This is a genomic window from Pseudonocardia sp. CA-107938 (genome assembly GCF_050936315.1).
Taxonomy (GTDB): Bacteria; Actinomycetota; Actinomycetes; order Mycobacteriales; family Pseudonocardiaceae; genus Pseudonocardia.
Window position 1 is genome coordinate 2,553,421 of the sequence record NZ_JBNJNA010000001.1, and the last position, 56,008, is coordinate 2,609,428.

A 56,008-nucleotide genomic window follows, 5' to 3' on the forward strand; every position below is an offset into this window, starting at 1 on the left:
CCGGTTCGCCGACGAGGAACTGCACCTCTGGACGTTCGACGACACGGGCAAGGTCACCCGCTTGCGGCACTACGTCGACACGGCCAAGCACATCCGCGCGGCCCGCGGCGAGGACACGGTCACGGGTTCCTGACCAGTGCTCGCACCACCGTCGCTGCGGCGCCCCGCAGCGCACCCCCGGCCGCCGGATCGCCCAGCGCGACCGCGACCGGGGGGTCCAGGCGGGCCAGCTCGGCGGCGACGGCGGCCCGCAGCGGCTCAGCGACGGCTGGGTCCAGCCCGCCGAGCACGATCGTCCGCACGTCCATCAGCGCGACCGCGCCGACCAGCGCCACCCCGAACGCGCGGGCGGTCCGGTGCGGCTCGGCCAGCCGCACCACCTCTTCGAGGCAGCCACGGCCACCGCAGCGGCACGCCGGCCCGTCCGGTTCGACGACGACGTGCCCGAGCTCGCCGGCCCGGCCCCCGGCCCCGCGGAACAGCTCGCCGCCGAGCACGATGCCGGCGCCGATGCCGATCCCGGCCGAGACGTGCAGGAAGTCGGCCGGGGCCTGGCCGAACCACAGCTCGGCGAGCGCGGCGAGGTCGGCCTCGTTCGCGACACCGGCCGGGACGCCGAGCCGTTCGGCGATCCCGCCGGCCGCGTCGACGCCGGTCCAGCGGGGCAGGTTCGGCAGCCGCACGACCGCCCGATCCCCGACGATGCCGGGCACGGCCAGATGGGTTCCCGCGAGCGGCAGCCCCGCCGCGGTACGCACCTGCTCGCCGAGCGCGGCGAGCGCGTCCAGCACCGCAGCCGGGTCGGTGTCGCGGTGCTCCGACGGCACGACCACCTGCGCGCGCACCGCTCCCGTGAGGTCGACGACGCACGCGCCGAGCCGGTCGACGCCGAGCTCCAGCCCGAGCCCGGCCGGACCGGCCCGGTTGAGCTGCAGCGGGGCGGCCGGCCGCCCGGTGCCGCCGCGCTCGACGGCCAGCTCCGTCAGCAGGCGAGCCTCGATCAGCTCGTCCACCAGGGAGGAGACGGTGCCGCGGGTGAGGCCGGTCCGGTCCGCCACGCGGGCCCGGGAGAGCGGCTCCGCCTCGGCGACACAACCCAGCACGAGTGCCAGGTTGTGCCGCCGGACGGTGCGATGCCCGGCTGGTGACGTCACCGCAGCTGCGTGGCGGTCATGTCCCGCACCGCCGCGTACCGCTCCCGGACGGCCGGCGTGGGCTCCGCCTCGAACCGCTCGGTGTCGGCGGCCGCCCACTCCGGCGGCGCGTCCGCCCCGGAGAGCACCCACGCGGCCTGCCGCGCCGCGCCGTCCGCCACGTACTCGCCGGGCGTCGGCCGCAGCACGGGCGTGCCGAACACGGCCGGCGTGATCGACGCGACCGCGTCCGACCGTGCACCGCCACCGATCAGGAACACCCGCTCCACCGGCACCCCGGCCGCGACCAGCGCGTCCAGCGCGTCGGCGAGCCCGCTCGCCAGCCCTTCCACATAGGCGCGCGCCAGATGTGATGGCGTGGACGTGGCGAGCGTGATGCCGTGCAGCGCACCCGTCGCGTCCGGCCGGTTGGGGGTGCGCTCGCCCTCCAGGTACGGGACGAGCACCAGCCCGCCCGAACCCGCCGGCGCGGCCAGCGCCAGCCGGGCGAGCTCCGTGTGGTCGACGCGCAGCAGCGCGCACGCCGCGTCGAGCACGCGTGCGGCGTTGAGCGTGCACACCAGCGGCAGGTGCTCGCCCGACGCGGAGGCGAACCCGGCGATGATGCCGGTCGGGTCCGCCGTCGGCACGGAGCTGACCGCCGACACCACCCCGGACGTGCCCAGCGACACCACCACGTCACCCGGCCCGGCGCCCAGCCCGAGCGCGGCACCGGCGTTGTCGCCGGTGCCCGGTCCCAACACCACCCCGGACGGGGTGCGGCCGGCTTCCGAGTTCGGGCCCAACACCCGCGGCAGCACCACGTCGGAACGGCCCAGCCCGAGCTCCAGCAGCTCCGGCAGGTACGCGTTCGTGACGCCGGAGAAGTAGCCGGTGCCGGACGCGTCGCCGCGGTCGGTGACGAGGTCGTCCAGACGGCCGGTGCCGCGCAGCTTCCACGTCAACCAGTCGTGCGGCAGGCACACGGCCGCCGTCCGGGCCGCGTTGTCCGGCTCGTGCGTCGCCAGCCAGCGCAGCTTCGTCACCGTGATCGACGGGACGGGCAGCGTGCCGGTGGCGTCGGCCCACTCCGCAGCGCCGTACTCGTCGATCAGGTCGGCGGTGGCCTGCGCCGAGCGGGTGTCGTTCCACAGCAGCGCCGGGCGCACCACCTCCCCGTCGGCGTCGAGGCAGACCATGCCGTGCTGCTGCCCGGCGACGGCGATCGCGCCGACGTCGTCGAGCCCACCGGCGGCCGCGAGCGCCTCCTGCAGCGCGTCCCACCAGGCGGCGGGATCGACCTCCGTGCCGGCGGGGTGCTTCGCCGACCCGGAGCGCACGAGTGCCCCGGTGTCGGCGTCGCGGATCACGACGGTGCACGACTGCGTCGACGAGTCGACACCAGCCACGAGCATCTAACGGGCCCCCATCAGGTGCTCGACCGCGAGCTGGTTCAGCCGGACGTAGCCGTAGCCGCGCTCCCCGGCCTTGTCGGCGTCGTAGTCCTCGAACGCCGAGCGGTCGGCGGCGAGGTCGGCCAGCGACTCGCCCGCCCCGAGGGTGGGCTGGGCGAGGTCGGCGACCCCGGCCACCGCCAGCGCCTCGGCCACCTCCGGGTCGGCCCGGAACGCCGCGGCCCGCTCCTTGAGCAGCAGGTACGTGCGCATGTTGGCGGCGGCCGACGTCCAGACGCCGTCGACGTCCTCGGTGCGCAGCGGCTTGTAGTCGAAGTGCCGCGGGCCGTCGTAGCCGCCCGTTTCGAGCAGGTCGACGGTGGCGAACGCGGAGAGCAGGTCGCCGTGGCCGAACACCAGGTCCTGGTCGTACTTGATGCCGCGCTGCCCGTTCAGGTCGATGTGGAAGAGCTTGCCGGCCCACAGCGCCTGCGCGATGCCCGCGGTGTAGTTGAGCCCGGCCATCTGCTCGTGGCCGACCTCGGGGTTGATGCCGACGATGTCGCCGTGCTCCAGCCCGGCGATGAACGCCAGCGCGTGGCCGAGGGTGGGCAGCAGGATGTCGCCGCGCGGCTCGTTCGGCTTCGGCTCGATGGCGAACCGGATGCCCCAGCCCTGCTCCTTGACGTGCGCGGCGAGCGTGTCGATGGCCTCGCGGTAGCGGTCGAGCGCGGCGCCGACGTCCTTGCCGGAGTCGACCTCGGCGCCTTCGCGCCCGCCCCAGAACACGTACGTCGTCGCGCCCAGCTCGGCGGCGAGCTCGAGGTTGCGGAGGGTCTTGCGCAGCGCGTACCGGCGCACGCCGCGGTCGTTGGACGTGAACGCGCCGTCCTTGAACACCGGATGGGTGAACAGGTTGGTGGTCATCATCGGCACGACGAGCCCGGTCTGCTCCAGCGCGGCGCGGAACCGCTTGAGGACGGCGGGGCGGTCGCTGCCGGGCGGCAGCAGGTCGTCGTCGTGGAACGTGACGCCGTACGCGCCGAGCTCGGCGAGCCGGTGCACGCTCTCGACGGGGTCGAGGGCAGGCCGGGTGGCTTCGCCGAACGGGTCGCGGGCGGGCCAGCCGACCGTCCACAGGCCGAAGCTGAAGCGGTCCTCTGGGGTGGGCGCGGCAGGCATCGCACTCCTTTGTTCGATGTTCGTACTAACTCTTGCACGGTAGCGTGCGCGCATGCAGGGGGGAAGGGTCCGGACGGGGGTCGGCTCGCCGTCCGTCGTGGCCACCGTCGCCGGTGTGGCCGCGATGGTCACGATCGCCGGCACGGTGCTGCCGCTGGACGTGGCCGCCGTCGACGGCCGCCGCTACACCACAGCGTGGACCGGTCCCGGCTCGGCCACGGGCATCCCCCTCTACGGGATCCCGCTCACGCTCACCGCGCTCGTTCTCATCGCGGCTGCCGTGCTGATGCTGCGCAGGTCGCGCCGGGGCGCCGTCGCGGCCGTGACGGCCGCCGCCGGCCTGCTCGTCGGGCTCGTCGTCACGATCCGGCTGGCCGCCTCGGCCACCGCGCGCAACGTCGAGCTGCAGCGCAGCCGCTTCCCCGACCTGCAGGCCGTCGACACGCCCGGCATCGGGGCGTGGCTGCTCATGGTCGCGGCGGTGCTGGCCGTGGTCGCCGCGGTCCTCGCCCCGCGGGCCCTGCGCGGTGACGACAACGAGCCCCCTGGTGGCTCGCGGCCCGGTGCCGCGCTGGTGGCCGTACTCGCGGCCGCGCTCGCGGTGGTGGGCAGCTTCCTCGCCATCACCGTCACCACCTTCGCGGGCAACCCGCCGTCGGTCGGGTACGCCACGGGCTGGAGCTTCGCCGTCGAGCCCGGGCCGCCGGGCGACGCCGGCCAGGCGACCGCGCTCGTCGGCGTCCCGCTCGTGATCGCCGCCGCGGCACTGCTCCTCGGCGCGCTGATCGTGCTCGACATGCGGGGCGCCGAACGGGCTGCACCCCTGCTCACCGTGGCCGCCGGCGTGGTCGCCGGGGTGTTCGTCGCGATCTGGATCGCGTGGCTCGCCCTCGTCGACGCCCAGTCCATCGCCGACATCGGCATCACCACCACCCTCGGGGCCGGCGCCTGGGTCCTGCTGGCGGCGACGCTCGTCGCCGCCGGCCTGTGCGTGGTGCTCTGGCTGCAGCCCAGACGTCCCTGAGTAGCGTGCGCAGGCGTGCGCCTCGCGACCTGGAACGTGAACTCGGCGCTCGTCCGGCTGCCCCGGCTGCTGCCGTGGCTGGACGAGCGGCAGCCCGACATCGTGTGCCTGCAGGAGACCAAGCTCTCCGACGAGGCCTTCGCCGAGACCTTCGACGAGCCGCTCGCCGAGCGCGGCTACCAGGTCGCGCACGTCGGCGAGGGCCGCTGGAACGGGGTGGCGCTGCTGTCGCGCGTCGGCCTGGACGACGTCGAACGGGAGCTGCCGGGCGCGCCGAAGTTCGCCGACGTCATCGAGGCCCGCGCCGTCACCGCGACCTGCGGCGGCCTGCGCATCACCTCCGTCTACGTGCCCAACGGCCGCACCCCGGACGACCCGCACTACGCGTACAAGCTGGAGTGGCTCGCCGCGCTCCGCGACTCCGTCACCGACCCGGCCACCGCGGTCGTCGCCGGTGACATGAACATCGCACCCACCGACCGCGATGTGTGGGACCCGGCCGTCTTCACCCACTCCACGCACGTCACACCGCCGGAACGGGCTGCGCTCGCGGCGCTCGTCGAGCTCGGGCTCGCCGACGTCGTGCGTGACCGCTGGCCGGCCGAGGACCGCGTCTTCACCTACTGGGACTACCGCGCCGGCCGCTTCCACCAGGACCTCGGCATGCGCATCGACCTCGTCCTCGCCGGGTCCGACCCGGCGGGCCGCGTCGCCGCGGCGTGGGTGGACCGCAAGGCACGCAAGGGCTCCGGCCCCAGCGACCACGCGCCGGTGATCATCGACCTGGACGGGGCGCCGGACGGCGACATCGGCCCGGTCGTCCCGCCCCCGTCCACGCCGAAGAAGCTGCCGAAGCGGTGACTACCCTGGCGGCGTGAACGCGACTCCAGAAGCCGCCGCCGTGCGGGCCGCCGCCGAGCGGGCAGCAGCCGCCGCCCCGGGGGTGCGTGCGGCCGGTGGACCGGCCGTCGACGCCGCGCTGCGCACGATGGCGCAGCTGATCCGCGAGCGCGCCGACCGCGTGCTCGCCGCGAACGCGGCGGACGTCGCCACCGCCGAGGCGAACGGGATGGCGCCGGGCCTGCTCGACCGCCTGCGCCTCGGCCCGGAGCGGCTGGCCGACATCGCCCACCAGCTGGAGGTCCTCGCCGACACCCCCGAGCCGCCGGCCCAGCGCGAGGTCCGCACCCTGCCGACGGGGGAGCGGGTGTTCGAGCGGCGCGTGCCGGTCGGGGTGATCGGGGCGGTGTTCGAGGCCCGCCCGAACGTCACGGTCGACGTCGCGTCGCAGGTCCTCAAGGCCCGGTCGGCCGCCGTGCTGCGCACCGGAGCGGCCGCGCTGGGCAGCGCCCGGGCCCTGGTCGAGGAGGTCATCGCGCCGGCCCTCGACGCGCACGGCGTGCCGTCCGCGGCCGTGCAGCTGGTGCCCGTGCCCGGCCACGCCGGCGCCGACGCGCTGGTCGGGCTGCCCGACCTGGTCCCGCTCGTCGTGGTGCGCGGGAGCGGCGAGGTCACCCGCCGGCTGTCCGCCCTCGGCGCGGCCGCCGGCACCCGCGTGCTCGCCCACGCCGACGGCGGCGGCGTGCTCTACCTCGACGCGAGCGCGGCCGAGGCCGAGGTGACGCGCCTGGTCACCGAGGGCACCGACCGGCTCGGCGTGTGCAACCGGCTCAACCTGCTGCTCGTCGACCGGCCCGCCTACGACCGGCTGTGGCCCGTCGCGGAGAAGGCGCTCGCCGACCGCGGCATCACCCCCAGCCTGCCGCCGCACGACCACGCGCTCGGCCACGAGTGGGCGCTCGACTCGGGCAACGAGCAGCACGTCACCGTCACTGCCGTCGACGGCCCGGTGGCGGCCGCGCAGCTCGCCGCCCGCGAGACGTCCGGCCTGGCCGCCACCGTCTGCGCGGCCGACGAGGCCGCCGCCACCGCGTTCATCGACGCCTACACGGGCACCGGCGTCTTCTGGAACGCCACCACCCGGCTCCTCGACGGCTACAAGCTGCTCGGGCTGCCCGAGACCGGCATCAACGTCGACCACACGCCCGGCCCGCGCGGCCCGGTCACCTACGTGGACCTCTCGCTGCGCCAATTCGTGGTGCTACCGGCGTCCTGACGCACGCTCGGCGAGCGCGCCGACGGCGCCGATCAGCTCCGGCCCGCGCAGCAGCGCGAGGTCGTTGTGGTCGGCGCCCGGCACCTCGACGACCTCGACGGGTCCCGCGGCGGCCGCCGCGACGGCCCGGCTCAGCGCAGGCGGGACCATCCGGTCCGCCGACCCGTACACGACCGTCGTGGGCACGGAGATCCGGCGGAGTCCTTCGGCGAGCGGGTAGCGCTCCCGCAGCAGCGCACCCACCGGCAGGAACGGGTAGTGCGCGCGGCCGACGTCGGCGAGCTCGGTGAAGGGGGAGCGCAGGAGCAGTCCGGCCGGCGGGTGCTCGGTGGCGAGCTCGGTCACGACCGCCGCGCCGAGGCTCTCCCCGTAGTACAGGATCCGCCCTGGCGGCACGCCGAGGTCGTCGACGAGGTACCGGTGCGCGGCCCGCACGTCGAGGGCCAGCCCCTCCTCGGTCGGCGTGCCGGGGTTCCCGCCGTACCCGCGGTAGTCGAAGAGCAGCACGGACAGGCCGCGGGCCGCGAGCGCCGCGGCGAGCGGGGCGCGCACCGAGCGGTCGCCGGCGTTGCCGTTGGCGACCAGCACGGTGGTGACGCCGGCGGGCAGGAACCAGGCTCCGAGGTCGAGCCCGTCGGCGGTCCGCAGCGTCACGTCGCGAGCGCCGGGAAGGACGTCGTCGGCGGGCCGTATCGGCGATCCGGTCTGCGGGAAGTAGATCAACGCCCGCTGCCCGGCCCACAGCCCGATCAGGCCCGCCGCCAGCACCGCGACGACGAGACCGGTCCCGATGAGCATCCGCCTGCCGAGCGACGTCAACGCTGCGCGGCGGTCTCGGCCCGCACCTGCCGCGCGGTGGCCCCGAACCGTGCGCGGAACGCGCGGCTGAAGTGCGAGGCGTCGGAGAAGCCCCAGGAGAACGCGAGGTCGCCGATCGTGCGGTGGCGCAGCGCCGGGTCGCACAGGTCGGCGCGGACGGCGTCGAGGCGGCGGGCCCAGATCCACTCCGCGATCGACGCGGGCTCGCCGGCGAACGCGCGGTGCAGCGTGCTGACGGACGTGTGCAGCTGGGCGGCCAGCGCGGCGACGGTGAGCCCGGGGTCGCGCAGCCGGGCCGTGGCCGCTGCCTTGACCTCCGCCCGGCGGGCCGCCGCCGACGGTTCCGGCGCGGCCTGCCCGGCGAGCGAGCTGAGCCCCGCCACGACGATGTGCTCGACGCTCTGCGCGACCGCCGCCGCGGCGGCCGGTTCGAGCACCGCGATGTCAGCGGCCAGCGTGCGGATCATCTGGATCATGAGGTGGCCGGCGCCGCTCGCGCCGTGCACCCCGCGCGCGGTCAGCTCGTGCGTCGCGCTCAGCTGGGACCGCAGCGTCGGGCCGGGCAACATCAGGACGTACTCCTGGAAGTCGCCGGCGAAGTGCAGCTCGTAGGGCCGGGTGGAGTCGTAGAGGGCGAAGTCGCCGGGCTGCAGCTCCGCCACCCGGCCGTCCTGCACGATGTGCCCCACCCCGCGGGTCTGGATGCTGACCAGGAAGTAGTCCTCGGCCGCCTGCGCGATGAGCGCCGGCGTGCGCCGCACCCGCTGCGCCGTCGCCGTCACCTGGGAGAGCTCCAGCGTGGCCAGCGAGTCGACGCTGATGTTGCCGACGACGTCGGCCGTCGGGGTGTCGCAGGTGAGGCTGACGTACGCGTCGGAGACCGCGTCGTTCCAGTAGGCCAGCCGATCGCGCGCGTCCACCTCGTCGGTGGTGAGCAGGCGCGCCATGGATCGACGGTAGGGACGGTGCCTTCACCAGGCAAGATGTTGCGCCGTTGAGTCAACGAGGACGACACGCAGGGACCAGCGCCGGCGCCCGAACGCCGTCATCGTTGCCGGCCATGAGCATCCAGCACCCGAAGTTCACCGCGGCGGCCGTGCAGGTCGCTCCCGCGTTCCTCGACCTCGACGCCGGCGTCGACAAGGCGATCTCGCTCATCGCGGAGGCTGCCGCGAACGGGGCGTCGCTGATCGCGTTCCCGGAGACCTGGCTGCCGGGCTACCCCTGGTTCATCTGGCTCGACTCGCCGGCGTGGGGGCTGCAGTTCTTCCCGCGCTACCACGACAACTCGCTGGCCTACGGGTCTCCACAGGCCGAGAAGCTGGCCGCGGCCGCCCGGGAGCACCGGATCACGGTCGTCATGGGCCTGTCCGAGCACAAGGGCGGCAGCCTCTACATCGCGCAGTGGCTGATCGGCCCCGACGGCGAGACGATCGCGAAGCGCCGAAAGCTCAAGCCCACGCACGTCGAGCGCACCGTGTTCGGCGACGGCGACGGCAGCGACCTCGCCGTCCACGACACCCCGCTCGGCCGGCTCGGCGGGCTGTGCTGCTGGGAGCACCTGCAGCCGCTGTCGAAGTACGCCATGTACGCGCAGGACGAGCAGGTGCACGTCGCCGCCTGGCCGAGCTTCTCGCTCTACCGCGGCGGCGCGTACGCGCTGGGCGCCGAGGTCAACACCTCCGCCAGCCGCATCTACGCCGTCGAGGGCGGCTGCTTCGTGCTGGCCCCGTGCGCGACGGTCTCGCCCGAGATGGTCGAGCTCATGTGCACCGACGACATGAAGCGTCAGCTACTGCTCCCCGGTGGCGGGTTCGCCGGCATCTACGCCCCGGACGGGCAGCTGATCAGCAACCAGCTCGCCGAGGACGAGGAGGGCCTCGTCTACGCCGAGCTCGACCTCGGCATGATCTCGCTGGCCAAGGCCGCGGCCGACCCGGCCGGGCACTACGCGCGCCCGGACGTCACGCGGCTGCTGCTCAACAAGACCCCCGGCGACCGGGTGGTGCCGTTCAGCGCGCCCGGCGTCGAGATCGAGGACGGGTTCGAGGCCCTTCAGCCGCAGCGCGCGGAGGTCTGAGATGGAGTCGGCGATCCCCGGCCACCTGCTCATGGAGCGGACGCGGCACAAGCGCGTCCCGGACGATTACGCGCCGCCGTACCCGTCGTTCGTGGCAAGGTCTCGGCCAGCAGTGCGCCAGGTCGTGATGGCCTACCTGGGCCTGCAGGTGCGGACCGGGCAGCCGATGCTGGCCGGACTCGACGCCGCCCTCGCCGCCACCGACGGGCCGGGCCACCACGACCGCTCCACCCACGTCCGCCCGGACGGCATCCGCGAGATCGTCACGGCCGCCTACTGGGACGACCCCGCGGCCTTCGACCGCTGGCTCGCGACCCACGACGGGGAATGGCTCGACGTCCGCGACGGCAACGGCCGCTGGGCCGAGATCATCCGTCCGACCGTCCAGGAGCACGAGACGCTGTTCTCCTCCCTCGGCCGGCCGGAGGGCGTCGCCGTGATCGCCGACGGGATGTCCGGGGAGATCCAGGAGCACGCCTACTGGGGCGGCATGCGCGACCGGATCCCGCTGTCGCAGACCGACGCGCTCGCGCCCATCGGCGAACCCGTCGTCGAGGAGGACGGTGGCCGCGTGCGCATCCGCCCGGCGAGCGGCATCTGCCTGATCCGCTCCGGCCAGGACTGGACCGACACCGACGGCGACGAGCGCCGCATGTACCTCGAGGACGTCGAGCCGGTGCTGCGCGCGGGCATGGACTTCCTGCGTGACGAGGGCGCGGCGATCGGCTGCTACGCCAACCGCTACCTCACGGTCGTCGAGGACGGACGGCCCGTCGACCGCACGTTCGGCATGAGCTGGTGGCGGTCGCTCGCGCACCTGGAGCGCTGGGCGGAGTCGCACCCCACCCACGTCGCGATCTTCGGCGCGGCGATGCGCTACCTGTCCACGCTCGGCCCGGCAGCTCGTCTGCGGCTCTACCACGAGGTCTCCGTGGCGAGCGCCGACGAGCAGTCGTTCACCTACGTCGACTGCCTGCCGGGGACCGGGCTCATGGCGGTGTGAGCGGTCCGGCCGGCCACGACCGTCGTCCCGACCAGCGCGATCGCCACCAGCGCCACGAGCAGCACAGGCAGGGCCGCCGGCGGTGTGCCGAGGAGGCTGAGCAGCGCCCCGCCCAGGCCGATCAGCAGCGCGGTGCTGAGCTGGTCGGCGATCTGGGCAGCGGCCGTGTTGAACCCGACGTCGCCCGCCTCGGACTGCTTCAGCAGCAGGAACGAGATCGACGAGAACCCGAGGCCCATCCCGACGCCCGCGATCGCCCACGCGGGGACGGCCACCCAGGCCGGTCCCCACGTCGGCGCGACGAGCAGCAGCCCCGCCACCCCCGTCGCGACCAGGGCGAACCCCACCCGCAGCAGCATCGACCGCGACAGATCGGGATGGCGGCCCTGCCACGCCGAGGCGCTCGACCAGCCGAGCGAACCGGCGATCAGCGGGAGGCCGGCGACGGTCAGCGACCAGCCGTGGGTGCCGTTCAGCATCAGGGGGACGAAGGAGTTGGCGGCGAAGAAGGTGCCCGCGAGCATGCCGCGGGCCAGCACGACCGAGGAGATGCCGCGCCGGGCCGTCACCACGCCGCCCGGCAGCAGCCGCGACAGCGACGGCACGAGCACGACCAGCGCCACCACCGCTACGACGGCGGCGGTGCCGTCGACGTGCTCGCCGGCCCAGCTCAACGCCGTCACGCCGACCGCCGCACCGAAGGCGGCCGGCACCAGCCAGCGCCGTGCCGGGCGGGCGTCCGCGGGCGGGGTCAGCGCCCGCACCGCCGGCACCACGAGCAGCGTCGCCACCAGCGTCAGCGGGATCAGGCCGAGGAACACCCAGTGCCACGACCACGCCTCGGTCACCGCACCCGAGATCGGCGGGCCGATCAGCGTCGGCAGCACCCACGCCGACGACGTCAGCGCGAACACGGCGGGCCGGGCCCGTTCCGGGTAGACGACGGCGATCAGCACGTAGACCGCGACGCCGACCCCGCCGGCGCCGAGCCCCTGCAGCGCCCGCCCGCCGAGCAGCTGCACGAGGGTGGTCGCGCTCCCGGCCAGCGCCAGGCCCGCCATGAACACCAGCGGCGAGGCGAGCAGCGCGCCCCGTGGGCCGGCCCGGTCGCACCACCGCCCGACGAGCACCGTGCCGAACACGGCCGCGGCCATGAACGCGACGAACGGCCACGCGTACTGCGCGACCGCGCCGAGGTCGTCCACGACCGCCGGCATGGCCGTGCCGACCCCCATCGCCTCGAACGCGACGATGCTGATCAGCATCACGATGCCGATCGTGGTGGCGCGACGGTCGGGGGAGAACAGCTCGGCACGGACGGGGACGGTGGTGGTCACCGGACAAGAGTGACGGTTGAACTCGGGTGGAGGTCAAGCCCGTTCTCTGCGGGAGGTTAGATTCGAACCGTGCCTGTCGAACTGCCCACGGTGGAGCTCCACCGGGCCACCCTCCCCAACGGCCTGCGGGTGCTGATCGCCCCCGATCCGGCCACCCCGGTCGTCGCGGTCGCCGTGCACGTCGACGTCGGGTTCCGGTCGGAGCCGGAGGGGCGCACCGGGTTCGCGCACCTGTTCGAGCACCTCATGTTCCAGGGCAGCGAGAGCCTGGAGAAGCTCGCCCACTTCCGGCACGTCCAGGGCTCGGGCGGGATCTTCAACGGCTCCACCCACCAGGACTACACCGACTACTTCGAGGTGTTGCCGGCCGCGGCGCTGGAGCGGGCGCTGTTCCTGGAGGCCGACCGGCTGCGCGCGCCGAAGCTCACCGAGGAGAACCTGCGCAACCAGGTCGACGTCGTCAAGGAGGAGATCCGGCTCAACGTGCTGAACCGGCCGTACGGCGGGTTCCCGTGGATCACGCTGCCGCCGGTCCTCTACGACACCTTCCCCAACGCGCACAACGGCTACGGCGACTTCTCCGAGCTGGAACAGGCCACCCTCGACGACGCCGCCGCGTTCTTCGACACCTACTACGCGCCGGGCAACGCGCAGGTCACCGTCGCCGGCTACCTCGACGTCGACGAGACGATGAAGCTGGTCGAGAAGCACTTCGGCGACATCCCGGCCCGGCCGACGCCGGTGCGCCCGTCGTTCCACGAGCCGATCCCGGGCGCGGAGCGGCGCAGGTCGATCACCGACGCGCACGCGCCGCTGCCGGCGCTCGCGATCGGCTACCGGCTGCCCGACCCGGGCACCGAGCTCGACTCCTACCTGGGCCACGCCCTGCTCGCGTCGGTGCTCGGCGACGGCGAGGCCGCCCGCCTGCAGCGCCGGCTCGTGCACGGCGACGGCCTGGTCACCGACGTGTCCGCCGGGGCAGGGCTAATGGGCTCGCTGGACGCCCGCAACCCCGACACGTTCACCATCACCGCGGTGCACCCGGTCGGCGTCGAGCCCGACCAGGTCGTCGCGGCGGTGGACGAGGAGCTGGACAAGCTCGCGGCCGCAGGCCCGTCGGCGGAGGAGCTGGCGCGGCAGGTGGCGCGCTGGTCGGCGGCGCTCTACCAGGAGACCGACCGCGAGGTCTACCGCATGCTCGGGCTCGGCGCCCGCGAGCTGCTGTTCGGTCGCGCCGAGCTGGCCGTCGAGCTGCCGCAGCGCCTGGCCGCGGTCACGCCGGACCAGGTGGCCGCTGCCGCGGCGAACCTGCGCTCGGCCGGCCGTGGTGTCCTTCTCGTGGAGCCCAAGGGGGAGCAGTCGTGACCGTCGTGACCCACCGCAGCGCGGAGGAGATCGGCCGCACCGCGACCGGCCCGCGCCCGCTGCCCGAGCTGGGCGCCACCCGCGAGGTGCCGCTGCCCGACGTCACCGAGCACGTCCTGCCCAGTGGGCTGCGGGTGCTCGCCGCCCGGCGTGCCTCGGTGCCGATGGTGGAGCTGCGGCTGCGCGTGCCGTACGCGACGCAGGCGCCCGAGCACACGGCGATCGCCGAGGTGCTCTCGTCCACGCTGCTCGCCGGCACGGCCGGCAAGGACCGCGTCGCGATCGACGACGAGCTGGCCGGCGTCGGCGCCGAGCTGGGCGTGACCGTCGATCCCGAGCGGCTCGCCGTCAGCGGTTCCGGGCTGGCCGATGGCCTCACGACCGTGCTCGACGTGCTCGCCGACGTCCTCACGGCACCGTCGTTCGCCGACGAGGAGGTGGCCCGCGAGCGCACCCGGCTGATCGAGCGGCTCACCGTCGCGCTCGCGCAGCCGCGCACCATCGCGCGGGAGGCGCTGCAGCGCAAGCGGTTCGGCGACCACCCGATCACGCGGGAGATGCCCCGCCCGGAGGACGTCGAGACCGTCACGGCCGAGCAGGTGCGCGCGCTGCACGCGGCTGCGACCGTGCCGGGCGGCAGCATCCTCACGCTCGTCGGCGACATCGATCCCGACGCCGCGATCGCCGAGGTCGAGCGGGCGCTGGCCGGCTGGACGGCCGACCACGCCGCGTACGAGCTGGCCGCGCCGCCGCCGATCACGCCCGGCGACCTCGAGCTGGTGCACCGGCCCGGCTCGGTGCAGTCGCAGCTGCGGCTCACCGCGCCCGCGCTCACCCGCCACGACGACGGCTACGCCGCGCTGCAGCTCGCCAACCTGGTGTTCGGCGGCTACTTCTCCTCCCGCTGGATGGAGAACGTGCGCGAGGACAAGGGCTACACCTACGGCGCGCACTCGGGCACCGAGTTCGTGCCCAGCGGTGCGGTGCTCGGCGTCGACACGGACGTGGCCAGCGACGTCACCGCGGCCGCCCTGCTGGAGACCCGCTACGAGCTGGCCCGCATGGTCGCCGTCCCGCCGACGGCGGCCGAGGTGGAGTCGGCCCGCGCCTACGCGATCGGGTCGCTCGCGATCTCGCTCGACAACCAGGGCGGACTGGCCGGCACCCTCACCGGCCTCGCCGCGGACGGGCTCGACGTCGACTGGGTGCGCGGGCGCCCGGCCGCGCTCTCCGCCGTCACGGTCGACGAGGTCGCCGAGGCCGCGCTGCGGTTCTTCAGCCCGACCGCGTTCACCGGCGTCGTCGTCGGCGACGCGGACGTGATCGGGCCGCGCGTGCGGGCGCTGGGCGGCATCAGCTGATGACGTTCCGCCTGACGGCGCCGCTGGTCCTGTCGCGCACCGCGGTGTTCCGCGACGAGACCCTGCGCCTCGACCTGGCCCGGCAGGAGGCCGGCTGGCCGACGGCGCAGCTCGTCGTCGTCGACGACAAGGGGCGCACCCCCGTCGACGGCTCCCGGCTGCGCACCCGCGCCACCACCGGCACCACACCCACCGAGGGTGCCGTGCTGCTCGGTGAGCACGAGGGCGTCGCGTACTGGGGGATCCGCGGCGGCCCCGACCTGCTCGCCGGCGACGACCCCGCCGACTGGGTCGACCTGCGCACGGCCGCCGCCCTGCTCGACCCGCTCGGCGCCGGCCTCTTCGTCACCGCCTGCGCGGTGCTGAACTGGCACGACACCGCCGCGTTCTGCGCCCGCGACGGCTCCCCGACGCGCGTCGCGCTCGCCGGCTGGCACCGGATCTGCGCGGCGAACGGGCACGAGGAGTACCCGCGCACCGACCCGTCGATGATCTGCCTGGTGCACGACGGCGGCACCGGCCCGGACGCCCGGGTGCTGCTGGCCCGGCAGCCGGTCTGGCCCGAGGGCCGGTTCTCGGTGCTCGCCGGTTTCGTCGAGGCCGGCGAGTCGCTCGAGGCGTGCGTGGTGCGGGAGGTGCACGAGGAGGTCGGCCTCGCCGTCACGGACGTGACCTACCTGGGCAGCCAGGCCTGGCCGTTCCCGCGCAGCCTGATGATCGGCTTCCACGCGGTGGCCGACCCGGAAGCCCCCCTGCTCCCCGCCGACGGCGAGATCGCCGAGGCCATGTGGCTCACCCGCACGGAGGTCCAGGAGGCACTGGCGGCAGGCGACTGGGCAGCGAGCGGCGCACGCCTACTGCTGCCGGGCTCGATCAGCATCGCGAGATCGATGCTGGAGTCCTGGGCCGCCGCCTGACGACGTCACACACCGAGTGCGGTCCGCACACACGTTGCAGCATGTGTGAGGACCGCACTCGGTGTGTGACCTCGATGAGTTGTGCGGAACGGGCCCGCTGAACGGGGTCGGCTCGGCACCCTGTTGCTCATGAGCCTGCATCTGCGCCACGACCTGCTCCGCGAGGGCTTCTCCGACGACGAGCTGCGCAGTCTGCGGCGACGAGGGACGCTCTGCCCCGTTCGCCGCGGCGCCTACGTGCACGGTCCGCCACCCGCGGACGCCGTCGAGGAGCACCTGCTGAAGATCCGGGCGGCCACGGAGTACCTGTCGGAGGAGGCCGTGGTGAGCCACGTGTCGGCCGCCGTCGTGCACGGCCTGCCGACGTGGGGACTTCCGCTGGCTCGCGTCGACGTCACGCGGCCGGGGAGATGCCGTGGCGGTCGGCACGGCGAGCTCGTGCACGTGCGCACCAACACGCTCGATCCCGCCGAGGTGGTCGTGGTCGAGCGGATGCGGGTCACGTCGCTCGAGCGCACGGTCGTCGACGTCGGTCGGGCGGTGCCGTTCACCCAGTCGCTCGTGATCGCCGACGCGGCCTTCGCCCGTGAAGGCTGGGACGGCGAGCGCGCGTGGGGCCTGCTGGCCGCGATGCGGCGCTGGCCTGGCACCCCCGCCGCACGGCGCGTGCTCGAGTTCGCCGACGGCCGCAGTGAGAGCGTCGGCGAGACCCGCAGTCGGGTGCTGCTCGCCAACGCCGGACTACCGACGCCGGTGCTGCAGTGGTGCGTGCCGGGGACGCGGCACCGGTGCGACTTCGCCTGGCCGGAGGCCGGCGTGGTCGGCGAGTTCGACGGTCGCGTGAAGTACGGGCGCCTCCTGCGTCCCGGCCAGGACCCCGGCGACGCGGTGTTCGAGGAGAAGCTCCGGGAGGACGAGATCCGCGCGACGGGTCGCGCAGTGGTCCGCTGGACGTGGGCCGACCTCGACGCGTTCGGCCCGGTGGCGGCCCGACTGCGGGCACAGCTCGCGGCCCGCTGACGACGTCACACACCGAGTGCGGTCCTCACACACGCTGCAACATGTGTGAGGACCGCACTGGCTGTGTGACGTCAGGCGGCGAGCTTCTCCGCCACCACAGCGAACGGGGGGTTCGTCAGTGCCGTGCCGTCCGCGAACGTCACCGTGGGCACCGTCTGGTTGCCGCCGTTCACGCTCTCGACGAACTTGGCCGCCTCGGGGTCCCGCTCGATGTCGACCTCGTCGTAGGCGATCCCGGCCTGGTCGAGCTGCAGCTTGAGCCGGCGGCAGTAGCCGCACCAGGTCGTCGAGTACATCGTCAACTGCGCCATGCCCATGTCAACAGCGGTGCGCGGCGTTGTCATCCCCGGATGCGAGACTGCCGGTGTGACGCTCGACGGTCTGGACTCTGGACTCGATGCAGAACAGCTCGCCGCCGTCACCGCCCCGCGCGGCCCGGTCTGCGTGCTCGCCGGCGCGGGCACGGGCAAGACCCGCACGATCACCCGCCGCATCGCGCACCTGATCGCGACGGGGCACGTCGCGCCGGGCCAGGTCCTCGCGGTCACGTTCACGGCGCGCGCGGCGGGGGAGATGCGCACCCGGCTGCGCGGGCTCGGCATCGGCGGCGTGCAGGCCCGCACGTTCCACGCGGCCGCGATGCGCCAGCTGCGCTACTTCTGGCCGCGGGTGATCGGCGGCGAGCCGTGGCAGCTGATCGACCAGAAGCTGCGCGCGGTCAACCAGGCCGCCACCCGGCTGCGCGTGCCCACCGAGAACACGACCGTCCGCGACCTGGCGGGGGAGATCGAGTGGGCGAAGGCCAGCCTCGTCACCCCGGACGCGTACCCGAAGGCCGCGGCCGGCCGCGACACCCCGCTGCCCGTCGAGCAGGTCGCCGCCGTCTACGCGGGCTACGAGGAGCTGAAGAACCGCGCGCAGGTCCTCGACTTCGACGACCTGCTGATCCACGTCGCCGCCGCCTTGGAGGACGACGCGGGCGTCGCGCAGGAGTTCCGCGACCAGTACCGCTGCTTCGTCGTCGACGAGTACCAGGACGTCACGCCGCTGCAGCAGCGCGTGCTCGACGCCTGGGTGGGCGAGCGCGACGACCTGACGGTGGTCGGCGACCCCAACCAGACGATCTACACGTTCGCGGGGGCCACCGCGAAGCACCTGCTGGACTTCCCGCGCCGCTTCCCCGACGCGACGGTGGTGCGGCTGCACCGCGACTACCGCTCCACCCCGCAGGTCGTGTCGGTCGCGAACACGCTGATCAGCGGCGCGCGCAACCGGCCGGCCGGCAGCCGCACCCCGCTCACCGGCCAGCTGCCACCCGGCCCCGACCCGGGCTTCGCGGAGTGGGACGACGAGCCGGCCGAGGCGGCCGCCACCGCCGCCAAGATCCGGCGGATGATCGCCGACGGCACTCCGGCCAGCGAGATCGCGGTGCTCTTCCGCATCAACGCCCAGTCGGAGGTGTACGAGCAGGCGCTGACCGAGGTCGGCGTGCCGTACCAGGTGCGCGGCGGCGAGCGGTTCTTCCAGCGCCCGGAGATCCGGCGGGCGATGGCCACCATCCGCACCGCGGACGCGCCGGGCCCGCTCGTCGACGCCGTCCGTGCCGTGCTCGCGCCGATCGGCCTCACACCGGAGCCGCCGGGCGGTGCGGCGCAGCGGGCGCAGTGGGAGTCGCTGCTGGCCGTGGTCGAGCTGGCGGAGGAACTGGTCGCCGTCGAGCCGGCGGCGGACCTGCGGCGCTTCGCCGCAGAGCTGCAGGTCCGCGCGGACGCCGCGCACCCGCCGACCGTCCAGGGCGTCACGCTCGCCTCCCTGCACGCTGCGAAGGGCCTGGAGTGGGACGTCGTGTTCCTCGTCGGGCTCGCCGAGGGCACGCTGCCGATCCAGCACGCCGACGGCGACGACGCCGCGATCGAGGAGGAGCGGCGGCTGCTCTACGTCGGCATCACGCGGGCGCGGCGGGTGCTGCACCTGTCGTGGGCGCTGTCGCGGCAGCCCGGCAGCCCGCGCCGGCGGCGGCGCAGCCGGTTCCTGCACGCCCTGATCCCCGAGCACCACGCGGCGTCGCGCGTCGCCGACGACACCGGCCGCGGACGGGCGAAGCCGACGTGCCGGGTGTGCGGATCACCGCTGGTCGGCGCGGACGCCGCGCTGCTGCGGCGCTGCCCCGGCTGCCCGGCCGACGTCGATGTGGAGCTGCTGGAGCGGCTGAAGCTGTGGCGCAGCTCGGAGGCCGCGCAGCAGCAGGTGCCGGCGTTCGTCGTGCTCACCGACTCGACGCTCACGGCGATCGCCGAGCAGCGACCGGCCGACCGGGCCGCGCTCGTCGCGATCCCCGGCATCGGCGCCCGCAAGATCGACCGCTACGGACCCGCCGTGCTGGCCCTCGTCAGCGACGAGTAGAGCGCGCAGTGACCGGCTGACCACCCGATCGATGGATCGTTTCATTGATCTGGGAAGTATCTCGTAAATAGCTTGTGCGGGTCGTGGGCCCACCTTACGGTGGACCCACGACGAGCTACCCGGCCCGTCGTCTGCCATGCCTCGAGCGCCTGAAGGAGGTGCAACTCCGATGATCCCGATGACCGAACTGGTCGCCGCCGCACCGGCCGCGCGCCTCCGAGCGTCCCTGGGTAGCGCCTGGGCGTACACGCGTGGGCAGAAGCAGCCGGTTCCGTCCGTGATCTTCACGGGCGGGTTCACCGTCGATCACAACAGCACAGGTGTGTCCGCAGTGGAGCATCGCTGGCGTCCATGACCCCAGCACCGGCTCCGAAAGAACCGAGGCCGCGGACCCCACAAGGGATCCGCGGCCTTTTTGTTTGTCCTCCCTGATCACCACATGATCACTACCAACGTCGGAGGTAGACGTGCTAGTGCGATCCGTTCCGTTGGACGGCGGAACGATCCTTCCCGAGCCGGTCGGTGGCGGCCTGGGCACCTTCCTCGAGGGTGCCCCGGACGTCGCACAGGAGCTGCCCTGCCGCTCCGGTGACGCCGACCTGTGGTTCGCAGAGGCTCCGGTGGAGCTCGAGCGGGCCAAGGCGCTGTGCGCCGAGTGCCCCGTCAAGGCCGAGTGCCTTGCGGGTGCCCTTTCCCGCGGTGAGCCGTGGGGTGTGTGGGGTGGCGAGATCTTCGAGCGCGGGGCCGTGATCCCGCGCAAGCGGCCGCGCGGCCGGCCGAGCAAGGCCGACCTGGCCCGCGACGCCGCGTACGCCGCAGCTCTCTCCGCCTGATCTACCCCCTGTCCGACCAACCATCCATCCCACGAGGAGTCCGCAATGAACCCGCAGCTCGACGGCATGAAGCACGTACGACCCACGTCGGAGCCCGGTCTTGAAGGAAACGTCATGTTGCTGCACGAAGCCCTGGCACGATCTCGAATGCATGAGGCCCAACAGGCCGCAGCGGAATGGGCGCTCGCCCGCGAACTGACCGCGGGTCGCCGGTGGGAGTGGCTCGCCCGCTTCGCCGAGCGGCGCGCGGTGCGTGCCCGCGCCGTTGCCCACCGCGAGGTGGGCATGTCCGCACGAGGGCTGCGCAGCGCCGTCTGAGCGCTGCCCCCTCACAACGACGGCGCCCCGATCCTCCCGTGGTCGGGGCGCCGTCGTGCGTGCAGGTTCAGTCGTCGAACATCCAGGGCTGCCACTTCGCCACGATGCCGCGCAGCGCGACGTCGGCGTCGAGCTGGCACAGCACGCCGAGCGTGCCCATCGTGACGCGGTGCACGAGCAGGTACTGCGGCGGCAGGTTGAGCTCGCGGCCGGTGCGGAACTCGGGGCTGCGCAGGTCGCCGATGCGTTCGGCCTGGCCCTGCAGCCAGCGCCGGTTGAACCGGAACGTGTCGGTGCGCAGCGGCTCGGTGAACGGCGCCAGGTAGGTGAGTGCCTCGGCGCCCGTCAGCGGCGTCTGCGGCAGCACGAAACCCTCGCGTCGCATGAGCGCGATGAGGTCGTCCGCGCGGTCCTCCAGCGCCAGCTTGGTCATGTCGGCCAGCGGCCGCGGCAGCCCGTCGGGGAGGCGGGCGACGGCGCCGAAGTCGACGACCATCAGCCGGCCGTCGTCGAGGATCTGGAAGTTGCCCGGGTGCGGGTCGGCGTGCAGGAGATGCACCCGGCTCGGCGCCGAGTAGTGGAACTCGGCGAGCCGTTCGCCGGCGGCGTCGCGCTCGGCCTGGGTGCCGTTGGCGATCACATCGGAGAGCTTCCGGCCGGTGACCCACTCGGTGACCATCGCCTTCGGCGCCGACGCCACCACCTTGGGGACGCGGACGTGCTCGTCGCCGTCGTACGCGGCGGCGAAGGCGCGCTGGTTGGCGGCCTCGTCGCGGTAGTCGAGCTCCTCCTCCATGCGCTCACGCAGCTCGGCGATCAACGGCTTGATCTCCAGGCCGGGTGCGAGCGGCTGCAGGAGCCGGCTCATGCGGGAGAGCTGCCGCAGGTCGGAGCGCAGCGCCTCGTCGGCGCCCGGGTACTGCACCTTCACCGCGACGTCGCGATCGGGTGCGCCGCCCCGGCCCTTCCACACCGCGCGGTGCACCTGGCCGATCGACGCCGCCGCGGCCGGGGTCTCGTCGAACGCGGTGAACCGGGCCGCCCAGCCGCGGCCGAACTGCTCGGCGAGCATCCGCGAGACCTCGCTGAACCGCATCGGCGGGGCCGCGGACTGCAGCTTGACCAGCGACTCCCGGAACGGCTCCGCGAACTCCTCCGGCACTGCCGCCTCGAACACCGACAGCGCCTGGCCGAACTTCATCGCGCCGCCCTTGAGCTCGCCGAGCACGGCGAACAGCTCCTCCGCGCTCTTCTGCATCAGCTGGGCGGAGATCTCGTCGCCGTCGCCGCCGACGAGTCGGCGGCCCCACCCTGCCGCGGTGCGGCCGGCGACGCCCAGCGGCAGCCGGGCGAGCTTCGCGGTGCGCACCGCGGTGCGCCTCGGGATGTCGGTCACCCCTCGATTGTGGACCCTGCCCCCGACCCCGTGCGCGTGAGATCGGCTGCTCGACAGGGGCAGCCCCGAACGGCCTGCCACGGACGCCGCGCGATCGTGGCCGTCGCGATGTCGATCTCCAGGCTCGCTTCCAGCGCCGACGGCGCCGGCGTGCCACCCGCCGTCGCGTCGACCGCGGCGAGCGCCTGGGCGACGGCGAGCCCCACCGTCGCCGTGACGCAGGCAGGGTCGGCACCGCCGCGCCGGCCGGCCAGCTGCGCGGCCACCCGTGGCCAACTGCTGTCGTAGGCGCTGCGCTGCAGGTCGAGGCAGCCGAGGCACGCCGTGCGACCCGGCAGCACCAGCGGGCCCACGACGCCGATCCCGTCGCGCATGCGGACGGGCAGGTGCGCGACCCGGCCGGCGACCAGGTCCGCGCAGTGCATCGGGTCCGGGTGCTCGTCGGCCAGCACCACCAGGTCCGGCACGAGGTTGCGCGGCCGCGGCGGCAGCGTCGTGCCCGGCACGAGCCGCGCCGCCGCGGCCGCGATCGCCGCGGCCCGGTCACAACCGCGGTCGGCGTCGACGAGCCCGGTGCCGAGATCGGCGCCCGCCACCTCACCGGTCGCGACGACGTGCAGCGTCTCGACGCCACCCGCGGCCAGCCCGACGACGATCCCGCAGGTCAACGGGCCGTTCCCGTGTACGACGACCGCTGCGGCGGCCCGGTGGGCCGCGATCCGTGCCGTCGCCGATCCGTCGACGAGCTCCCCGGCGTCGTGCAGGGCACGCAGCAGGGCGTGCGCGTCGGCCGGGGGCACACCGCGGGCACCGGCACGGGCCGCGAACTCGGCCGGCGTGACCGGCCGGCGCAGCTCGACGACGAGATCGGCGAGCGCGGGCGCCAGGTCACCCACGACGAGCGCGTCCCGCGGATCGAGCCCGATCACCCGGGTCGTCTCGTCGATGTCGTGCACCGACCGCCAGCGCTGCAGCACGACCGTGGCGGGCAGCGGCGAGTGCGACATGTCGGGCATGGTCGCGCACATCCGTCGATCGCCGGGCCCGTTCCGTCGAACACGGGCCGATCCGGTGGGGGCGAGCGGCTACCCTGGAGCGATGGCGCACCCCGCGGTCGTCGAGGTTCGACGCAGTGATCGCCGTAAGCGAATGGTCAGTGCCCGACGCGAGGGTGACACGGTGGTCGTGTTCATCCCGGGATGGATGAGCGAGTCCGAGGAACGCCGCTGGGTCGACGAGATGGTGCGGCGGATCGAGCGCAGCGAGGCCAAGCGGCGCTCTCCCGCCCGCAAGGGCGACGACGCGCTGCTGCGGCGCAGCATGGAGCTCTCGCGGCGGTACCTCGACGGCAAGGCCGTGCCGGTCTCGGTGCGCTGGGTGCCGCCGATGCGCACGCGCTGGGCGTCGTGCACACCCGACGACGGCACCATCCGCGTCAGCGAGCGCCTGCGCGACGTTCCCGGCTGGGTCGTCGACTACGTGCTGGTGCACGAGCTGGCGCACCTGCTGGAACCCGGCCACGACGACGCGTTCTGGGCGTGGGTGCACCGCTACCCGCGCACCGAGCGCGCCATGGGCTACCTGGAGGGGCTGTCCGCCGCGGCCGGGCTGGGGATGGTCGGCATCGACGGCGAGGACGAGACCGCCGCCGAGACCGCCTGATCAGCCCTTCTCGCCGCGGTCCTCGTCGGGGTCCTGCGGCGCGGGCTCGTTGGCCAGCTTCTCCAGCTCGGCGATCGGGTCGGCCGCGTCGGCGGCGGCGACGAACGCGGCCGGGTCGTCGAGGTCGTCGGCCGTCGGGATCAGGTCCGGGTGCGCCCACAGGGCGTCGCGGCCGTGGATGCCGCGCTGCTCGCCCAGCAGACGCCACAGCTCGGCGGCGGCCCGCAGCTTGCGCGGGCGCAGCTCCAACCCGACGACGGTGGCGAACGTCTGCTCCGCGGGCCCGCCGGTGGCGCGGCGACGGCGCAGCGTCTCGCGCAGCGCGTCGGCGCCCGGCAGGCGCTCGCCGACGGCGTCGGCGACGACCGCGTCGACCCAGCCCTCGATCAGCGCCAGCAGCGTCTCCAGCCGGGCGAGGGCGGCCTTCTGCTCCGGGGTGGTCTCGGGCTCGAACATGCCGCCCTGCATGGCCTCCTCCAGGGCGGCCGGGTTGCTCGGGTCGATGCCGCGGGCCAGCTCCTCGAACCGGGACGTGTCGATCGCGATGCCGTGCGCGTAGGCCTCGACGGCGCCGACGAGGCGCTCCGCGAGCCACGGCACGTGCGCGAACAACCGGTGGTGCGCAGCCTCGCGAGCGGCCAGGAAGATCATCACCTCGCCGGCGGGGCGGCCCAGGTCCTGCGTGAACTTCTCGATGTTCTCCGGCAGCAGTGCGGCCACCCGGCCCTGCGCGACAGGGAAGCCGATGTCGGTGGACGTCAGCACCTCGGCGGCCAGCTTGGCCAGGCCCTGCCCGAGCTGGCTGCCGAACGCGAGCCCGCCCATCTGCCCGAGCATCGCCACCATCGGGCCGGCGGCCTGGCGGGCCTCCTCCGGGATCGCCTCGACCCACGCCCCGGCCATGCGCTGCGCCACCGGGTCGCACAGCCGCTTCCAGGTCGCGATGCTCGCGTCGACCCACTCGCCGGCCGACCAGCCCTTGACCTCGGTGGCGCCGGCCGGGAACTCCGTGGCCGTGTCGAGCCACAGCTCGGCCAGCTTCACCGCGTCGACGACGGCGACGCGCTGCGGGCCGGTGAGCGACGAGGTGGTGGCGGCCAGCTGCTGGCGCGCCAGCTGCGCGGCGAGGTCGTAGTTGACGGGCCCACCGCCGCTCGCCTGGTTCTGGCTGAGCATCTGCCCGAGCTGGGTGAGCATCTGCCCCAGCTGGTTCATGTCGAACCCCTGGGCGCCGCCCGGCATCCCGGGGAAGCCGGGCATGCCGCCTGCGGCGCCGGGCAGCCCGAAGCCGAACGGGTCCTTCGGGGCGCCGCTGTCGCCCCGATCAGGCTTGTTGCCCTGGTCGTCGGGGTCGCGGTCGGCCGGTCCGAATCCGAAGGGGAGGTCGCTCACACCCCCTACGGTACGCGGGATCGCCGCAGGTCGCGTTCGCTGTCGGAGTACGTCAGCAGGCGGGCGGGGTGCCGCCGTGGCCGAGGGTCTCCACCGCGGTGACGGCTTCCTGCAGGTTCGACACCTTCGCGATGGTCAACCCGTCCGGGACGTTGCCGGCGGCGTCGGCGCAGTTGCCGGCCGGCACCAGGAACGCCGTCGCGCCGGCCTCGCGGGCGGCGAGCATCTTGTAGCGGATGCCCTCGATGCGCCCGACCAGCCCGCTCGACGTGATCGTCCCCGTGCCGGCGACGAACCGCCCCGACGTCATCTCGCCGGGGGTGAGCTTGTCGACGATCGCGAGCGTGAACATCAGGCCGGCCGAGGGGCCGCCGACGTCGCCGAGCGCGATCGACACCTCGTTGCGGTCGGCGGGGCGCGCGCCCGGGTAGATGCCGAGGAGCCCCTGCTGGGTGTCGGCGCGACCGCCCAGCTGGATGCTGACGTCGTGCGGCTGGGGATCGTCGCCGCGCCGGATGGCGACGCTGATCCGCTGCCCAGGGTGCGTGTTCGCGAGCGCGTCGCTGATCTGCTGCGGCGTGGTGACGGGCACACCGCCGATGGAGAGGATCGAGTCGCCGGGCTGCAGCACGCCGCGCGCGGCCGAGTCACCGTCGGCGAGGTCCTCGACGACCGCGACGGTCGGCAGCTTGAGGTAGACGAACGCGGCGCCCTCCGCGCTGGCCTGGCTGTCGGCGAAGTCCTGCTGGTTGCGCTGGTTGATCTGCTCGTTCGTCTCGCCCGGCGGGAACGCCATGCTGCGCGGCAGCACCATGTAGTCGGACGACCACCAGCGCCGCAGCGCCTCCAGCGCGGTCAGCCCGTCGGTCAGGCTGACGGTCGTCATGTTGAGGTGGCCGGAGGTCGGGTAGGTGGCGAGGCTGTGCACGGTGACCACGTCCGCGCCGTCGACCTTGCCCAGCGTGTCGTAGGTCGGGCCGCGGCCGATCGAGACGAACGGCACCGGGACGATCAGGCCCGTCATGACCAGCACGGCCATCAGCAGGATGCTGAACGTGGCGGCCCACCTACTGCGACTCACCAGCGCACCCTAACTGTGCGCTGCTCAGGGCACCTGGGCGGCAGACAGCAGCCGGCCGCCGCCCGATCAGCGGACCACATCCGGGCGACCGGAACCTTCCGGGTGACTTGTCCGTTTCCCGCGTTACCGGCGTCCTGTGAGCCGGGGTCGGCCCCACACGGGAACCCGACGTCGCGGCCGTAGAGTTGTCTGAAGATTTCCGCGCGGAGGCGCCGTGAGCGGCGTGGCGAACCGTCCGAGACTGGAGCGTGCCCTGTGGCCATGCGGCCCCCGGTGGGACCACCGACGTTGACCCGCCGAACCAAGATCCTGCTCGTCGTCGCGGGCGTGCTCATCCTGCTCACGTTCGTCGGCAACGTGATCATCAACAACTACATCGACTGGCTGTGGTTCGGCGAGGTCGGGTTCCGCGGCGTCTTCACCACGGTGCTGTTCACGCAGTTCGTCACGGCGCTGGCCGGCGGCCTGCTGATCGCCGGCGCCTCGCTGCTGTCGTTCTGGCTGGCCTACCGCTCGCGGCCGGTGTTCGTGCCCGTCGGCCGCCCGGACGACCCGCTGGTGCGGGTGCGCAGCCGCATCCAGGAGAACCTCACGCTCTTCCGCGTGCTGCTTGGCGGTGCCACGGGCATCGCGGCCGCGCTGCTGGCGCTGGGCGACTGGGAGGTCGTCCTGCAGTTCCTGAACTCCAGCCCGTTCGGCATCAAGGACCCGCAGTTCGGCCTCGACGTCGGCTTCTACGCATTCGACCTGCCGTTCTACCGCTACGTGCTGAACTGGCTGTTCGCGGCGGTCGCCATCGCGTTCCTCATCGCACTGGTCACCCACTACCTGTTCGGCGGCATCCGGCTCACCGGCCGGTCCGCCCAGGTCTCCACCGCCGCGCGCACCCAGCTGGCGATCACCGCAGGCGTGTTCGTGCTGCTCAAGGCCGCCGCGTACGCGCTGGACCAGTACCAGCTGCTCTCGTCCGACCGCAAGGCCGGCATCTTCTACGGCGCCACCTACACCGACCTCAACGCGGTGCTCCCGGCGAAGCAGATCCTGCTGTTCATCGCCGTCATCTGCGCGCTGGCGTTCTTCGCCGCGGTGTTCCGCAACAACCTGCAGCTCCCCGCCATCGCCACCGTGCTGATGGTGCTGTCGAGCATCCTGCTCGGCGCCGCGTGGCCGGCCGTGCTGGAGCAGTTCGTCGTCACCCCGAACGCGCAGGAGCGCGAGGCGGTGTCGATCCAGCGCAACATCGACGCGACCAAGGCCGCGTTCGGCATCGACGACGACCGCGTCACGAAGCAGGACTACAGCGGCGTCGCGAAGGTCCCCGACCAGACCGTGCGCCAGGACCAGGCCACCCTGCCCAACGTGCGGCTGCTCGACCCGGCCAAGCTGTCGGCCACGTTCACGCAGCTGCAGCAGCAGAACCGCAAGTTCTACGGCTACCCGGAGAAGCTCGACATCGACCGGTACAAGGTCGGGGGGAAGCTGCAGGACTACATCGTCGCCCTGCGCGAGCTGAAGACCTCCGAGCTCACCGGGCCGCAGTCGGACTGGATCAACCGCCGGCTCGTGTACACCCACGGTGACGGCATCGTCGTCGCGCCCGCCAACCAGGTCGGGGTGCCGCTGTCGGACAACAGCACGAGCGGCGGCCTGCCCAACCTGACCGCCATCGACCTGGCGAACAAGGACAACGCGAACATCCCCGACAGCATGCGGGTCCAGGAGACGCGCACCTACTACGGCGAGCTGATCGACGGCTACTCGATCGTCGGGGGCAGCGACGGCGGCAAGCCGCTGGAGTACGACGCCGACGGCATCCCGCGCTCGTCCTACAAGGGTGCGGGCGGGGTGCCGATCGGCAACCTGTTCAACCGGCTGGTCTTCGCGCTGCACTACAGCGAGCGCAACATCCTGTTCAACAACTCGATCAACGAGAACTCGAAGATCCTCTACGAGCGGGACCCGCGCGACCGCGTGCAGAAGGTCGCGCCGTGGCTGACCACCGACTCCGACCCGTACCCGGCGGTGGTCGACGGCCGGATCACCTGGATCGTCGACGGCTACACCACGCTGGCCAACTACCCGTACGCGCAGCGGGTCGAGCTCGGCGAGTCCACCGCCGACGCCCAGCAGGCGCTTCAGCGCTCGGTGCAGCCCGACCAGGACATCAGCTACCTGCGCAACTCGGTGAAGGCGACGGTCGACGCGTACGACGGCACCGTCAAGCTCTACCAGTTCGACGACAAGGACCCCGTCCTCACCACGTGGATGAAGGCGTTCCCCGGCACGGTCACGCCGAAGGCGCAGATCTCGCCGGACCTGAGCGCGCACTTCCGCTACCCGGAGGACCAGTTCAAGGTCCAGCGCGAGCTCCTCACGCGCTACCACGTGGAGAGCACCGACGCGTTCTACGGTGGCGTCTCGTTCTGGGACGTGCCGGCCGACCCGACCGTCACGCCGAGCTCGCCGGCGACGGCAGGTGCCGCGCAGCCGCCGTACTACGTGCTGGCCGGGCCGCCCGGTGCCGGCGACACGACGGCGGCCCAGGCGTCGTTCCAGCTCACCACGCCGCTGGTGTTCCGCGGGCGCGACAACATGGCCGCGTACGTCTCGGTCGACTCCGACCCGGCGAACTACGGCAAGTTCACGGTGCTGCAGCTACCACCGGACGGGCGCACCTTCGGGCCGCGGAACGTGCACGACGCGTTCAACAACAACGGCACGGTCAGCAGCGGGCTGACCCTGCTGCGCAACCAGAACACGGCGATCGACTACGGCAACCTGCTGACGTTGCCCGTCGCCGGCGGCCTCGTCTACGTGGAGCCCCTGTTCCTGGAACGCGCCGGCGGCACCACGACCTACGCGCAGCTGGCCAGGGTGCTCGTCTACTACAACGGGCGCGTCGGGTTCAGCCCGAGCGTGAAGGACGCGCTGGATGCCGCCATCGGCGGCAGCGGCCCGGCCCCGGCCAACCCGGGTCAGCCGACCAACCCGGGTGCCGGCACGCCGACCGGCCCGCTGACGGCGGAGGCGGCCACGGCCGCCACCGACTTCGCCCGGGCCTACGACCAGTTCAAGCAGGCCCAGAAGAACAACGACTACGCCGCGCAGAGCACCGCCCTGCAGGCGATGGACGCTGCCGTGGCCCGCTTCCAGAAGGCGACCGGAGGCACCGCGGCTCCGGCCCCGGCGCCGCCACCTGGGGGAACAGGGAACTGAGACCGTAAGGCACCCCCCGCTGCAGCCACGTTTCCGGCAGGTGTACAGTTGGTGGCACAACGCGGGGTGGAGCAGCTCGGTAGCTCGCTGGGCTCATAACCCAGAGGTCGTAGGTTCGAATCCTACCCCCGCTACCAGCGCAAAGGCCCCCAGGCGATCAGCCTGGGGGCCTTTGCTTTGCTGCGGGCGTTGTCGGCCCGGTGACGCGCTGGGACGATGTCGGCGTGACCGCGGCGAGAGGGCCGCTCGAGCTGCTCAGGACGCGAGCTGCTGTCCATGCGGATCCTCGACGTCGCGATCCACAGCTGGGACCTGGGCCCGCGCGATCGCCGCGGGGGAGATCCTCGACCCTGCCGTCGTGGAGTTCGACCCGGCGCACGATCAGCTGCCGCACCGGTCCAACAGGCACCCGAATCCGGAGGAGGTCCCATGAGCGAGTCATCGGCGAAGGTCGACCGGTTCCTCTCGGAGGTGCTGCCGCGCATCCACGAGGCGGAGACGGCGTTGCACAACGGCGATGCCGGTCCGCGGTTCGCGATGTGGTCGCACACCGACCCGGTCACCGTCTTCGGCGCGGCGTTCAACTCGTTCGGGTGGGCCGAGGTCGGTCCGATGTTCGAGAAGCTCGCGTCGCAGTTCGCGGACTGCAGCTCGTGCGAGTGGGAGGTCGTGGCCGCCGACGTCGGGAGGACTTCGCCTACCTGCTCGCGATCGAACGCACGACCGCGTCGATCGGAGGGGCCGCGCCGAGGCCGTACACGCTCCGCAGCACGACGATCTTCCGCCGCGAGGGCGACGAGTGGAAGATCGTGCATCGGCACGCCGACCCGGTCGACGACTCGGCGGCGGCGCTCGCCCGTCTGCGTCGAGGGTGAGATTAGGGTCCGGTGGACGTCGATCAAGGGGGGTCCATGGGACTGAGCTTCGGCCTGTACGGCCTGCACAAGGGGAGCAGCACCGATCCGGCAACCATGGCGCGGCGGGCAGCGGCGGCCGAGGCGGCAGGGTTCGAGTCGCTGTGGGTCGGCGACCACATCGCCCTGCCCGTCGACGCGCCGGACTCGGCCGACCAGCCGCGCATCGAGGCCGTCGTGGCGCTGTCCTACCTGGCCGCGGTCACGACGCGGGTGCGCCTCGGATTCGGCGTGATCGTGCTGCCGCAGCGCCAGCCCGTCCTGCTGGCGAAGCAGGACTCCTCGATCGACGCGCTGTCGCAGGGGCGGCTGATCGTGGGGGTCGGCGTCGGCTACCTGGCGGCCGAGTTCCGCGCGCTCGGGGTGTCGCTCGGCGAGCGCGCCGCGCGCACCGACGAGTACCTCACGGTGATGCGGACGCTGTGGGCTGAGGGAACGCCGGCGCACGACGGGCGCTTCGTCTCGTTCGACGGCGTCCTGCAGCGACCGCGACCGGTGCAGCAGCCGGGCCCGCCGATCGTGGTGGGCGGGCACGCGGCGGCGTCGTACCGCCGGGCCGTCGAGCGCGGCAACGGCTGGTACGGGTGGGAGCTGACCGTCGACGAGGCCACCGCCGCGATCGCCGCCCTACGGGAGGCGGAACAGCGCCACGAGCGGCCGGCCGAGCTGGGCGAGCTGGAGATCACGATCACCCCGCCCGCCGGGCTCACGGCGGACCTGGCGCGCCGCTACGCCGACGTCGGCGTCCACCGCCTCCTGCTCCAGGCCGTGGACGCGGACGGCGACGAGGTCGACCAGCTGATCGAGACGGCGGGGGAGACCCTCATCGGCCGGGCGTGACGTTCAGCGCCAGCCCAGCTCCGGCGCGACGAGCTTGACGACGCTCTCGAGGACGTGCGCGTTGTAGTCGACGCCCAGCTGGTTGGGCACGGTGAGCAGCAGCGTGTCGGCGGCGGCGATGGCCTCGTCCTCGGCGAGCTCGGCGATCAGCTTGTCGGGCTCGCCGGCGTACGTCCGGCCGAACCGGGCGTTGCCGCCGTCGAGGAAGCCGACCTGGTCGGTGCTGCTGCGCTCGTGCCAGAACAGCTGCCGGTCCAGGTCGTTCACGATCGGAAAGATGCTGCGGCTGACCGATACGCGGGGTTCACGATCGTGTCCGGCCGCCTTCCAGGCGTCGCGGTAGCGCTGGATCTGCTCGGCCTGGAGCTGGTGGAAGGGCACGCCGGTGTCCTCGGTGAGCAGGGTCGAGCTCATCAGGTTCATGCCCTGCTCGGCCGTCCACTCCGCGGTGGCGCGGGTGCCGGCGCCCCACCAGATCCGGTCGCGCAGCCCCGGCGAGTGCGGCTCGATGCGGAGCAGGCCGGGCGGGTTGGGGAACATCGGCCGCGGGTTGGGCCGGGCGAAGCCCTCGCCCTCGATCACGCGGAGGAACACGCTGGTGTGCTCCCGCGCCATGTCGGCGTCGGTCGTGCCTTCCGGCGGCGCGTACCCGAAGTAGCGGTAGCCGTCGACGACCTGCTCCGGTGATCCCCGGCTGATGCCGAGCTGCAGCCTGCCGCCGGCGATCAGGTCGGCGGCGCCGGCGTCCTCGGCCATGTAGAGCGGGTTCTCGTAGCGCATGTCGATCACGGCGGTGCCCAGCTCGATCCGGCTGGTCCGCGCGCCCGCGGCGGCGAGCAACGGGAACGGGGACGCGAGCTGCTGGGCGAAGTGGTGCACGCGGTAGTACGCGCCGTCGGCGCCGACCTCCTCTGCGGCGACGGCCAGCTCGACGGACTGCAGCAGCGCGTCGGCCGCGGATCGCACCTGCGAGTGCGGGGAGTCCGACCAGTGCCCGAACGACAGGAAGCCGATGTTCTTCACAGATCAATCAACTCGGTGGGCGGGAGCGGCATTCCGACCACATCGACGTCACACACCGTCGGGCCCGCTCACACACGTCCGAACATGTGTGAACGGGCCCAGCCCTGTGTGACGTCGAGGAGGAGGCCGCGCGTGGCAAGGTCGTGAGCACCGTCGTCGGGGAGGGCTGATGCGGGAGACCGAGCGGCTCGTGCTCACCCCGGTGCGCGCGACCGACGCGGCGGTGCTCTTCGAACTGCATCGCGACCCGGGGATCGCGCCCTGGTACGCGTTGACGCCCGAGGAGGCGGCGGCGTGGGTGGACCGCCAGGAGCGCGGGTGGCGCGAGCACGGCGTCGGCAAGTGGCTGGCGCATGACCGGGTCACCGGCGAGCTGATCGGGCGCGGCGGGTGCTCGGTGACCGACATCGACGGCGAGCAGCGGGTGGAGGTCGGCTGGGCCGTCAGGGAGCGGTTCCAGCGCCGCGGCTACGCCACGGAGATCGGCCGGGCGGGTATCGACTTCGCCCGCGACGAGCTCGGCGCAGTCGAGGTGGTGGCGTTCACCGAGGTGCACAACCGCGCGTCCCGTGCGGTGATGGAGACGCTCGGCATGACGTACGTGCGGGAGCTGCGGCGGCCGGGTCTGATCGCCGGATCGGACGCCGTCCACGACGATGCGCCGTTCGCGCTCTACACCACCGGTAAGCTGAACGTATGCGCGTGACGGTGAGCTGGCGTCGCCCCTAGGGCGGCAGTTCTCGTCACCGCGACATCTTTCCGCGGCCGCCCGAGCTGGGCGGCCGTTGGTGTGTCCGGCGCGGGTGGCTCTCGTCCCAGGAGCGCTCATGTCCCGCAACCTCACCGGCTTCACCCCGTCCGGCCGCCTGCACATCGGCAACCTCGTCGGCGCGATGCGCCCGATCGCGGCCGCCCAGCGCGCCGACGACCCGGACGCGACGGTCGCGTTCATCTCCGACCTGCACGCGCTGACGCTCGACCACGATCCCGCGCTCGTGCGCGAGCGCACGCTGGAGTTCGCGACTCTGCTGATCGCCGCCGGGATCGACCCGGAGCGCTCCCTGCTCTTCGTCCAGTCGCACGTCGCGGAGCACACCGAGCTGCACTACCTGCTGGAGTGCGCGACCGGGTTCGGCGAGGTCCGGCGCATGATCCAGTTCAAGGAGAAGAGCGGGCGGCAGGAGCAGCAGGTGCGGTTGTCGCTGCTCACCTACCCGGTGCTGATGGCCGCGGACATCCTGCTCTACGGCACCACCGAGGTGCCGGTCGGCGCGGACCAGCGCCAGCACGTCGAGCTGGCGAGGGCGGTGGCCGAGCGGTTCAACGCCCGCTACGGGCCGACGTTCGCGGTGCCGCGGGCGGTGCTGCCGCCGGTCGCCCCGCGGCTGCGCGACGTCTTCCGGCCGGAGGAGAAGATGAGCAAGTCCGCGCCGCCCGGATCAGGGGTGCTGCACCTGCTGGACGAACCGGCCGCGCTGCGGCGCACGATCGCCCGCGCGGTCACCGACTCCGCCGCCGACGTCGCGTACGAGCCCGAGACGCGTCCCGGAGTGGCGAACCTGCTGGCCCTGCTCGCCGCCTGCACGGGCGGCGACCCCGCGGAGCTGGCCGGCGGGTTCACCGGCTACGGCGAGCTGAAGCGTGCCGTAGCCGACGCCGTTGTCGCGGTGCTGGAGCCGCTGCAGCAGCGCTACGCCGAGCTCGCCGCCGATCCCGGGTACGTCCACGGTGTGCTGCGCGACGGCGCCGCACGGGCATCCGCGATCGCGGCACCGACCGTGCGCGCGGCGAAGCAGGCCATCGGCCTCATGGCCGATCAGCCTCCGCAAGGCTGAGGTCCGATCGAGAACGCATCCCGCGCGTGCGTTCAAGGAAGGGCGAACCCGATCGGACCTCGATCGCAGGACACCGACCGGGCGAACCCGATCGACGGACTGCGACACCGACCCCCTTGCGAGATCAGTGGCACGCACCCCGTTCAACGATCGGTCGACGCCGCGGTGTCACCCATCCACCCGGCTGTGTGGCAACCGGCTCCGGCACTACGCCCTGCGATCATCATCGGTGCGGTCACGGTTGGATCGCGGCCACGAAGCTCTGGTCCAGCCGGCCGGCCATCGTCGCCGCGTAGGACGCCGAGATGTGGTTGTCGTCCAGGTAGACGAGCACGTTGCCGACCTCGGCGGGGCATCGGTGCTGGTCGCAGACCGCGTCCGCGATGTCGACGAAGCGGACGTTCTGCGGGACGTCGGGGAGGCGGGCCCACGGCGGGGTCGGGGAGTACACGGCGGCCCGGTCGACCCCGCACTCCGGGGAGTTGCGGTCGTGCGTGGACACGCAGTCCGGGATGGAGTAGTCGAACCGCGGGTTGTCACGCACAGCGACGACGGGGATGTCGAGATCGGTCACCTGCCGCCAGGCATCGACGTAGTCCTGGGGCGTGTTCTCTGTGAGCCCGGCCCGCACATCGCGCGAGCCGATCGTCACGACGACATCGGGCCGGTCCCTGGCGATGATGTCCATCGTGGCCTGGTGGAACGGGTCGCAGGTGTCGTTCGACGGGTCGGTGTCGGAGCCCGTGGAGAACGGGCAGGCGCCGCGGGCCACGATCGACAGCTGCCAGTGGTGGACCGCTGCGAGCGGGATCAGCGTGCCGGTGATCTGCTGCGCGTGCGAGTCGCCGACGATCAGGACCCGCTTGGTCGGCCGGTAGCCGACGGGCTGGACGCAGTAGTCGGAGTCGAAGCCCTCGACGGCCGTGCACTGCCACCGGTTGGTCTGCACGAAGTCCTCGTACACGGTGACCGGCGGCGGCAGGAGCTGCGCAACGGGTAGCAGCGGGGCGCCGATCGCGGCGGCGCCCGGGTGCTCGCGGTCGCCGACGACGCCGTCGGGGGTGGCCTTGGCGACCGTCGCCAGCTTCCAGCCGACGGCGAGCCCGAGCACCACGACCAGCCCCATCGCGCACCAGCGCACGGCGCGGGCGTCGCTGCGCCGACCGAGGAGCGGTTTCTCGACGAACCGGTGGGTCAGCGCGGCCAGCACGAGCGACGCGCCGATCACGGCGAGCCCTTCCCAGAATCCGACCCCTTCGATCCCGCCGCCGCCCAGGTGCAGCACGAGGATCGGCCAGTGCCACAGGTAGAGGCCGTAGGACAGGTCGCCCAGGCGGTTCGCGGCGCGGGAGGCGAGGATCCGGTCGACCGCCCACGGCAGCCGGGTGTGGCCGGCGAGCAGCACCAACGCCGCGCACGTCGTCGGCCAGAGGGCGGCGAACCCGGGGAACACCGCGTCGACCTGCAGCACGATCCCGCACGCGACGAGCCCGACCACGCCGAGCCATCCCGCGGCCACCCGCAGCGCGTCGGAGAGCCGGATCCGGTCGAGCCACAGGGCGAGCAGCCCGCCGAGCGCGAACTCCCACAGCCGGGTCAGCGAGTGGAAGTAGGCGAGCGGCTGGTCGGTCACGGTGAGGGCCACCGAGTAGAACAGCGACGCCGCGAAGACCCCGAGCAGCGCCACCGTGTAGTGGGTGTGCCGGCTGGCGGCCCTGGTGGCGATCAACGCCACCAGCGTCATGAACAGCGGCCACACCAGGGAGAACTGGGCCTGGATCGACAGCGACCAGTAGTGCTGCACCACGCTGACCGCGTTGGACCGGGCCGTGTAGTCCACCGAGTCGGCCGCGAGCTGCCAGTTCTCCACGAACAGCGCCGACGCGATGACCTCGCGGACGGTCTGCGGCCAGCGGCCCTCCGGCAGGATCGCGGCGGCGGCGATCATGGTGCCGACGAGCACCGTGAACGCAGCGGGGGTGAGCCGCACGAAGGAGCGGCGCCACCGCCGCACGACCGCGCCGCTGCCCGGATCGCGCGTGCGCGCGAGCTGCCCGGTCAGCAGGAATCCGGTGATGACGAAGAAGACGTCGACGCCGCCCGAGACGCGCCCGAACCAGACGTGGTAGACGACGACGAGCAGGACGGCGAGCGCCCGTAGCCCCTGCAGCTCGGGACGGAACGTGCTGCTCGGAGCCGTGTGGTCCGCTGTGTCCGATCTGAGGTGCCTGGCGCGGGCTCCCCGCGCGTCGGCGGGGTCGGGAACTCGTGGCTGCCGGAAGAGCCCGGAGCCGGTCGCCTCAGTATCCGACGTATTCCCCTGCGTTGTTGCTCCGGCCGCCGGCCTGCAGGGTGCTCATGCCGTAGTTGTCGATCATGTACCGCACGCCCGCGGTGATGTTGGCGACCGGGTCCGTGATCGAACGGCCGGCCAGGTCGGGGTGGACGTACTTCTTGAACGTGACCGGGATCGTCTGCATCAGGCCCTGCGACGGGGTGCCACGACGAGCGTTGGCGTCCCAGTTGTTGATCGCGCGGGGGTTCCCGCCCGACTCGGCCATGATGATCTTCTTTACGCTCGGCGCCAGCGACTGGGGCAGGTCCATGATGCGGAGCGCCTCGGCGATCCACCCGTCGAGACCGCCCTTGGCGACCACCTGGTCGAGCCGGGCCTTCTCCGCCGCTGCGGCGTGCTGCTCGGCGAGCTGGGCGGCGATGTCGGCCGCCTTGCCCAGCGTGGCGAGGTGCTGGTCCGCGGCGGCCGCTCCGCCGTCGGACGCGTCGTCATCGCCGTCGGAGTCGTCGAACATGACGGGCGCGAAGAAGCCGGAGTCCTGGTTGGCGGCCGGGTGCACGGCCAGCGTGCTGGTGTTGGCAGCGAGGGCGGCGGCGACCGACGACTCCTCGGCGGCCGCGGAGCTGGCGAGGTTCTGGGTGCCCGCGGCGGGGATCAGCGCGGTGAACGTGCCGGTGGCGACGGCGCCGGCCGCGGCAGCGCCGGCGACGACCGTGGTGCGCAGGGAGGGGCCCGCAGGGGCAGGGCGGTGGGCGGCGTTGTGCCGGGCGCGCCGGGAGCTCTCACGGAGCGGAGCGTTCGCGACTGCCTGCGCGTACCAATCCGCGCGTTCACCACGAGGGGAGCGGTGTCCTGCCACGTACCTGCCCTTTCAGCGCTGGGGAGCGAACCGAGCAGGCGCGGTTTCCGGTCGGGGGTCCGGGAGCCGGTTGGGGAGCCGGCTCGCAACGCGCGTGATCGGTTCGTGACGCTGGCGAGGACGATAAAGGAGGCGTCGCTCAGGTCACAAGCAAACGCACTGCCTGTCGGCGCACCCTGCATGCCGTTCATCTCTCCGTCGCCGAAGAGGCGATTGCGGGCCGTTCGGGACGAGCGGCAGGTCCGGATGCACGATGCCTGTGGGCCGAACGGTGTATTCGCAGGTCAGTGGCCCTGCCGTTCGCCGGGTAGGAGGACGCAGGCGTCGCCGAACTCGTGCCACAGGTACCGCTCGGCCAGCGCGGCCGCGTACGCCCGCTCGACGAGCGACCGGCCGGCAACCGCCTCCAGGAGGAGCAGGTGCGACGCGTCCGGCTCGTGCCAGCCGGTGATCAACCCGTCGACGGTGCGGGCCGGGCGCTCCGGGCCGAGCACGAGGTCGGTCCAGCCACTGCCGGCGCGCACGTTGCCGTCGGGCGCGGCCACCGTCTCCAGCGCTCGGGTCACGGTCGTGCCGACGGCGACGATCCGGCCACCGGCTGCCCGCGTGGCGTTCACTGCCGCGGCCGTCGCCGCGGGCACCCGGAAGCGCTCGGGCAGCGGCAGCTCGCCGGCCTCCAGCGAGGCGACCCCCGTGTGCAGGGTCAGCGTCGCCAGCCCGACGCCCGCGACGGCGAGACCGGCCAGTACGCGCGAGCTGAACGGGCGGCCCGCGCTCGGCATCTCCGCGCTGCCGAACCCACCGTCGGGGCGCGCGAAGACCGTGCGGTGGTCGGCGAGCGGGCGGTCGCCGCGCAGGTAGGCGTACCGGATGGGGCGCCCGGCGACGCGCAGCCATGCCGGCACGCCCCCGTCGACCGGGAGCTCCGCCACCCACAGCCGGCTGCCGAACTCGACGTCCGCGTCGGGGAAGGCGGCCACGAGCGTCGCGACCACGCCGTGCGGCAGCCGGACCCGCTCGCCGCGGCGTCCGTCGCCGACCCGGCCGTGCGCCGGGTCGCGCAGCTCGACCACGTACGCGCCCGGCGTCGCGCGAGCCGGGCCGGACACGTGCACCGTGACCGGTCGGCCGTCCGCGCGGGCGCCGTCGACGGCGGCCGGTTCGGTGTCGGAGTGGTTGACCACCACCAGGTCGCCGGGGCTCAGCACGGCCGGGAGGTCGGTGAACCGCCGGTGGCGGATCTGCCCGTCGGCGACGAGGAGGCGCACGCCGTCGCGGGGGAGGCCGCGCTGCTCGGGCGGCTCGCTCGCCGACAGGGCCGGGTCGAGCACGAACGTCGTGGTCATGCCCGGCCCGCCGGGAGGAGGTCGGCGGCCCGGTACCGGCCGCTCGGCGGGCGCTCGTCGAGCAGGCGCAGGAACGCCGGCACGACGGTCTCGGGTTCCGGCCGGTCGGAGATGTCCTCGCCGGGGAACGCCCGCTGGTGCATCTCGGTGCGCATGTCGCCGGGGTCGAAGGCGTGCACCCGGACGGCGGACTCCTCGACGGCGAGCACGGCGGCGAGGTGGTCGAGCGCGGCCTTCGCGGCGCCGTAGCCGCCCCAGCCCTCGTAGGCCTCGACCGCGGCGTCCGAGCTGAGCGTGACGATCGTGGGTGCGGGCGCTCGCCGCAGCAGCGGCAGCGCGAGGGCGGTGAGCGCGAGCGAGGCGACGACGGTCGTCTCCAGCACGGCGCGCAGCGCGTCGACGGGGTAGTCGGCAAGCCGGGGCAGCGGCGACGGCCCGAGCTCGCCGGCGTTGTGCACGAGCAGGTCGAGCCCGCCCGCCGCCTCCGCCGCCGCGACGATCGCGGCGCGGCCGGCGGGATCGGTGACGTCGGCCGCCACGGCGCGGACGTCGGGCAAGTCCGCGGTGGCCGTCCGCAGTCGGTCGGCGTCGCGGCCCACGGCGACGACGATGGTGCCGCGCCGGGCGAGCGCGGTGGTCAGGGCGAGGCCGAACCCGCGGCCCGCGCCCGTGACGACGGCCACCCGGGTGGCGTTCTGGTCGGTCATGCACCTACGGTGTGAGTTGAAGTCAGGTTCATGTCAAGCGATCGGGGGGACGGATGGACGCGCACGACCTGCTCACCATCGGCGAGGTCGTCGACCGCAGCGGGTTCCCCGCCTCGGCGCTGCGGTTCTACGAGCGCGAGGGGCTGTTGCACCCGACGCGCACGTCCGGTGGGCAGCGGCGCTACGAGCGCTCGGTGCTGCGCAGGCTCGCGTTCATCCGGGCGGCGCGCACGATCGGCGTCGGGCTCGAGGAGGTGCGCGAGGCGCTCGACGCCCTGCCCGACGGGCGCACTCCCACCCGTGCCGACTGGACGCGGCTGTCACGCACCTGGCGCGGTCGGCTCAACGAGCAGATCGAGGCGCTCACCGCGCTGCGCGACGGCCTCGACTCGTGCATCGGGTGCGGCTGCCTCTCGTTGCAGCGCTGCGGCATCTCCAACCCCGCCGACCAGGCCGGTGCACTCGGCGCCGGCGCGCGGTTCCTGCCGGCGCTGCTGCGGCGACCGGCGGAAACGCACTGATCAGGCGACCTGCGGTACCCCCGTACGGCCGTATCCGGCGCACGGTCGGTCACGGTTTGGCATGGGGCGTCGCAAGCGGCGTCCACCGACCCGCCTACGCTCCTTGCCCGTGCCTACACTCCGTGCGGTACTGGCCGGTGTCGTCGGCGTCCTGCTGCTCGTCGGCGTGGCGCAGCTGACCATCGGCTCGTCCATCGCGGGCACCCCGGTGGCCGCTCCGCCCTTCCCCGGACCCGCCGCGGCCACGTCCACCCTCGAGCCGGGCCGTCCCCAGCCGCCCGCGCCCACCGTGTCGCCGGAGGCCCGGCTCGACCAGCTCAAGGCGGCCCTGCTGCGGCCGGCGGAGGTCGGCAAGGGCTGGCGCGCCTCACCTCAGCAGCCCACACCGAACGCCAGCGCACCCGCGGTCTGCGGCGGCACCGGCGTCGTCGCCCGGTTCCCGGACGCGCACCGCATCGGCACCGCCCTGCAGGGCGAGAGCGGCGACCGGCTGCAGCAGACGCTGTCCGTCTTCTCCGACGCGGCCACAGCCGGGTCCGCGTTCGACGCGTTCGCCGACGGTCTGGACTGCGCGAAGGGCACGCTCGGCGGCACCGCCGTGAGCATCTCCGACCCCGAGGACGTGCGCAGCCAGGTGAAGGGCGAGCGGGCCACCTCGTGGACGCTCAGCGGCGAGGGGTTCCGGGCGGTGCTGATCAGCGTGGTCGCGAAGGACCAGCTGATGAACTTCGTCTTCCTCACCCCCAACGGCGGCGACCTGACCAAGCTCGACGCGCTCGTGCTGGCGAAGACCGGGGTCGCGCGGCTTCTGAACACCTGATCGGTGCCCGGCCGAGTTAGCGTGAGGGGCGTGATCGACGATCGACTGCTGCCCCTGGACGGTGTCGACAACGCCCGCGACGTCGGCGGGCTACCCCTGCGCGGCGGCGGCCGCACGCGCTACGGCGTGCTGCTGCGCACCGCCAACCCCAGTCACGAGCACCTGACGCCCGCCGACCTCGCCTACCTCGTCGAGGAGTACGGCCTGCGGCTGGTCCTGGACCTGCGCAGACCCGACGAGATCGAGCTGAACGGCCGGTTCGTCCACGACGGCGTCGACCGCGCCGAGCTCACCCTCATCGGCGAGAGCCGCGAGGCGCTGCCCGAAGGTGTCAAGCTCAGCTACCTGGAGATCTACCGCGGCTACCTCACCGACCACCCCGGCAACGTCGTCGAGGCCGTCCGCCTCCTCGCCGCCGTCGACGCCGGACCCGCGCTCGTCCACTGCGCGGCCGGCAAGGACCGCACCGGCACCGTCGTCGCCCTCGTGCTCGACGCCGTCGGTGTCGAACGCGACGCCGTCATCGCCGACTACGCCCTCTCCGCCATGCACGTCGAGGCCATGTTCCGGCGCTGGACGACAGCCGCCGGCACGCCCATGCCCGACCCGGACGCCCTCGACCGCCACCGCCCCCAGGCGCAGACCATGGCCGACCTCCTCGCCGAGCTGGACGAGACCCACGGCGGGGCGGCGGGCTGGCTCCTCGCGAACGGGTTGACGGAGGCGGAGCTTCAGCGGCTGCGGGAGCGGTTCAGGGAGCCGGAGGGCTGAGCATGTCGAGCACACCCGCTTGCGTGCCCAATCCGCTCGCCAGGGTCGGCGGCACCGGAGTGGGTGTCGATCAAGGGCAAAATGTCGCTCTGCAAGATCGAACAACGCCCTTTTGCCCTTGATCAGCGCTCGGCGCCCGCCGAGTGATGACGACCTACGCTGGGCGCATGTCGAGCATGTCGCTCGCGTTGCCTTCGCCGCTCGCCGACCTGGTCGACGAGCGGCTCGGCGGAGTTTCGCTCGCGCTGAAGCGCGACGATCTCATCGCGCCGGTGATCAGCGGAAACAAGTTCCGCAAGCTGCGGTACCTCGAGGCCGAGGTCCGCCGAGCCGGCGCCACGACCGTGCTGACCTTCGGCGGTGCGTACTCCAACCACCTCCGTGCCGTTGCCGCTTGGGGTCGCCTCGCCGGCGTACGCACGATCGGTGTGGTGCGCGGCGAGGAACGGCCCTACAACAGCCTGTTGGCGGCCTGCGTCGACGACGGCATGACCCTGGAGTACCTCGACCGCCGAACCTACCGACGCAAGACCGATCCCTCCGTCATCGACGAGCTGCGCGCGGTGCACGGCGACTTCCACCTCCTCCCTGAGGGTGGTACGAGCGCCTCGGCCCTCCGGGGCTGCGCCGAACTCGTGGCTGAGATCGAGCGCCCTTTCGATCTCCTCGTCACGCCCGTCGGCACGGGTGGAACCCTCGCGGGTGTCGCCGCCGGGATCGGTCCTGGCCAGCGCGCCCTCGGCATCAGCGTCCTCCGCGGAGCCGAGTACCTGAACGGCGTCGTCGACGCGCTGCACGTGGAGGTGCTCGGCGAGAGGCTCGGCAACTGGTCGATCGATCACCGGTTCCACCACGGCGGATACGCCAAGCGTTCGGAGCTGCTGGACGAGTTCCTCGGTGACATGACCGTTCGGCACGGGCTCAGCCTGGATCACGTCTACGTCGGGAAGATGCTCTACGCGTTGTTCGACATGGCCGCATCCGGCGAGATCGCGAGCGGTACGCAAGTGGTCGCTGTCGTCACGGGCTCGCCTGCGCAAGTCGTTCCAGCTCCCACTCGCCCGACTTGATCGTGTAGCGGCGGCTGATCCCGAGCCATCGACCCTGCATGACGCGGGCCGTCGGGTCGACGACCAGCTGGATCAGTCCGTGGAACGTTGCCGCCCGGTAGTGACCGGTCGGGGACGTGCGCTCCACCCAGGATCCGCTCGCCAGCATGCCTTCGACCGTCAGCTCCAGATCCAGCACGCTGCCGCCGTCCTGCGGCAGGCTTCGACCGACCAATCGGCCTTCGCGCGCGACGAGGTCGATCTCGTGCTGGCCGCTGAACTCGGCCTTTCGACTCGTGCTCGGGTACCGGTACCGGCTGATCCACCTGCCGGCGAGCTCCTGCGCGTCTCCCCGCGGGCGCGCCGTCCTGGTGCGGCTTCCCTCCAGGTGATCGGACGCGGCAGCGATCGACGCCGCCGTGCTCAGGGTGAGCAGGAACTCGCGCCTCCGGCGCTCAGGAAACCGCTCGGCCCAGTCCGCGACGCTGCGCGTCAGCTCCGGCAGCGCCAGGTGCTCGACCTGCCACGCCCACGTCTCCGACTCGACGGGGTCGTCGGTGGGTCGGGCAGGAGCGTGGTTGCCCCAGTCGGCGACGAGGTCGGCGACGTCGCACTCGTAGAGCTGCGCCAGCCGGTCCAGCACGGCGAGCGACGGCGCGTGCCCGGTGGGGCCGGGCCAGTTCTCCCAGTACGAGACGTTCTTGAACGTCTTGGGGTCGTCCGGCCAGCGGCGGGACCACTCGGCGGCGGTCTCCTCCTGGGTCCAGCCGCGGGCGAGGCGCTGGGCGAGCCGGGCGTTGATCCCGTACGTCTCGCGCAGCGCGAGACCGATCGACGCGGCCGACGCGTCGGCCGCCCGCAGCCGTGCGGCCAGTGCGACCTGATCTGCGCGGCGTGGCACGCGGTGACCGTACTCCCCATTGGACGGGGAGTACGCATGACGATTGCGCACGCGGCGGGGTGTGATCGTCACCGGCTGGATACGACGCTCGACGGGTGGACGTCCTGCAGGCCGTGGCCCGGGAACTGGTGCCGCACCCCGAAGCGTGGGCGCGGCTGATCGAGCTGCACGTCGCCGACCAGGACGGCCGGTGCCGCGGTTGCCGCTCGCAGCTGCGCGCCGCCGAGCGGTGGCCGTGCGCGCTGCACCTCGTCGCGACGACAGCGCGCGATCTGGCCCGCCCCGATCAGCTCAGGGAAGCTCCTCGATCGCCACCGTGATGTCGATCTTGCGGAGCGAGCCGGGTTCGCCGGTGACGGCCGGCCAGCCGCGGCGTCGGGCGCTGGCGGCCACCTGACCGGCGGCGATGTCGTCCTGGCCGGACGCGGCGAGCAGCATGCCCGACTCGCGGGCGGACGCGGGGGAGAGCTCGTCGATCACCGTGTTGGGCAGGTCCAGCAGCACCCGCAGCGCGTCGTGGTGCTCCGGCTCGACGAGCGCCCACGCCCGGCCGAGCGCCGCGCTGGGCACCGCGAGCACGATGTTCGCCTCGACGGCCGCCCACACCAGCGCCCGCATGTAGACGGGCCGGCCGGTCGCGAACGCGGCGAGCGCGCTGGCGTCGAGGACGCGTCCCCCGATCATCTCCGCTCCCCCTCAGACGGCGGCCGCGGGCGGCACGAGGCGCAGGGTGCGACGCGCCTCGTCCAGCTCGTCCGGCGGCGGTGGGCCGCCGTAGAGCGTGGCCAGCGTGGCGAGGGACCGCTCGCGGAGCTGGCGGGCCGACAACGCGTCGGCGACGTAGGCCGAGATGCTGGGCGCGGCGCCGTGCGCGACGGCCTGGCGCGCGGCGGCCAGCAGATCGGCCGGCAGGCTGATCGTGACCCGCTCGGTGCGCATGGTCGGTGACCCTACCGTGACGGCGCCCGGCGACCCGATGACGCCGGGTGGAAGGCCGGTGCCCGCGGTACCGTCCGAGCCATGGACGCCGCCGCGCTCGTGGGCCTGCTGGCCGAGCCCGCCCGGCGGCGCGTGTTCGCCGCGCTCGTGCTCGGGGCGACCACACCGGGAGCGGTGGCCGACGCGACCGGCCTCTCCACCCGCGAGACCGTTGTGGCCATCGCGCGGCTGCAGGCCGGCGGGCTCGTCGACGAGCACCTCGCGGTGCGCGAGGGCCTGTTCACGGAGGCCGCGAAGGCCGCAGCCCCGGAAGAACCCGTCGCCGAGGACGTCGTCGACCGGTTCGTGCGCGACGGCCGCCTCATCGGATTGCCGGCGCAGGAGAGCAAGCGCCGCCTCGTCCTCGAACGCATCGTGCAGAGCTTCGAACCCGGCCGCCACTTCCCCGAGCGCGAGATCGATGCGGTGCTGCGCGTGTGGACCGAGGGAGGCACTGCCGACCACGTCACGCTGCGGCGCTACCTCGTCGACCACGGCCTGCTGTCCCGGGGCGAGGGGGAGTACTGGCGGTCGGGGGGCTGGGTGGACGTGCTGGAGTAGCGAACGAGCCCGGCACCCGCAAGGATGCCGAGCTCGTCGCCTCAGGTACGTGCTACTTCTGCCAACCCACGTTCTCCGGCCGCGGGTTGTAGTACGTGGCCCCGCCGCCCCAGTCCGGGCCGTAGTTGGCGAGGCCCTTCTTGACGAACGCGATGTCGGCGCCGCTGTAGATCGGCATCAGGCCGTAGGTGCCGAAGGCCTCGACCTCGACCTCGTTGGCCTTGGCGATCTGCTCCTTCTGCGTCGGCAGGGTGCCGACGGCCTTGATCTTGGCGTCGAGGTCGGCGTTGCCGGACTGCGAGAGGTTCAGCTGGCTGTCGGTGCAGTACAGCTGGCAGAAGTACGCGACGCCGTACGGGTCGCTCTGCGCGAAGCCGTTGAAGAACACGTCGAACGAGCGGTTGGCGATGACCGAGGAGAACTCCGACGCCGGCAGCGCCCGCACGTTCGCGGTCACGCCGATGTCCTTCATCATCTTGACGACGGCGGCGCCGACAGCCTTCTTCGTGGCCGTCTCACCGGTGTAGACGAAGTCGAACTGCAGCGGCTTGCCGTCCTTGGCCCGCATCCCGTCCGGGCCGGCCGGGTAGCCGGCGGCGTCGAGGTCGGCCTTCGCCTTGCGCGTGTCGAAGGTGACCACCTTCGGGAAGTTGTCCTGGTAGCCCTCCTGGCCGGGCAGCAGCGCCAGCGAGCCGGGCACCTTCTCGGTGTAGTCCAGGCCCTGGAAGACGATCTTCGCGATCTGGCCGCGGTCGACGCCCTCCATGAGTGCCTTGCGCACGGCCGGGTCGGCGAGCGCGGGCGTCTTCGCGTTGAACTGGAGCAGGTAGAGCGATGCCCGCGTCGCGGTGCGCTTCTCCGCGCCTGCGACGTCCTTCAGCTGGTTGACCTGCTCGGCGTTCGGCGTGTAGACGGCGTCGAGCTGGCCGTTCTTGAACGCGTTGACCGCGGCCGGGGTGTCCATCCCGAGGATCGTGTGCGTGTCGAGCTTGCCCGGCTCGCCCCACCACTTCGGGTTGCGCTCGAAGACGAGGGTGCTGTTCTGCTTGTCCCACTTCTGGATCTGGTATGGGCCCGCGCCCCACTCGTTGTGCGGCTCGTTGAGGAAGCCCTCGTTGAACGTCTTGGGGTCGGCGGCCTTCGGGTTCAGGACCCAGTTGAAGAGGCCCGGCCACCACACCCACAGGCCGTTGAACGTGACGACGGCCTGCTTGTCGTCGGCACCGCGGGTGACCGACGCGATGCGGTCGTAGCCGTCGCTCGACAGGACCGAGTAGGCCTTGTCCTTGCCGTTGTTGGTCTTCCAGGTGGCCTCGAACGCGGTCCAGTCGATCGGCGAGCCGTCGTTCCAGGTGGCCTTCGGGTTGATCGTGTACGTGATCCGGGTGTTGCCGTCGACCGTCTCCTCCTTCGGGTCGGAGGCGAGGTAGTCGCGGTTGTACTGCACGCCCCCGTCCTCGGTGAAGGAGATCAGCTCCGGGGTGTACATCCGCGCCACGATGCGGCTGTACAGGGTGGCGTCGCCCTGGAACTGGTTGAACTGGGTGGAGATCTCGATCAGCGCTTCGGTGAAGGTGCCGCCGTCCTTGATGTTGTCGCGCGGCTGCGCGTTGATGCTCGACGCCTCGCCCGCCACGGGCGGGGCGCCGGCCCCGTTGCCGCCTCCGCCGCAGGCGGCGATCGTCACCGCCAGCGTTGCGGTCGCCGCGACGGCCGCGATCCTCCTGAACGAGCGCATGGTGATCCCCCTGGTGGTCAGCGGTAGTGGCAGGCGTTGCGGTGGTCGGACGTTCCGTCCCCGGTCAGCGCGGGGGTCTCGCCGCGGCAGCGTTCGCGCTGCGGCTCGTCGAGCGTCAGGTGCAGCGGGCAGCGGCCGACGAACCGGCAGCCGGGCGACGCGTCCGTGGGGCTGGGGACGTCGCCGCGCAGCAGGATCCGCTCGCGGGTGCGTTCCACCTGGGGGTCCGGTACGGGGATGGCCGAGAGCAGGGCCTGCGTGTACGGGTGCTGCGGGTCCTCGAAGACCGCGTCGACGGCCCCGATCTCGACGATGCGGCCGAGGTACATCACGGCCACCCGGTCGGAGATGTGCCGCACGACGGACAGGTCGTGCGCGACGAACAGGTAGGAGAGGCCGAGCTTGGCCTTCAGCCCGTCGAGCAGGTTGATGACGCCGGCCTGGATGGAGACGTCGAGGGCGGAGACGGGCTCGTCGAGCACGACGACGCGCGGGTTGGTGGCGAGCGCCCGGGCGATCCCGATGCGCTGGCGCTGCCCGCCGGAGAACGCGGTGGGGAACCGGTCGCTCTGGTCGGGGTCCAGCCCGACCAGGCCCATCAGCTCCTCGACGCGTGCCGCGATGACCTTGCGATCGTCCTCGCCCGCGGCCTGCAGCGGTTCGGCGAGGATGTCGAAGACGGTCAGCCGCGGGTCGAGCGCGCCCATCGGGTCCTGGAAGACCATCTGGATGTCGCGGCGCAGCGCGCGCTCGTCCGCCCGGCCGCGGAGGGTGGCCACGTCGGTGCCCGCGACGGTGAGCGTGCCCTTCTCGGGCGGGCGCAGGTTCATGATCTCGAGCAGCGTCGTCGTCTTGCCGCAGCCCGACTCGCCGACCAGCGCCAGCGTCTCCCCGGTGCGGATCTCGAGGTCGACGTCGACGACGGCGTGCACCGACCCGACCCTGCGCTTGAGCAGTGCCCCCTTGAGCAGCGGGAACGTCTTCGAGACGCCCTGCAGCTCCAGCACCGTCTCGCGCTCCGCGCGCGCGATCGCGGGGTGGGCGGCCTCCGGGATCACGGGCACCGGGAACACCGGCTCGCCGTCGATCGCGCCGTCGTCGATCTCGTGGGCGCGCACGCAGGCCGCGGTGTGCTCGGCGAGTCCGGAGCCCCCGACGAGCCGCAGCGGCGGCTCCTCCGCCGAGCAGGCGTCGATCGACGCGGGACAGCGCGGCACGAACGGGCAGCCGGGCGGCAGGTCCACCAGCAGCGGCGGGTTGCCGCTGATCGGGACGAGCGGGGTGCGCTCGCGCGCGTCGATTCGCGGCACCGCGCCGAGCAGCCCGATCGTGTAGGGCATGCGCGGGCGGGTGAACAGCTCGTCGACGGGTCCGCGCTCGACCGGACGGCCGGCGTACATGACCATGACGTCGTCGGCCGAGCCGGCCACGACGCCGAGGTCGTGGGTGATCAGGACGACGGCGGCGCCGGTCTCGCGCCGCGCCACCTTGAGCACGTCGAGGATCTGGGCCTGAACGGTGACGTCGAGCGCGGTCGTCGGCTCGTCGGCGATGATCACGGCCGGGTCGTTGGCGATCGCCATCGCGATGACGACGCGCTGGCGCATACCGCCGGAGAACTCGTGCGGGAAGGCGCCGAACCGGGCCTTCGGGTTCGGGATCCCGACGAGGTCGAGCAGCTCGACGGCCCGCTTCTCGGCCTGCGCCTTCGGCAGCTGCTGGTGGATCTGCAGCGCCTCGACGATCTGGCGGCCGACCGTGAAGATCGGGGTCAGCGACGACAACGGGTCCTGGAAGATCATCCCGAGCTCGCGGCCGCGGACGCGGGACATCTCCTTGTCGTCCAGGCCGAGCAGCTCGCGCCCGCCCAGCAGGATCGAGCCCTTGATCGACGCGTACTCGGGCAGCAGGCCCATGATCGCCATCGACGTGACCGACTTGCCGGAGCCCGACTCGCCGACGATGCCGAGCGTGCGGCCCGGGTAGAGGTCCAGGTCGACGCCGCGCACCGCGCGCACCGTGCCCGCCTCGGAGGGGAACGAGACCTCCAGGTCGCGGACGGTCAGGATCGGCTCGCCGGACAGCGGCGCGTCGAGGATGAGGGACTCGCGTCCGAACGGCGCGTTCTGTGCTGAGTATTCGCTCGCAAGCTCGCTCATGCCCGCCCTCCCGACCTCGACGTGGGATCGAGCGCGTCGCGCAGCCCGTCGCCGATCAGCGCCATCGACGTGGTGAGCAGGGTGAGCAGCCCGGCCGGGAAGTAGAAGAGCCACGGCGCGCTGGACATCGTGCTGGAGCCGTCGGCCAGCATCGTGCCGAGGGAGACGTCGGGGATCTGCACCCCGAACCCGATGAACGACAGCGCCGTCTCGCCGAGCACGGTGGCGACCACCCCGAGCGTGAATGTGATGATCAGCAGCGAGCCGATGTTGGGGATCAGGTGGCGGAGCACGATCCGCATCGCGCCGACCCCCATGAAGCGCGCGGCCTGCACGTACTCGCGCTCGCGCAGCGACGTCGCCAGGGCCCACACGACGCGGGCGTTGTACATCCAGCCGAGCACGGTGAGCCCGATGATCAGCACCCGCCAGTCGCCGCCTGCCCGGTTGGACACCAGCGCCAGGATCAGGAACGACGGCACCACCAGCAGGAAGTGGATGACGCCGAGGATGGCCTTCTCGGCGTTGCCGCGCAGGTAGGCCGCCGCGCAGCCGACGAACGCGGCGATGAACGTGGTCAGCAGCGACACGATCAGCGCGATCGTCAGCGACCGCTGCAGGCCGTGCACCGACTGGGCGAACGTGTCGTTGCCGGCGCCGTTGGTGCCGAACCAGTGATCGGCCGACGGCGGGACGGTGAGCGAGGTGAAGTCGACGTCGGAGTAGGTCCAGCTGGTCAGGAACCCGCCCAGCACGCAGAACAGCACGAGCAGCACCAGCACGACCAGCCCGACCACGGCCCCGCGGTTGCGCAGGAACCGGCGCACGTACAGCTGCCGGCGGGTGAGCCGCTTGCGACGGGTGGTCTGCTGCTCCTCCAGCGTCAGCTCGGCGCCCACGTCGACGGTGGGGGCCAGCTCGGGGACGTTCATCGTCATCAGGCCACCCGCACCCTCGGATCCAGCGCCACCACTGCGATGTCGGCGAGCATGGCACCGATGGCGGTCATCAGCGCGCCGAACGCGGCGACTCCGACCGCGCCGTGGATGTCGTTCTTGGCGATCGTCGTCACGAAGTACTGGCCCATCCCCTGCCAGGCGAAGATCCGCTCCGTGATCACGGCGCCGGTGAACAGAGCCGGGATGGCGAACGCGATCGACGTCGCCACCGGGATCAGCGACGTGCGCAGCCCGTGCCGACGGATCGCCTCCGCCCTGGTCAGGCCCTTGGCCCGGGCGGTGCGCACGAAGTCGGAGTTGATGTTGTCCAGCAGCAGCGACCGCTGCAGCAGGTGATAGCTCGCGTAGCTGATGACCGTCAACGAGATCGTCGGGAGCACCAGGTGCTGGATGCGGTCGACCACCGTCGGCCAGAACCCGCTGACCGTCGGCGACTGCGCGCCGGCAACGAAGAACAGCGTGTTGCCGACGGACTGGTTGATCGCGATCGCGACGAGCACCACCGCGAGCCCCGCGACCGCCGGCGGGATGTTCAGCGTGATGATCGACAGGCCCTGTGAGAACCGGTCGGAGAACTTGTACTGGCGCGACGCGGTGTAGACGCCGAGCCCGATGCCGATCACCGTCGACAGCACGACCGAGAAGAACACCAGCTGGGCGCTCACGCCGATGCGGAACGCGATCTCGCCGTTGACGCTCTCGCCGATCGGCGACGCGCCCCAGTCCCAGCGCGTGACGATGCCCGTGATCCACGTCCACCAGCGGCCCAGCAGCGGGGTGCCCGGGTCCAGGTTGTAGCGCTGCAGCGAGATCGCGATCTCCTCGGGCGAGCGCGGCGGCCGCAGCTGCAGGTAGTTCGCGCGCGGGTCCAGGAACGCGTTCGCCAGGAAGTACGTCAGGTTGGTCGCGACCACGATCATCGCCAGCCAGCCCACCGACCGGCGGAGGAGATATCTCAGCACGTGCGGGGACGCTCGCTTTCTCTCGCGTGCAGGCGGATCGAGGTCGTCGAACCGACTGGGCGATCGGGTGGCTCGCGACGCCCCGGTCGGTGGCGCGGGCCACGCCCACCAGGCGGAAACGCCGTGCCTACTGGGCTACTGGCCGGTACCCTGCGTCGGCCGACGTGAGATTGGTGTGAAGTCCGACGCATCGACGCCCACCGGTGTCGCGAATGCAAGCGTCATACGGACCAATCGGTCACCTGCGCGGACGTTCCGTCGGTGCGCACGCAACTACTGCAGTTCGCGTACTACTGTGCGCCCGAACGCGGTACGGGGCCGTTGGGGACGGAGCGGGCACATGACCGGGCGGAAGAAGATCGGCGCAATCGTGGTGGCTCTCGCGGCGGCCGTCACCCTGGCGGCCTGCGGGGGCGCGGACAGGGGCGCGCCGCCGCTCACGCAGGAGCAGCTCGCCGCGCAGACCGGGTACAACCCGCAGCCCTACGAGAACATCAAGGACGGCGGCGCGCTCACCACCGCGCTCCCGGAGATCACGGCCCAGTTCAACACGTTCCACGGCGACGGCACGCTCTACACGAGCAACGTCTGGCGCTGGTACAACCCCGTCCTGATCACGTTCACCGCCGACGGCGACGCCGTGTTCAACCCGGACTACCTGACCGACGTCAAGCAGGAGACGGTCGGCGGCAACACGAAGATCACCTACACGATCAACCCGAAGGCCACCTACAACGACGGCTCGCCGATCGACTGGACGGCGTTCGAGGCGACCTGGAAGACCAGCAACGGCACCGACGAGTCGTACTCGGTCAGCTCCACCGACGGGTACGACCGCATCTCGTCGGTCACCCGCGGCGTCGACGACCGGCAGGCCGTCGTCACCTTCAACGGTGTGTGGGTGTGGTGGCAGGGCCTGTTCAACTACGTGCTGAACCCGAAGGCGGCGTCGCCCGACGTCTACAACAAGGGCTACATCGACACGCCGCACAACGAGTGGGGCGCCGGTCCGTACCAGATCCAGAAGTTCGACAAGCAGAACGGCACCATCATCTTCGAGCGCAACCCGAAGTGGTGGGGCAAGCCCGGGAAGCTCGACACCCGGACGTTCGTCGTGCTCGAGGACACCGCCGAGATCAACGCGTTCCGCAACGGCCAGATCGATGCCGTCGCGATCAACACCAAGGACGAGTACGCGCAGCTGAAGGGGCAGGCCGGCACCGAGATCCGCAAGGGCCCGTCGCTGCAGGTGGACTTCTACACCCTGAACGGCGGCAGCCCCATCCTGTCGGACATCCAGGTGCGCAAGGCCGTGCTGGAGGCGATCGACCGCCGCCAGATCGCCGCGTTCCACTTCAACGGGCTCGACTACACGGCCGACCCGCAGGGCTCGATGCTGCTGCTGCCCTTCCAGAAGGGCTACGCCGACGTCGTCGACAAGGTGATCCCGTACAACCCCGAGCAGGCGAAGAAGGACCTCGACGCCGCCGGCTGGGCCCCCGGACCTGACGGCATCCGGACGAAGAACGGCCAGCGGCTGCAGCTGACCTACGTGAACACCGGTGACTCCACGCTGGGCAAGGCGCTCTCCGGCGGTACCCAGGCGATGCTGAAGCCGGTCGGGGTCGACGTCCAGATCAGGAACATCCCGAGCTCCGACTACTCGAAGGCCATCACCACCGGCGACTTCGACATCTTCTACTCCGGCGTCTCGCAGACCGATCCGTTCGCGCTGGCGTACCTCTGCCAGACCTACTGCTCCAACAGCACGCTCATCCGTTCGAAGGTCAACGATCCGAAGAACGACGCGCTGATCAAGGAGGTGGGCGCGCTGCCCACCGCGGAGGAGCAGTTCGCCCGAGCTCCCTCGGTGGAGCAGGTCACGCTGGCCACCTACGGCGTCCTGCCCACGGTGAACCTGCCGTACATCGTCGCCGTCAAGAACGGGTTGGCGAACTCGGGCGCGGTCCGCTTCTTCACCACCACGCCGGAGAACATCGGCTGGCAGAAGTAGCGTCAACCTGATCCACCCGACAGCCCGGTCGCTCACCCTGCGACCGGGCCGCTGTCCTGGCACCGTGTGGGCATGCCCACCGTTCCGACGACTGTCAACGCCACCGCTGCTGCCCTGCTCGGCCTGCTGCACGAGGGTCCGCGGACGGGTGGGCAGCTGGTGGCGGAGGCGGGGGAGCGGTTCGGGGCGTTCTTCTCGGTGACGAGGAGCCAGATCTACCGCGAGCTGCCGGTGCTGGCCGACGCCGGACTGACCAAGCCGGGGGAGCCGGGGCCGCGGGCGTCGCGGAAGTACGCGATCACCGCGGCCGGGCGGCGGGCGTTCAAGGCGTGGCTCACGGCGGGCAGCGGCACGGACGCGCTGCGCAGCCCGCTGGTGCTGCGGTTGCTGCACGCCCGGTGGTTGGCCGCCGACGACCGCGACGAGCTGGTCCGGTCGGCGCGCGACGCCTACCGGGAGCGGCTCGCGACCGAGCGGGCGGCCGTGCGGGCCGCGCAGGATCCGGTGGAGCGGGCGGTCGCCGAGTTCGCGGTGGGGCACACCCGGGCGGTGCTGAAGCTGCTGGACGCCGTGTCCGAGGCGTGCCAGCAGTCCGCGTAACCTGGACTGTTGTGAACCCCGACGTCGCCGCCGACCTGAAAGAGCTCACTACCACGCTGGAGAGCATCGAGGCGGTCGCCGACCTCCCCCGGCTGCGGTCGGAGATCGCCGACCTGGAGGACCAGGCCGGCCAGCCCGACCTGTGGAACGAGCCCGCAGCCGCGCAGAAGGTCACCAGCCGCCTGGCGCACGCCCAGGGCGACCTGCGCCGCCTGGAGGACCTGCGCCGCCGGCTGGAGGACCTCCCCGTCCTGTACGAGCTGGCCGAGGACGAAGGTGACGAGGCCGCGGGCGCCGACGCCGACGCCGAGCGGGCCAAGCTGCGCGAGGACATCTCCGCGCTGGAGGTGCGCACCCTGCTGTCGGGCCAGTACGACCAGCGCGAGGCGATGGTGACGATCCGGTCCGGCGCCGGTGGCGTCGACGCGGCGGACTTCGCCGAGATGCTCCTGCGCATGTACCTGCGGTGGGCCGAGCAGCACAACTACTCCACAGAGGTCTACGACACCTCGTACGCGGAGGAGGCGGGCATCAAGTCCGCCACGTTCCAGGTCCACGCCCCGTACGCGTACGGCACGCTGTCGGTCGAGCAGGGCACCCACCGGCTCGTGCGCATCTCCCCGTTCGACAACCAGGGCCGCCGGCAGACCTCGTTCGCCGACGTCGAGGTGCTGCCCGTCGTCGAGCAGGACGACGCCGTGGAGATCGACGAGAAGGACCTGCGGGTCGACGTCTACCGCTCGTCGGGGCCGGGCGGGCAGGGCGTCAACACCACCGACTCCGCGGTGCGGCTGACCCACCTGCCCACCGGCATCGTGGTCTCCTGCCAGAACGAGCGCTCGCAGATCCAGAACAAGGCCTCCGCGATGCTGGTGCTGCAGGCCAAGCTGCTGGCGCGGCGCCAGGAGGAGCAGCGCGCCGAGATGGACGCACTCAAGGACAACACCTCGGCGTCCTGGGGCAACCAGATGCGCTCCTACGTGCTGCACCCGTACCAGATGGTGAAGGACCTGCGCACCGAGTACGAGGTCAACAACCCCGCTGCCGTGCTCGACGGCGCGATCGACGGGTTCATCGAGGCGGGCATCCGCTGGCGGCGCGGCGCGTCCACGAACTGATCGCGTCCGCTCCGGGCCAGCGGCTCCCCAGCGCATGGGACAACGCTCTGCTGAGCACGCGGCTGCCACGTGACGGGCATGGTCGGAGCACCCCTGGTCACGGAGAGGTCTCGGCCCGCCGGTAGCGTTCGCGTCCGTGATCCGCCTGGAACGCGTCACCAAGCTCTACAAGTCCTCCACGCGCCCGGCGCTGGACAGGGTGTCGGTGAACATCGAGAAGGGCGAGTTCGTCTTCCTCATCGGCCCGTCGGGGTCGGGGAAGTCGACGTTCCTGCGCCTGCTGCTGCGCGAGGACGTGCCCACGAAGGGCAACATCTTCGTCTCCGACCTCAACGTGGCGAAGCTGCCGCGCCGGCGCGTGCCGCGCCTGCGGCAGCGGATCGGCTGCGTGTTCCAGGACTTCCGGCTGCTGCCGAACAAGTCGGTCGGCGAGAACGTCGCGTTCGCGCTCGAGGTGATCGGCAAGCCGACGCCCACGATCCGCAAGGTCGTGCCCGAGGTGCTCGACCTCGTCGGACTGACCGGCAAGGCCGACCGCATGCCGAACGAGCTCTCCGGTGGCGAGCAGCAGCGCGTCGCGATCGCGCGCGCGTTCGTCAACCGGCCGCTCGTGCTGCTCGCCGACGAGCCGACCGGCAACCTCGACCCCGACACCAGCCAGGACATCATGCTGCTGCTGGAGCGCATCAACCGCACGGGCACCACGGTGCTCATGGCCACCCACGACCACTCGATCGTCGACTCGATGCGCCGCCGCGTCGTCGAGCTCGACACAGGCCACGTCGTCCGCGACGAGGCCCGCGGCGTGTACGGGGTGGGGCGCTAGTGCGCGCCGACTTCGTCGTCCGCGAGGTACTGACCGGGCTGCGCCGCAACGTCACGATGACGGTCGCGATGATCCTCACCACCGCGATCTCGCTGGGCCTCGTCGGCACGGGGTTGCTGGCGGTGCGCACGATCGACCGTACGGAGGACCTGTACTCCAGCCGCGTCGAGGTCCGCGTGACGCTCACCCAGGACGTCTCGGCCGCGGACACCGACTGCAGCCAGCCGATCTGCACCGGGCTCAAGCAGACGCTCGAGAAGTCGCCGCTGGTGGCGTCGGTGACGTTCGAGAACCAGCAGCAGGCCTACGAGAACTACAAACGGCTCTTCGCCGGTCAGGCGCTGGCCGACCTGCTGCGCCCCCAGTCGCTGCCGGCCGCGCTGCGCGTCAAGCTCGCCGACTCCGGCGGCTCCACCGACGCCGGCGGCGCCGCCGTCAAGCAGGCCATGCAAGGACAGGTCGGCGTGCGCACGGTGATCGACCAGCGGGAGATCGTCGCGAAGCTGTTCGACTTCCTCGGCGGCGTGCGGAACGTGACCTTCGCGCTGGCCCTCGTGCAGGCCATCGCGGCGCTGCTGCTGATCTCCAACACCGTCCAGGTGTCGGCGTACACGCGGCGCACCGAGGTCGGCGTCATGCGGCTCGTCGGCGCCACCCGCTGGTACACGCAGCTGCCGTTCCTCATCGAGGCCGTCGTCACCGGTGTCATCGGTGCGATCCTCGCGGCCGCCGGCCTGCTGGTGGGGAAGTTCCTGTTCATCGACTCGCTGCTGTCGGGCATCGTCGCCGACAACGTGGTGCCGCCGATCCAGGTCTCCGACGTGCTGTGGGTCTCGCCGATCCTGGTGATGATCGGCGCCGGCATCGCCGCGGTCACCGGCTACGTCACGCTGCGGGCGTACGTGCGGCTGTAGTCACTTCCGCAGCGCCGAAGTGATGTCGGTGTGGGTGAAGTCGTCGCCCTTGAACAGCAGCGGCCGGCCGGTCACGCTCGCCAGGGCGTAGGAGAAGCAGTCGCCGAAGTTGAGCTTCGCGGGGTGACCGCTGCCGCGGCCGAAGTCACGGTATGCCGCACGAGCGATCATCGCTTGTTCGGGCGTCGTCGGCTCGATCGAGATCCGGTTTTGCCGGAAGATGTTGTCGAACGTTCGGATCGACA

At 72.5% G+C, this 56,008-nt stretch carries 54 protein-coding genes and 1 tRNA gene (2 of these 55 running past the window's edge); 31 read left to right on the top strand and 24 right to left on the bottom strand.

What is annotated here, in order from left to right; translation table 11 throughout:
- Positions 1 to 133, top strand: the 3' end of a protein-coding gene (locus tag ACQEVB_RS12935; protein ID WP_432969571.1) for a nuclear transport factor 2 family protein. Its footprint begins 311 nt before the window's first position; only the last 133 of its 444 coding nucleotides appear in the window; its start codon lies off the left edge, out of view; the stop codon is at positions 131 to 133.
- Here ACQEVB_RS12935 and ACQEVB_RS12940 read toward each other — a convergent pair.
- Genes ACQEVB_RS12940 through xylA form a run of 3 tightly spaced genes read right to left on the bottom strand, consistent with a single transcriptional unit; the run spans position 120 to position 3,709 of the window.
- Complete coding sequence (locus ACQEVB_RS12940) at positions 120 to 1,154, bottom strand: ROK family transcriptional regulator (protein WP_432969574.1); 1,035 nt, start codon at positions 1,152 to 1,154, stop codon at positions 120 to 122. The genes ACQEVB_RS12935 and ACQEVB_RS12940 overlap by 14 nt on opposite strands.
- Positions 1,151 to 2,548: a xylulokinase gene (gene xylB / locus ACQEVB_RS12945; protein ID WP_432969577.1), complete on the bottom strand. Its 1,398-nt coding sequence runs from the start codon at positions 2,546 to 2,548 to the stop codon at positions 1,151 to 1,153. Before xylB ends, ACQEVB_RS12940 begins: the two co-directional genes overlap by 4 nt.
- Entirely contained in the window at positions 2,549 to 3,709 is a 1,161-nt protein-coding gene (xylA, locus tag ACQEVB_RS12950; RefSeq protein ID WP_432969580.1) for a xylose isomerase, read from the bottom strand. It abuts the gene before it with no gap.
- Positions 3,710 to 3,761: 52 nt separating this feature from the next.
- On the opposite strand from xylA, the gene ACQEVB_RS12955 reads away from it, so the two are divergent.
- Genes ACQEVB_RS12955 through ACQEVB_RS12965 form a run of 3 tightly spaced genes read left to right on the top strand, consistent with a single transcriptional unit; the run spans position 3,762 to position 6,849 of the window.
- Complete coding sequence (locus ACQEVB_RS12955) at positions 3,762 to 4,733, top strand: hypothetical protein (protein WP_432969583.1); 972 nt, start codon at positions 3,762 to 3,764, stop codon at positions 4,731 to 4,733.
- A 15-nt stretch (positions 4,734 to 4,748) separates the two neighbouring features.
- Entirely contained in the window at positions 4,749 to 5,594 is an 846-nt protein-coding gene (locus tag ACQEVB_RS12960) for an exodeoxyribonuclease III (protein ID WP_432969586.1), read from the top strand.
- A 13-nt stretch (positions 5,595 to 5,607) separates the two neighbouring features.
- Positions 5,608 to 6,849: an aldehyde dehydrogenase family protein gene (locus ACQEVB_RS12965; protein ID WP_432969589.1), complete on the top strand. Its 1,242-nt coding sequence runs from the start codon at positions 5,608 to 5,610 to the stop codon at positions 6,847 to 6,849.
- On the opposite strand, the gene ACQEVB_RS12970 is transcribed toward ACQEVB_RS12965, so the two are convergent.
- Together ACQEVB_RS12970 and ACQEVB_RS12975 are read right to left on the bottom strand one after the other, a co-directional pair.
- Positions 6,835 to 7,647: an alpha/beta hydrolase gene (locus tag ACQEVB_RS12970; protein ID WP_432969592.1), complete on the bottom strand. Its 813-nt coding sequence runs from the start codon at positions 7,645 to 7,647 to the stop codon at positions 6,835 to 6,837. The genes ACQEVB_RS12965 and ACQEVB_RS12970 overlap by 15 nt on opposite strands.
- Positions 7,648 to 7,664: 17 nt before the next feature.
- Complete coding sequence (locus ACQEVB_RS12975; protein WP_432969595.1) at positions 7,665 to 8,615, bottom strand: helix-turn-helix domain-containing protein; 951 nt, start codon at positions 8,613 to 8,615, stop codon at positions 7,665 to 7,667.
- Positions 8,616 to 8,728: 113 nt separating this feature from the next.
- Between ACQEVB_RS12975 and ACQEVB_RS12980 the strand changes: the two genes are divergently transcribed.
- The gene (locus tag ACQEVB_RS12980) at positions 8,729 to 9,748 is read left to right on the top strand and encodes a carbon-nitrogen hydrolase family protein (RefSeq protein WP_432969598.1); all 1,020 of its coding nucleotides are present in this window, start codon (positions 8,729 to 8,731) and stop codon (positions 9,746 to 9,748) included.
- 1 nt (position 9,749) lies between these two features.
- Entirely contained in the window at positions 9,750 to 10,751 is a 1,002-nt protein-coding gene (locus tag ACQEVB_RS12985) for a phenylacetaldoxime dehydratase family protein (RefSeq protein ID WP_432969601.1), read from the top strand.
- On the opposite strand, the gene ACQEVB_RS12990 is transcribed toward ACQEVB_RS12985, so the two are convergent.
- Positions 10,709 to 12,088, bottom strand: a complete 1,380-nt coding sequence (locus ACQEVB_RS12990; protein WP_432969604.1) for an MFS transporter — start codon at positions 12,086 to 12,088, stop codon at positions 10,709 to 10,711. The two genes, ACQEVB_RS12985 and ACQEVB_RS12990, sit on opposite strands and share 43 nt — an antisense overlap.
- A gap of 81 nt (positions 12,089 to 12,169) precedes the next feature.
- Between ACQEVB_RS12990 and ACQEVB_RS12995 the strand changes: the two genes are divergently transcribed.
- From ACQEVB_RS12995 to ACQEVB_RS13010, 4 genes are all read left to right on the top strand, one after another.
- Entirely contained in the window at positions 12,170 to 13,453 is a 1,284-nt protein-coding gene (locus tag ACQEVB_RS12995) for a M16 family metallopeptidase (protein WP_432980325.1), read from the top strand.
- Positions 13,450 to 14,814 carry a M16 family metallopeptidase gene (locus ACQEVB_RS13000; RefSeq protein ID WP_432969607.1) on the top strand — a complete coding sequence of 455 codons (1,365 nt, stop codon included), beginning with the start codon at positions 13,450 to 13,452 and terminating at the stop codon, positions 14,812 to 14,814. Before ACQEVB_RS12995 ends, ACQEVB_RS13000 begins: the two co-directional genes overlap by 4 nt.
- The gene (nudC, locus tag ACQEVB_RS13005) at positions 14,814 to 15,731 is read left to right on the top strand and encodes an NAD(+) diphosphatase (RefSeq protein WP_432969610.1); all 918 of its coding nucleotides are present in this window, start codon (positions 14,814 to 14,816) and stop codon (positions 15,729 to 15,731) included. Before ACQEVB_RS13000 ends, nudC begins: the two co-directional genes overlap by 1 nt.
- 129 nt (positions 15,732 to 15,860) lie before the next feature.
- On the top strand, positions 15,861 to 16,751 hold the full coding sequence (locus tag ACQEVB_RS13010) for a hypothetical protein (RefSeq protein ID WP_432969613.1): 891 nt from the start codon (positions 15,861 to 15,863) through the stop codon (positions 16,749 to 16,751).
- 71 nt (positions 16,752 to 16,822) lie between these two features.
- Here the strand turns inward: ACQEVB_RS13010 and ACQEVB_RS13015 are convergent, their stop codons facing one another.
- Entirely contained in the window at positions 16,823 to 17,095 is a 273-nt protein-coding gene (locus ACQEVB_RS13015; protein WP_432969616.1) for a mycoredoxin, read from the bottom strand.
- A gap of 22 nt (positions 17,096 to 17,117) precedes the next feature.
- Between ACQEVB_RS13015 and ACQEVB_RS13020 the strand changes: the two genes are divergently transcribed.
- The 3 genes from ACQEVB_RS13020 (at position 17,118) to ACQEVB_RS13030 (ending at position 20,305) form a co-directional block, all read left to right on the top strand.
- Positions 17,118 to 19,154 (top strand): ATP-dependent DNA helicase UvrD2, encoded by a 2,037-nt coding sequence (locus tag ACQEVB_RS13020; protein WP_432969619.1) that lies wholly within the window; start codon positions 17,118 to 17,120, stop codon positions 19,152 to 19,154.
- Between the two features lie 467 nt (positions 19,155 to 19,621).
- The gene (locus tag ACQEVB_RS13025; protein WP_432969622.1) at positions 19,622 to 19,987 is read left to right on the top strand and encodes a WhiB family transcriptional regulator; all 366 of its coding nucleotides are present in this window, start codon (positions 19,622 to 19,624) and stop codon (positions 19,985 to 19,987) included.
- Positions 19,988 to 20,032: 45 nt separating this feature from the next.
- Positions 20,033 to 20,305: a hypothetical protein gene (locus tag ACQEVB_RS13030; protein ID WP_432969625.1), complete on the top strand. Its 273-nt coding sequence runs from the start codon at positions 20,033 to 20,035 to the stop codon at positions 20,303 to 20,305.
- A gap of 67 nt (positions 20,306 to 20,372) precedes the next feature.
- Here the strand turns inward: ACQEVB_RS13030 and ACQEVB_RS13035 are convergent, their stop codons facing one another.
- On the bottom strand, positions 20,373 to 21,701 hold the full coding sequence (locus ACQEVB_RS13035; protein WP_432969628.1) for an ABC1 kinase family protein: 1,329 nt from the start codon (positions 21,699 to 21,701) through the stop codon (positions 20,373 to 20,375).
- Positions 21,698 to 22,708 carry a TOMM precursor leader peptide-binding protein gene (locus ACQEVB_RS13040; RefSeq protein ID WP_432969631.1) on the bottom strand — a complete coding sequence of 337 codons (1,011 nt, stop codon included), beginning with the start codon at positions 22,706 to 22,708 and terminating at the stop codon, positions 21,698 to 21,700. The genes ACQEVB_RS13035 and ACQEVB_RS13040 overlap by 4 nt, the downstream gene beginning before the upstream one ends.
- A gap of 91 nt (positions 22,709 to 22,799) precedes the next feature.
- Here ACQEVB_RS13040 and ACQEVB_RS13045 point away from each other — a divergent pair, with 91 nt between their 5' ends.
- A complete protein-coding gene (locus ACQEVB_RS13045) occupies positions 22,800 to 23,363 on the top strand; it encodes a M48 metallopeptidase family protein (RefSeq protein ID WP_432969634.1) in 564 nt (187 codons plus the stop codon).
- On the opposite strand, the gene ACQEVB_RS13050 is transcribed toward ACQEVB_RS13045, so the two are convergent.
- Positions 23,364 to 24,755, bottom strand: a complete 1,392-nt coding sequence (locus ACQEVB_RS13050) for a zinc-dependent metalloprotease (protein ID WP_432969637.1) — start codon at positions 24,753 to 24,755, stop codon at positions 23,364 to 23,366. It abuts the gene before it with no gap.
- A gap of 52 nt (positions 24,756 to 24,807) precedes the next feature.
- Positions 24,808 to 25,836, bottom strand: coding sequence for a YlbL family protein (locus ACQEVB_RS13055; RefSeq protein WP_432969640.1), 1,029 nt, complete (start codon positions 25,834 to 25,836; stop codon positions 24,808 to 24,810).
- Positions 25,837 to 26,097: 261 nt separating this feature from the next.
- Here ACQEVB_RS13055 and ACQEVB_RS13060 point away from each other — a divergent pair, with 261 nt between their 5' ends.
- The 4 genes from ACQEVB_RS13060 (at position 26,098) to ACQEVB_RS13075 (ending at position 30,806) form a co-directional block, all read left to right on the top strand.
- Positions 26,098 to 29,052 carry a UPF0182 family protein gene (locus ACQEVB_RS13060; RefSeq protein WP_432969643.1) on the top strand — a complete coding sequence of 985 codons (2,955 nt, stop codon included), beginning with the start codon at positions 26,098 to 26,100 and terminating at the stop codon, positions 29,050 to 29,052.
- Positions 29,053 to 29,112: 60 nt separating this feature from the next.
- Positions 29,113 to 29,189 (top strand) — tRNA-Met (locus ACQEVB_RS13065).
- A gap of 516 nt (positions 29,190 to 29,705) precedes the next feature.
- Positions 29,706 to 29,927, top strand: coding sequence for a DUF4440 domain-containing protein (locus tag ACQEVB_RS13070; protein WP_432969646.1), 222 nt, complete (start codon positions 29,706 to 29,708; stop codon positions 29,925 to 29,927).
- 36 nt (positions 29,928 to 29,963) lie between these two features.
- Positions 29,964 to 30,806 carry a TIGR03619 family F420-dependent LLM class oxidoreductase gene (locus ACQEVB_RS13075; protein ID WP_432969649.1) on the top strand — a complete coding sequence of 281 codons (843 nt, stop codon included), beginning with the start codon at positions 29,964 to 29,966 and terminating at the stop codon, positions 30,804 to 30,806.
- Positions 30,807 to 30,809: 3 nt separating this feature from the next.
- On the opposite strand, the gene ACQEVB_RS13080 is transcribed toward ACQEVB_RS13075, so the two are convergent.
- Positions 30,810 to 31,829, bottom strand: coding sequence for an LLM class flavin-dependent oxidoreductase (locus ACQEVB_RS13080; protein ID WP_432969652.1), 1,020 nt, complete (start codon positions 31,827 to 31,829; stop codon positions 30,810 to 30,812).
- A 169-nt stretch (positions 31,830 to 31,998) separates the two neighbouring features.
- Here ACQEVB_RS13080 and ACQEVB_RS13085 point away from each other — a divergent pair, with 169 nt between their 5' ends.
- Positions 31,999 to 32,535, top strand: coding sequence for a GNAT family N-acetyltransferase (locus tag ACQEVB_RS13085; RefSeq protein ID WP_432969655.1), 537 nt, complete (start codon positions 31,999 to 32,001; stop codon positions 32,533 to 32,535).
- Positions 32,536 to 32,656: 121 nt separating this feature from the next.
- Positions 32,657 to 33,664 (top strand): tryptophan--tRNA ligase, encoded by a 1,008-nt coding sequence (trpS, locus tag ACQEVB_RS13090; protein WP_432969658.1) that lies wholly within the window; start codon positions 32,657 to 32,659, stop codon positions 33,662 to 33,664.
- 235 nt (positions 33,665 to 33,899) lie between these two features.
- Here trpS and ACQEVB_RS13095 read toward each other — a convergent pair whose 3' ends face one another.
- The 4 genes from ACQEVB_RS13095 to ACQEVB_RS13110 form a co-directional block, all read right to left on the bottom strand.
- Complete coding sequence (locus ACQEVB_RS13095; RefSeq protein ID WP_432980328.1) at positions 33,900 to 35,834, bottom strand: acyltransferase family protein; 1,935 nt, start codon at positions 35,832 to 35,834, stop codon at positions 33,900 to 33,902.
- A 130-nt stretch (positions 35,835 to 35,964) separates the two neighbouring features.
- The gene (locus tag ACQEVB_RS13100) at positions 35,965 to 36,819 is read right to left on the bottom strand and encodes a transglycosylase SLT domain-containing protein (RefSeq protein WP_432969661.1); all 855 of its coding nucleotides are present in this window, start codon (positions 36,817 to 36,819) and stop codon (positions 35,965 to 35,967) included.
- Between the two features lie 284 nt (positions 36,820 to 37,103).
- Positions 37,104 to 38,165 (bottom strand): S-adenosylmethionine:tRNA ribosyltransferase-isomerase, encoded by a 1,062-nt coding sequence (locus ACQEVB_RS13105; protein ID WP_432969664.1) that lies wholly within the window; start codon positions 38,163 to 38,165, stop codon positions 37,104 to 37,106.
- Positions 38,162 to 38,872, bottom strand: a complete 711-nt coding sequence (locus ACQEVB_RS13110) for an SDR family NAD(P)-dependent oxidoreductase (protein ID WP_432969667.1) — start codon at positions 38,870 to 38,872, stop codon at positions 38,162 to 38,164. Before ACQEVB_RS13110 ends, ACQEVB_RS13105 begins: the two co-directional genes overlap by 4 nt.
- Positions 38,873 to 38,925: 53 nt before the next feature.
- On the opposite strand from ACQEVB_RS13110, the gene soxR reads away from it, so the two are divergent.
- From soxR to ACQEVB_RS13130, 4 genes are all read left to right on the top strand, one after another.
- Positions 38,926 to 39,393, top strand: coding sequence for a redox-sensitive transcriptional activator SoxR (gene soxR / locus ACQEVB_RS13115; RefSeq protein WP_432969669.1), 468 nt, complete (start codon positions 38,926 to 38,928; stop codon positions 39,391 to 39,393).
- Positions 39,394 to 39,502: 109 nt separating this feature from the next.
- Positions 39,503 to 40,213, top strand: a complete 711-nt coding sequence (locus ACQEVB_RS13120) for a hypothetical protein (protein WP_432969672.1) — start codon at positions 39,503 to 39,505, stop codon at positions 40,211 to 40,213.
- Between the two features lie 30 nt (positions 40,214 to 40,243).
- Positions 40,244 to 40,984 carry a tyrosine-protein phosphatase gene (locus ACQEVB_RS13125; protein WP_432969675.1) on the top strand — a complete coding sequence of 247 codons (741 nt, stop codon included), beginning with the start codon at positions 40,244 to 40,246 and terminating at the stop codon, positions 40,982 to 40,984.
- 167 nt (positions 40,985 to 41,151) lie between these two features.
- A complete protein-coding gene (locus ACQEVB_RS13130) occupies positions 41,152 to 42,054 on the top strand; it encodes a 1-aminocyclopropane-1-carboxylate deaminase/D-cysteine desulfhydrase (RefSeq protein ID WP_432969677.1) in 903 nt (300 codons plus the stop codon).
- Here the strand turns inward: ACQEVB_RS13130 and ACQEVB_RS13135 are convergent.
- Positions 42,005 to 42,934 carry a helix-turn-helix domain-containing protein gene (locus tag ACQEVB_RS13135; RefSeq protein WP_432969680.1) on the bottom strand — a complete coding sequence of 310 codons (930 nt, stop codon included), beginning with the start codon at positions 42,932 to 42,934 and terminating at the stop codon, positions 42,005 to 42,007. The genes ACQEVB_RS13130 and ACQEVB_RS13135 overlap by 50 nt on opposite strands.
- A gap of 95 nt (positions 42,935 to 43,029) precedes the next feature.
- Between ACQEVB_RS13135 and ACQEVB_RS13140 the strand changes: the two genes are divergently transcribed.
- Entirely contained in the window at positions 43,030 to 43,254 is a 225-nt protein-coding gene (locus ACQEVB_RS13140; RefSeq protein ID WP_432969683.1) for a hypothetical protein, read from the top strand.
- Here the strand turns inward: ACQEVB_RS13140 and ACQEVB_RS13145 are convergent.
- Both ACQEVB_RS13145 and ACQEVB_RS13150 read right to left on the bottom strand, forming a co-directional pair.
- A complete protein-coding gene (locus ACQEVB_RS13145; protein ID WP_432969686.1) occupies positions 43,226 to 43,618 on the bottom strand; it encodes a hypothetical protein in 393 nt (130 codons plus the stop codon). The genes ACQEVB_RS13140 and ACQEVB_RS13145 overlap by 29 nt on opposite strands.
- Positions 43,619 to 43,630: 12 nt before the next feature.
- Positions 43,631 to 43,873 (bottom strand): hypothetical protein, encoded by a 243-nt coding sequence (locus ACQEVB_RS13150; RefSeq protein WP_432969689.1) that lies wholly within the window; start codon positions 43,871 to 43,873, stop codon positions 43,631 to 43,633.
- Between the two features lie 81 nt (positions 43,874 to 43,954).
- On the opposite strand from ACQEVB_RS13150, the gene ACQEVB_RS13155 reads away from it, so the two are divergent.
- Positions 43,955 to 44,473, top strand: coding sequence for a DUF2087 domain-containing protein (locus tag ACQEVB_RS13155; RefSeq protein WP_432969692.1), 519 nt, complete (start codon positions 43,955 to 43,957; stop codon positions 44,471 to 44,473).
- A 52-nt stretch (positions 44,474 to 44,525) separates the two neighbouring features.
- On the opposite strand, the gene ACQEVB_RS13160 is transcribed toward ACQEVB_RS13155, so the two are convergent.
- From ACQEVB_RS13160 to ACQEVB_RS13175, 4 genes are read right to left on the bottom strand one after another with little or no spacing between them, the layout of a single operon-like run.
- Entirely contained in the window at positions 44,526 to 46,211 is a 1,686-nt protein-coding gene (locus ACQEVB_RS13160) for an ABC transporter family substrate-binding protein (protein WP_432969695.1), read from the bottom strand.
- 17 nt (positions 46,212 to 46,228) lie between these two features.
- Positions 46,229 to 48,370 carry a dipeptide ABC transporter ATP-binding protein gene (locus tag ACQEVB_RS13165; RefSeq protein WP_432969698.1) on the bottom strand — a complete coding sequence of 714 codons (2,142 nt, stop codon included), beginning with the start codon at positions 48,368 to 48,370 and terminating at the stop codon, positions 46,229 to 46,231.
- Positions 48,367 to 49,308 carry an ABC transporter permease gene (locus tag ACQEVB_RS13170; protein ID WP_432969701.1) on the bottom strand — a complete coding sequence of 314 codons (942 nt, stop codon included), beginning with the start codon at positions 49,306 to 49,308 and terminating at the stop codon, positions 48,367 to 48,369. Before ACQEVB_RS13170 ends, ACQEVB_RS13165 begins: the two co-directional genes overlap by 4 nt.
- On the bottom strand, positions 49,308 to 50,291 hold the full coding sequence (locus ACQEVB_RS13175; protein ID WP_432969704.1) for an ABC transporter permease: 984 nt from the start codon (positions 50,289 to 50,291) through the stop codon (positions 49,308 to 49,310). The genes ACQEVB_RS13170 and ACQEVB_RS13175 overlap by 1 nt, the downstream gene beginning before the upstream one ends.
- A 340-nt stretch (positions 50,292 to 50,631) precedes the next feature.
- Between ACQEVB_RS13175 and ACQEVB_RS13180 the strand changes: the two genes are divergently transcribed.
- From ACQEVB_RS13180 to ftsX, 5 genes are all read left to right on the top strand, one after another.
- Positions 50,632 to 52,305: an ABC transporter family substrate-binding protein gene (locus tag ACQEVB_RS13180; protein WP_432969707.1), complete on the top strand. Its 1,674-nt coding sequence runs from the start codon at positions 50,632 to 50,634 to the stop codon at positions 52,303 to 52,305.
- A gap of 72 nt (positions 52,306 to 52,377) precedes the next feature.
- Positions 52,378 to 52,905, top strand: coding sequence for a PadR family transcriptional regulator (locus ACQEVB_RS13185; protein ID WP_432969710.1), 528 nt, complete (start codon positions 52,378 to 52,380; stop codon positions 52,903 to 52,905).
- An 11-nt stretch (positions 52,906 to 52,916) separates the two neighbouring features.
- The gene (prfB, locus tag ACQEVB_RS13190) at positions 52,917 to 54,023 is read left to right on the top strand and encodes a peptide chain release factor 2 (RefSeq protein ID WP_432969713.1); all 1,107 of its coding nucleotides are present in this window, start codon (positions 52,917 to 52,919) and stop codon (positions 54,021 to 54,023) included.
- Positions 54,024 to 54,159: 136 nt separating this feature from the next.
- A complete protein-coding gene (gene ftsE, locus ACQEVB_RS13195; protein ID WP_432969716.1) occupies positions 54,160 to 54,849 on the top strand; it encodes a cell division ATP-binding protein FtsE in 690 nt (229 codons plus the stop codon).
- Positions 54,849 to 55,763, top strand: a complete 915-nt coding sequence (ftsX, locus tag ACQEVB_RS13200; protein ID WP_432969719.1) for a permease-like cell division protein FtsX — start codon at positions 54,849 to 54,851, stop codon at positions 55,761 to 55,763. The genes ftsE and ftsX overlap by 1 nt, the downstream gene beginning before the upstream one ends.
- On the opposite strand, the gene ACQEVB_RS13205 is transcribed toward ftsX, so the two are convergent.
- Positions 55,764 to 56,008, bottom strand: the 3' portion of a protein-coding gene (locus tag ACQEVB_RS13205; RefSeq protein ID WP_432969722.1) for a type II toxin-antitoxin system VapC family toxin. It continues 121 nt past the right edge of the window; only the last 245 of its 366 coding nucleotides appear in the window; the start codon falls outside the window, past its right edge — the gene reads right to left on this strand; the stop codon is at positions 55,764 to 55,766.

Excerpts from the sequence above, each read along its gene's own strand:
- ACQEVB_RS13150 (WP_432969689.1), bottom strand. The coding sequence starts at position 43,873 with ATGCGCACCGAGCGGGTCACGATCAGCCTGCCGGCCGATCTGCTGGCC.
- ACQEVB_RS13180 (WP_432969707.1), top strand. The coding sequence starts at position 50,632 with ATGACCGGGCGGAAGAAGATCGGCGCAATCGTGGTGGCTCTCGCGGCG.
- ACQEVB_RS13030 (WP_432969625.1), top strand. The coding sequence starts at position 20,033 with ATGAACCCGCAGCTCGACGGCATGAAGCACGTACGACCCACGTCGGAG.
- ACQEVB_RS13015 (WP_432969616.1), bottom strand. The coding sequence starts at position 17,095 with ATGACAACGCCGCGCACCGCTGTTGACATGGGCATGGCGCAGTTGACG.
- ACQEVB_RS13085 (WP_432969655.1), top strand. The coding sequence starts at position 31,999 with ATGCGGGAGACCGAGCGGCTCGTGCTCACCCCGGTGCGCGCGACCGAC.
- ACQEVB_RS13010 (WP_432969613.1), top strand. The coding sequence starts at position 15,861 with ATGAGCCTGCATCTGCGCCACGACCTGCTCCGCGAGGGCTTCTCCGAC.
- ACQEVB_RS12985 (WP_432969601.1), top strand. The coding sequence starts at position 9,750 with ATGGAGTCGGCGATCCCCGGCCACCTGCTCATGGAGCGGACGCGGCAC.
- ACQEVB_RS12955 (WP_432969583.1), top strand. The coding sequence starts at position 3,762 with ATGCAGGGGGGAAGGGTCCGGACGGGGGTCGGCTCGCCGTCCGTCGTG.
- ACQEVB_RS13145 (WP_432969686.1), bottom strand. The coding sequence starts at position 43,618 with ATGATCGGGGGACGCGTCCTCGACGCCAGCGCGCTCGCCGCGTTCGCG.
- nudC (WP_432969610.1), top strand. The coding sequence starts at position 14,814 with ATGACGTTCCGCCTGACGGCGCCGCTGGTCCTGTCGCGCACCGCGGTG.
- ACQEVB_RS13040 (WP_432969631.1), bottom strand. The coding sequence starts at position 22,708 with ATGTCGCACTCGCCGCTGCCCGCCACGGTCGTGCTGCAGCGCTGGCGG.
- xylA (WP_432969580.1), bottom strand. The coding sequence starts at position 3,709 with ATGCCTGCCGCGCCCACCCCAGAGGACCGCTTCAGCTTCGGCCTGTGG.
- ACQEVB_RS13185 (WP_432969710.1), top strand. The coding sequence starts at position 52,378 with ATGCCCACCGTTCCGACGACTGTCAACGCCACCGCTGCTGCCCTGCTC.
- ACQEVB_RS13105 (WP_432969664.1), bottom strand. The coding sequence starts at position 38,165 with ATGACCACGACGTTCGTGCTCGACCCGGCCCTGTCGGCGAGCGAGCCG.
- ACQEVB_RS12975 (WP_432969595.1), bottom strand. The coding sequence starts at position 8,615 with ATGGCGCGCCTGCTCACCACCGACGAGGTGGACGCGCGCGATCGGCTG.
- ACQEVB_RS13130 (WP_432969677.1), top strand. The coding sequence starts at position 41,152 with ATGTCGAGCATGTCGCTCGCGTTGCCTTCGCCGCTCGCCGACCTGGTC.
- trpS (WP_432969658.1), top strand. The coding sequence starts at position 32,657 with ATGTCCCGCAACCTCACCGGCTTCACCCCGTCCGGCCGCCTGCACATC.
- soxR (WP_432969669.1), top strand. The coding sequence starts at position 38,926 with ATGGACGCGCACGACCTGCTCACCATCGGCGAGGTCGTCGACCGCAGC.
- ACQEVB_RS13170 (WP_432969701.1), bottom strand. The coding sequence starts at position 49,308 with ATGACGATGAACGTCCCCGAGCTGGCCCCCACCGTCGACGTGGGCGCC.
- ACQEVB_RS13110 (WP_432969667.1), bottom strand. The coding sequence starts at position 38,872 with ATGACCGACCAGAACGCCACCCGGGTGGCCGTCGTCACGGGCGCGGGC.
- ACQEVB_RS13045 (WP_432969634.1), top strand. The coding sequence starts at position 22,800 with ATGGCGCACCCCGCGGTCGTCGAGGTTCGACGCAGTGATCGCCGTAAG.
- ACQEVB_RS12970 (WP_432969592.1), bottom strand. The coding sequence starts at position 7,647 with ATGCTCATCGGGACCGGTCTCGTCGTCGCGGTGCTGGCGGCGGGCCTG.
- ACQEVB_RS13155 (WP_432969692.1), top strand. The coding sequence starts at position 43,955 with ATGGACGCCGCCGCGCTCGTGGGCCTGCTGGCCGAGCCCGCCCGGCGG.
- ACQEVB_RS13160 (WP_432969695.1), bottom strand. The coding sequence starts at position 46,211 with ATGCGCTCGTTCAGGAGGATCGCGGCCGTCGCGGCGACCGCAACGCTG.
- xylB (WP_432969577.1), bottom strand. The coding sequence starts at position 2,548 with ATGCTCGTGGCTGGTGTCGACTCGTCGACGCAGTCGTGCACCGTCGTG.
- ACQEVB_RS13060 (WP_432969643.1), top strand. The coding sequence starts at position 26,098 with ATGCGGCCCCCGGTGGGACCACCGACGTTGACCCGCCGAACCAAGATC.
- ACQEVB_RS13165 (WP_432969698.1), bottom strand. The coding sequence starts at position 48,370 with ATGAGCGAGCTTGCGAGCGAATACTCAGCACAGAACGCGCCGTTCGGA.
- ACQEVB_RS13075 (WP_432969649.1), top strand. The coding sequence starts at position 29,964 with ATGGGACTGAGCTTCGGCCTGTACGGCCTGCACAAGGGGAGCAGCACC.
- ACQEVB_RS12980 (WP_432969598.1), top strand. The coding sequence starts at position 8,729 with ATGAGCATCCAGCACCCGAAGTTCACCGCGGCGGCCGTGCAGGTCGCT.